Below are 57,479 nucleotides of genomic sequence, written 5' to 3'. Positions count from 1 at the left end.
GTAACCTTACGGACGGATTATCAGCCAGTCTCATTCATCATGATTACGTACTTATGGGGTTCACAGTGCCCTATTTCAAGCATAACAACCTTTTGTTGTTACGCTAACACCGAAAGGGCGTTTTAGCACTCTTCCTGGGCTAAGCTGCGATAAAAAAAACCCGCTGCCGCAAGGCAACGGGTTTTCTGTTCAAACTTTAAACCGTTAGGGCGAAATTACGCCTGCTGGTTCATCAGTTCGTTGAAAGAGGTCGCTTTTTCGGTCACTTTCGCTTTCGCCAGTACCGCTTCAACAGCCTGCTCTTCCAGGGCAACGTTGCGCATGTTGTCCATCAGCTCTTTGTTCTTCCCGTAGAACTCGATCACTTCTGATGGATCTTCGTATGCAGAAGCCATCTCTTCGATCAGGCCTTTCACACGCTCTTCGTCAGCTTTCAGCTCGTGGGTACGAATCACTTCGCCCAGCAGCAGGCCAACAACAACGCGGCGTTTTGCCTGCTCTTCGAACAGTTCGCGTGGCAGTTCCATCGCTTGCTGCTGGTTGCCACCGAAACGCTGTGCAGCCTGACGGCGCAGCACGTCGATTTCGCTGTCGATCAGGGCAGCTGGCACGTCGATTTCGTTCGCTTTCACCAGACCTTCGATCGCCTGAGATTTAACACGGTTACGCACCGCGCCATTCAGCTCGCGCTCCATGTTTTTACGCACTTCGGTACGCAGGCCCGCGACAGAACCATCTTCCACGCCGAAACGCTTGATGAATTCTTCAGTCAGTTCTGGCAGTTCGCGCTCTTCAACTTTCTTCAGGTTGATAACGAACTTCGCCGCTTTACCTTTCAGGTTTTCAGCGTGGTACTCTTCCGGGAAGGTCACGTCGATGGTGAACTCTTCGCCCGCTTTGTGGCCTTTGATACCGTCTTCGAAGCCTGGGATCATACGACCCTGGCCCATCGCCAGTACGAAGTCAGACGCTTTGCCACCTTCGAACTCTTCGCCGTCTACAGAACCGGTGAAGTCGATGGTCACACGGTCTTCCGCGTCAACAGCGCCTTCTTTCTCTTTCCAGTTCGCCTGCTGCTTACGCAGGGTGTCCAGCATGCCGTCAACGTCTTCGTCAGTCACGGATACAATCGGTTTTTCAACTTCGATAGATTCCAGACCTTTCAGCTCGACTTCCGGATACACTTCGAACTCTACAGAGTAGGTGAAGTCTTCGCCCAGTTTGTATTCGCCTGGAACGTAGTTCGGCGCGCCGGCCGGATTGATTTTTTCTTTGATGATCGCATCAATAAAGTTACGGCTCATCAGCTCACCCAGCACATCCTGACGCACAGAAGCGCCATAACGCTGAGCAACAACATTCATTGGTACTTTGCCCTTACGGAAGCCGTCAATACGTACTTTTTTTGCTACGTTGACCAGCTCGCTTTTCACAGCAGTTTCGATGCTGTCAGCAGCGATAGTAATCGTTACACGGCGGCCAAGGCCTTGAGTGGTTTCAACTGAAACTTGCATCTTGTTACCTCAAAAAAATCACAGTGCTCGGTCAACTCTGAATCTGTCTGTTATACCGGGATGCTCTCTTAGTGCAGATTCACATTCCCTGTCGCCAGAATCATCCCGAAGACATTCATTAAGACGCGGCATTATAGCGGCATCACTTAGGTGAGTCGAGAACGGTTGGGGCATGTTGCTGCGGCTTTTTTCACACTTTAAGGCTATTTTTAGCCTTAAAAACGCACCATCCGCTCAAAACTCAGACAAAACAAAACGGCCCGGAGGCCGTTTTGAGGAAATCTGTATGCAACATACTGGAAAAACTCCAGCGGTTGCAAATCCGATTTATCAGGCGATGGTGCCTGCTCCCCGACAAGGCGGGGAGGCAAAAACCGTATCCTGCAAGCCTTCCCACTCCTTAATGGTGTAGGTATGCAACGCCAGGGCATGTACGGTTGTGGAGAGTTCTTCCGTCAAGGTGCTGTAGATCAAGCGGTGTCGGTTCAGGAAACGTTCTCCCGTGAAGCGATCGCTAACCAGAACCACTTTGAAGTGGCTTTCAGAACCTGCCGGTACGTTATGACGATAGCTCTCGTCGACGACTTCGAGGAACACAGGGTTGAACGCTGCCCTTAATTTATCTTCTATCTGCTCACGTATCATCATGAAATTACTCCTCCGACAACGCCAGGATGTCACCCATCCCTTTAAATATTAGCCGCTTTTACCGTTTCCATTACACCTTGACAACAAATATTTAGCTTTCGTCTTATTTTCTCATCCAAACGAATGAAGTTTACTGTGTGGCTCATACGTTTTGTCATTCCACGATTGAGAAAAAGGGTGAGCTGGTCAGTTTTCAGACAAGGCGATGAATTTACATGCGTTGACCACTTCCCCTGGCCGTTGGCGATGTTATGATGGCGGCAATTTTTTCTCTCTCTATGCTTACGATTCGTGAGAACCTTAAAATGTTAAAAAAACTCTTCTTCCCGTTGGTAGCCCTTTTTATGCTGGCAGGCTGCGCTACCCCGCCAACCACCATTGATGTTTCACCGAAAATCACCCTGCCTCAGCAGGACCCAAGCCTGATGGGCGTCACCGTGAGCATTAACGGTGCCGATCAGCGTCAGGATCAGGCTCTGGCGAAGGTGACCCGCGACAACCAACTGGTGACATTGACCGCGTCCCGCGACCTGCGTTTCCTGCTGCAGGAAGTGCTGGAGAAACAGATGACCTCTCGCGGTTATATGGTTGGCCCAAGCGGCGCGGTGGATCTGCAGATCATCGTGAACAACCTGTACGCTGACGTCTCCCAGGGTAACGTGCGCTACAACATCGCCACTAAAGCGGATATCGCCATCATCGCGACCGCGAAGAATGGCAACAAGATGACCAAAAATTACCGTGCGAGCTACTCTGTAGAAGGCGCGTTCCAGGCGTCTAATAAAAATATTGCTGATGCGGTTAACAGCGTGCTGACGGACACTATCTCCGACATGGCGCAGGACACCAGCATTCACGACTTCATCAAACAGAACGCGCGTTAATTCTGCTGGCTGACCCGGTGTGTTACCGGGTCAGTTGCTAAGAACATGTCCAGTCAATACTTACGTATTTTCCAGCAACCGAAATCAGCCATTCTGCTGATCCTCGGCTTTGCCTCGGGTTTACCCCTCGCGCTCACTTCCGGCACGCTTCAGGCATGGATGACGGTCGAGAATATCGATCTTAAAACCATCGGTTTCTTCTCGCTGGTGGGCCAGGCCTATGTCTTTAAGTTCCTGTGGTCTCCGGTCATGGATCGCTACACGCCGCCATTTCTGGGGCGTCGTCGTGGCTGGCTGGTGATGACCCAGGTCCTGCTGCTGCTGGCCATTGCAGGGATGGGTTTTCTTGAACCCACCTCGCAGTTACGCTGGATGGCCGCGCTCGCGGTGGTGATTGCCTTCTGCTCCGCTTCCCAGGATATCGTGTTCGACGCCTGGAAGACGGACGTCTTACCGGCGGAAGAGCGCGGTGCCGGTGCGGCCATCAGCGTCCTGGGCTATCGCCTCGGGATGCTGGTCTCCGGCGGGCTGGCTCTCTGGCTGGCCGACCGTTACCTCGGCTGGCAGGGCATGTACTGGCTGATGGCTGCCCTGCTTATCCCCTGCATTATCGCGACGCTGTTTGCGCCCGAACCAAGCGATGTTATCCCGGTTCCCCGTACGCTGGAGCAGGCCGTCGCCGAACCACTGCGTGATTTCTTTGGCCGTAACAACGCCTGGCTGATCCTGCTGCTTATCGTCCTTTATAAGCTTGGCGATGCCTTTGCGATGAGCCTGACTACCACCTTCCTTATCCGGGGCGTCGGTTTTGATGCCGGCGAAGTGGGTGTGGTGAATAAAACGCTGGGGTTGTTCGCGACCATCGTCGGCGCGCTCTACGGTGGTGTATTAATGCAGCGCCTGACGCTGTTCCGCGCACTGTTGATTTTCGGCATCCTGCAAGGGGCGTCTAACGCAGGTTACTGGCTGCTGTCGATCACCGACAAACATATGGTCAGCATGGCTACCGCGGTGTTCTTTGAAAACCTCTGTGGCGGGATGGGCACCGCGGCATTTGTCGCCCTGCTGATGACGCTCTGCAACAAGTCGTTTTCTGCCACGCAGTTCGCACTGCTCTCGGCACTCTCTGCCGTTGGCCGCGTCTACGTGGGGCCGATTGCTGGCTGGTTTGTGGAAGCCCACGGCTGGCCGACGTTTTATCTCTTCTCTGTGGTTGCGGCGGTGCCAGGGATTTTATTACTGCTTGTCTGCCGTCAGACGCTGGAATATACCCAGCGAACAGAACACTTTATGCCGCGCACCGAATATCATCGCGCCTACCGTTTTGCGTTACGTCTGTTAATGACGGGCTGTGTTGCCCTGGCTCTCTGGCTGGTCGTGCTCATTATTAATGCCAGCACGTTGCTGGCGCTCCCTCTGGAAGCCCTTCTGCTGGACGCTGGCGCCCTGCTGGCCGTCGTCGGGATCCTGACGGGAGGCGTGCTCGATTTCATGGCGCTGCGTAAAACGCGCATGACCTGAAGAAAAATGCGAAAGGTTATTTCCCGTTGTAATCACTAAGCGAAATTATAACGGTGAAATAGCCAGCAACCGCTAAAAAAATATTTGTTGTTTTGTGCGGGATAGGATTTGGAAATTATTGGCTCCGGTTCCAAAAGACTATTTTTCATTAAACGATTCAGCATTGGGAAGTTTGATTTTTCGTTTTTTAGATGTCTTTTTATTGATAATTAATTGTTAATTTTTTGTTTATTTTTAACAATGGTTATACCAATTGCCCCTTTTAGGGTATGCTTGGGGGTCCTTTCGTTATAAAGCCCATGCCATGCGGCTTCGGTCATAAAAACCGACATAATTTGCAACACTTGTGACACGTGCGGCAGAACCCGGTAACACCTTCCTGACACAGGCCTAATGATGTTTACAGTAATGTAACCTTCCCGTAAAATGCCCGCACACTTTAAACGCCACCAGACTCCCGTGGAATTGAGGTCGTTAAATGAGACTCAGGAAATACAATAAAAGTTTGGGATGGTTGTCATTATTCGCAGGCACTGTATTACTCAGTGGCTGTGATTCTGCACTACTAGACCCCAAAGGACAGATTGGACTGGAACAACGTTCACTGATATTGACGGCTTTTGGCCTGATGTTGATTGTGGTTATTCCAGCCATTTTGATGGCTGTTGGTTTCGCCTGGAAGTATCGTGCGAGCAATAAAGATGCGAAGTATAGCCCGAACTGGTCACACTCCAATAAAGTGGAAGCTGTGGTCTGGACGGTACCTATCCTTATCATCCTGTTCCTTGCCGTGCTGACCTGGAAAACCACTCACGCACTTGAGCCAAGCAAACCGCTGGTTCACGATGAAAAACCTATTACCATCGAAGTGGTCTCCATGGACTGGAAATGGTTCTTCATCTATCCAGAGCAGGGCATTGCTACCGTGAATGAAATCGCCTTCCCGGCGAACACTCCGGTTCAGTTCAAAGTGACCTCCAACTCCGTAATGAACTCCTTCTTCATCCCACGTCTGGGTAGCCAGATTTACGCGATGGCCGGTATGCAGACTAACCTGCACCTGATCGCGAATGAAGCAGGCACCTATGATGGTATCTCCGCCAGCTATAGCGGCCCGGGCTTCTCAGGTATGAAGTTCAAAGCTATCGCAACGCCGGACCGTGCCGCTTTCGACCAGTGGGTTGCAAAAGCGAAGCAGTCTCCAAACACCATGTCTGACATGGCGGCGTTCGAAAAAGTGGCTGCACCTAGCGAATACAACAAGGTGGAGTACTTCTCTAACGTGAAACCTGATTTGTTCAAAGACGTTATTGGCAAATTTATGGATCACGGCAAGAGCATGGACATGACCCAGCCTGAAGGCGAGCACAGCGCGCACGAAGGTATGGAAGGCATGGACATGAGCCACGCGGAAACCGCTCACTAAGGGGCCGAGGAAGAAAATGTTCGGAAAATTGACACTGGATGCAGTGCCCTACCATGAACCGATTATCATGGTTACGGTGGCTGCAATTATCATCGGTGGTGCGGCCTTACTGGCCTTAATCACTTACTTCGGTAAGTGGAGCTACCTGTGGAACGAGTGGCTGACTTCGGTTGACCACAAAAAACTCGGTATCATGTACTGCATCGTCGGTATCGTCATGTTAATTCGTGGCTTTGCGGATGCGATCATGATGCGTAGCCAGCAGGCACTCGCGTCTGCGGGTGAAGCCGGCTTCCTGCCGCCGCACCACTACGATCAGATCTTTACCGCCCACGGCGTTATCATGATCTTCTTCGTGGCGATGCCGCTGGTTATCGGTCTGATGAACGTGGTCGTTCCGCTGCAAATCGGCGCGCGCGACGTTGCGTTCCCGTTCCTGAACAACCTGAGCTTCTGGTTCACGGTTGTCGGCGTAATCCTGGTTAACCTGTCACTGGGTGTGGGCGAATTCGCGCAGACCGGCTGGCTGGCTTACCCGCCGCTGTCAGGAATCGAGTACAGTCCGGGCGTAGGTGTCGACTACTGGATTTGGGCGCTTCAGCTCTCCGGTGTTGGTACAACCCTGACCGGTATCAACTTCTTCGTGACCATTATCAAGATGCGTGCCCCGGGCATGACCATGTTCAAGATGCCGGTATTTACCTGGGCATCGCTGTGCGCCAACATCCTGATTATCGCGTCCTTCCCAATTCTGACCGTCACCATCGCGCTGCTGACCCTGGACCGCTACCTGGGCACCCATTTCTTCACGAATGATATGGGTGGCAACATGATGATGTACATCAACCTGATTTGGGCCTGGGGTCACCCGGAAGTGTACATCCTGGTTCTGCCTGTCTTCGGTGTGTTCTCCGAAATCGCAGCAACCTTCTCGCGTAAGCGTCTGTTTGGTTACACCTCGCTGGTGTGGGCAACCGTCTGTATTACCGTTCTGTCGTTCATCGTTTGGCTGCACCACTTCTTCACCATGGGTGCGGGCGCGAACGTAAACGCCTTCTTCGGTATTACCACCATGATTATCGCCATCCCGACCGGGGTGAAGATCTTCAACTGGCTGTTCACCATGTATCAGGGCCGTATCGTGTTCCACTCAGCCATGCTGTGGACCATCGGCTTCATCGTGACCTTCTCCGTAGGTGGGATGACCGGCGTACTGCTGGCGGTACCAGGTGCTGACTTCGTTCTGCACAACAGTCTGTTCCTGATTGCGCACTTCCATAACGTTATCATCGGTGGCGTGGTCTTCGGCTGCTTCGCTGGCGTAACCTACTGGTGGCCAAAAGCGTTCGGCTTCACGCTGAACGAGAAATGGGGTAAACGCGCGTTCTGGTTCTGGATCATCGGTTTCTTCGTGGCATTTATGCCGCTGTACGTGCTGGGCTTCATGGGTATGACCCGTCGTCTGAGCCAGCAGATTGATCCGCAGTTCCACCCAATGCTGATGGTTGCAGCGGGCGGTGCGGTGCTGATTGCCTGTGGTATCGCGTCTCAGCTGATTCAGTTCTACGTGTCTATTCGCGACCGCGACCAGAACCGTGACCTGACCGGTGACCCATGGGGTGGCCGTACGCTGGAGTGGGCAACCTCTTCTCCACCGCCTTTCTATAACTTTGCCGTTGTGCCGCAGGTTCATGAACGCGACGCATTCTGGGAAATGAAAGAAAAAGGTGAAGCGTACAAGCAACCTGCTCATTACGAAGAGATCCACATGCCGAAAAACAGCGGTGCGGGCATTGTGATTGCCGCTTTCGCAACGGTATTTGGTTTCGCAATGATCTGGCACATCTGGTGGATGGCGATTGTTGGCTTCGCTGGCATCGTAATCAGCTGGATTGTGAAGAGCTTTGACGAGGACGTGGACTACTACGTACCAGTCCGTGAAGTTGAAAAGCTAGAAAATCAGCATTTCGACGAGATTTCTAAAGCGGGGCTGAAAAATGGCAACTGATACTCTGGCGCACTCGACTGCCCACGCGCATGAACATGCGCACCACGATACAGGACCGACCAAAGTCTTCGGTTTCTGGATCTACCTGATGAGCGACTGCATTCTGTTCTGCTGTCTGTTCGCGACCTATGCCGTTCTGGTGAACGGCACAGCGGGCGGCCCGACCGGTAAGGACATCTTTGAACTGCCGTTCGTTCTGGTTGAAACCGCACTGCTGTTATTCAGCTCCATCACCTACGGCATGGCGGCTATCGCCATGTACAAAAACAACAAGAGCCAGGTTGTTTCCTGGCTGGCGTTGACCTGGTTGTTTGGTGCTGGATTTATCGGGATGGAAATCTATGAATTCCATCACCTGATCCTGGAAGGCTTCGGTCCGGATCGCAGTGGCTTCCTGTCAGCGTTCTTCGCGCTGGTCGGTACCCACGGTCTGCACGTGACCTCCGGTCTGATCTGGATGGCAGTACTAATGTTCCAGATCTCCCGTCGCGGCCTGACCAGTACTAACCGTACCCGTATCCTGTGCCTGAGCCTGTTCTGGCACTTCCTGGACGTGGTGTGGATCTGTGTGTTCTCTGTAGTGTATCTGATGGGGGCGATGTAATGAGTCATTCAAACGATCATGGCGCTTCCCACGGTAGCGTAAAAACCTACATGACAGGTTTTATCCTGTCGATCATCCTGACGGTGATCCCGTTCTGGATGGTGATGAGCGGTTCTGCCTCCAAGCCGGTTATTCTGGGTGCAATCCTGGTGACCGCGGTGGTTCAGATTCTGGTGCATCTGGTTTGCTTCCTGCACATGAACACCAAGTCCGATGAAGGCTGGAACATGACGGCCTTCATCTTTACCGTGATTATCATCGCTATCCTGGTAGTCGGTTCCATCTGGATTATGTGGAACCTCAACTACAACATGATGGTTCACTAAGAGCGGCGAGTATGTTTAAGCAATACCTGCAAGTAACGAAACCAGGCATCATCTTTGGCAACCTGATCTCCGTGATCGGAGGGTTCCTGCTGGCCTCTAAAGGCAGCATTGATTACACCCTCTTTATTTACACGCTGGTCGGTGTGTCACTGGTTGTTGCGTCCGGTTGTGTATTTAACAACTACATCGACATGGATATCGACAAGAAGATGGAAAGGACCAAAAATCGGGTGCTGGTGAAAGGCCTGATCGCCCCTTCCGTCTCGCTGGTGTACGCCACCTTGCTGGGTATTGCTGGCTTTATGCTGCTGTGGTTTGGTGCTAACCCGCTGGCCTGCTGGCTGGGGGTGATGGGGTTCGTGGTGTATGTAGGCATTTACAGCCTGTATATGAAACGTCACTCCGTGTACGGCACGCTGATTGGTTCTCTCTCCGGCGCTGCGCCGCCGGTGATTGGCTACTGCGCGGTCACGAACGAGTTCGACAGCGGTGCGGCTATCCTGCTGGCTATCTTTAGCCTGTGGCAGATGCCGCACTCCTATGCCATCGCGATTTTCCGCTTTAAGGATTATCAGGCAGCGAACATCCCGGTTCTGCCGGTCGTGAAAGGCATCTCTGTTGCCAAGAACCACATTACGCTCTACATCATCGCCTTTGCTGTCGCAACGCTGATGCTCTCTCTGGGTGGCTACGCTGGATACAAATATCTGGTGGTAGCGGCTGCAGTGAGCGTCTGGTGGCTCGGTATGGCGCTGCGCGGTTACAAAGTGGAAGATGACAAAGTCTGGGCGCGCAAACTGTTTGTGTTCTCGATTGTCGCCATCACCTCGCTTTCCGTGATGATGTCCGTAGATTTTATGGTGCCAGATTCACACAACCTGCTGACTTACGTCTGGTAAGCCTCAACAGATGAATAAAGGGGTGCTTCGGCACCCTTTTTTTATTCACCAAATCTATTAATAACGCATGTAATATTTGTTAAATAACCCTTTATTTACCCCGCCCCTTCCCCGCACTACACTATGGCCTGCTTTTGAACTGAGGTGGTAATGAACGATTATAAAATGACGCCAGGCGAGCTTCGCGCGACCTGGGGCTTAGGGACTGTCTTCTCGCTACGGATGCTTGGCATGTTTATGGTCCTGCCTGTTCTGACCACATACGGTATGGCCCTGCAGGGCGCCAGCGAGGCGCTGATTGGCCTGGCGATTGGCATTTACGGCCTGGCACAGGCGGTGTTCCAGATCCCGTTTGGCCTGCTCTCTGACCGGGTGGGCCGCAAGCCGCTGATCGTCGGCGGACTGCTGGTCTTTGTTCTCGGCAGCATCATTGCCGCCCTCTCCCACTCCATCTGGGGAATTATTCTTGGCCGCGCCCTGCAGGGTTCCGGCGCAATTGCCGCCGCGGTGATGGCGCTGCTGTCAGACTTAACCCGCGAGCAGAACCGTACCAAAGCGATGGCGTTTATCGGCGTGAGCTTTGGCGTCACCTTTGCAATTGCGATGGTGCTGGGCCCCATTATTACCCATGCACTTGGTCTGCACGCCCTGTTCTGGATGATTGCCGTGCTGGCGACGGTCGGGATTGCCTTAACCTTGTGGGTGGTGCCGGACAGCAAAAACCACGTCCTGAACCGTGAATCAGGGATGGTAAAAGGCTGCTTCAGCAAGGTGATTGTTGAACCCCGCCTGCTCAAGCTCAATTTTGGCATTATGTGTTTGCACATCCTGCTGATGTCGACCTTTGTCGCCCTGCCCGGCCAGCTTGCCGCTGCAGGTTTCCCGGCGGCTGAGCACTGGAAAATTTATCTGGTCACGATGCTGATTTCGTTTGTCTCCGTCGTGCCGTTTATCATCTACGCCGAAGTGAAGCGCAAAATGAAGCGCGTCTTCGTGGGCTGCGTGGCGCTCCTGCTGATTGCCGAGATCGTGCTCTGGGGCGCCGGCCCGCACTTCTGGGAGCTGATCGCCGGCGTGCAACTCTTCTTCCTCGCCTTTAACCTGATGGAAGCGTTGCTCCCGTCGCTGATCAGCAAAGAGTCTCCCGCCGGCTACAAAGGTACGGCAATGGGCATTTACTCCACCAGCCAGTTTCTCGGCGTGGCGATCGGCGGCTCGCTTGGTGGCTGGGTTGACGGGCTGTTTGATTCACAAACCGTATTTCTCGCCGGTGCGCTACTGGCGACGGTCTGGCTGCTGGTCGCCAGCACCATGAAAGAGCCGCGCTACGTGAGCAGCCTGCGGGTAGAAATTCCGGATAACGTGGAGATTAGCGATGCGCTGAAACAGCGTCTCGAAGCCAAAGAGGGGGTGACAGAGGTGCTTATTGTCGCGGAAGAACGCAGCGCTTACGTCAAAATAGACAGTAAAGTGACCAACCGCTTTGAGGTCGAGCAGGCGCTCAGCGCCTGAAAAAATGCCCGGTCAAACCGGGCATTATTGTCTTAATCGCGGAAGTTTTTAAACTGGAACGGTTGTCCCAGATCGCCGCCGCGCACCAGCGCCATCACGGACTGCAGGTCATCGCGTGACTTTCCGGTAACACGGATTTCTTCGCCCTGGATCTGCGCCTGTACCTTCAGCTTGCTGTCTTTGATGAGCTTAACGATCTTCTTCTGCACCGCGCTCTCAATGCCCTGCTTCAGTTTGGCTTCCACAAACCAGGTTTTACCGCTGTGGACAAAGTCTTCCGGCACATCCAGAGACGTCCCTTCAATGCCGCGTTTTAACAGCTTAGCGCGCAGAATGTCGAGCAGCTGGTTCACCTGGAAATCAGACTCGCTCAGCACCTTAATGGTCTTATTTGCATCGTTCAGCTCAAACGACGCCTCTACGCCACGAAAATCGAAACGTGACTCAACTTCGCGGGTTGCGTTCTCAACGCCGTTGCGAACTTCCTGGATATCAACTTCGGAAACAATATCGAAAGATGGCATCTTTTCTTCTCCCTTCACTTTTGTTGCGTTGCATAATACCCGCTACGAGACATAACTCAACAGAAGCTTAGCTGTATAATTAAGCTGTAACACCTGGCGCAGTTGCAGGTGAGGAGGAACAATGAAAATTACAGTGCTCGGATGCGGAGCCCTTGGTCAGCTATGGCTGACTGCGTTGTGCAAGCATGGACATGAGGTTCAGGGCTGGCTGCGCGTGCCCCAGCCCTATTGCAGTGTAAACCTGATTGGTGAAGACGGAAGCATCTTTAACGAATCCCTCACTGCGAACGATCCTGATTTCCTGGCGCAAAGCGACCTTTTGCTGGTGACGCTTAAAGCGTGGCAGGTCTCGGACGCGGTCAAGACCCTGGCCGCGCAGCTCCCCCCCACGTCCCCCATCCTGCTACTGCATAACGGCATGGGGACCCTGGATGAACTGAAAAGCGTCCCGCAGCCCCTGCTGATGGCGACGACCACTCACGCTGCACGCCGCGACGGCAACATTATTGTCCATGTCGCCAGCGGCGTGACGCACATCGGGCCTGCCAGACCCCAGGATGGGGACTACAGTTATCTGGCTGATGTCCTGCAGAAGGTGTTACCGGACGTGGCCTGGCATAACCACATTCGTCCTCAACTCTGGCGCAAGCTGGCCGTCAACTGCGTGATTAACCCACTGACGGCGCTGTGGAACTGCCCAAACGGGGAGCTCAAAAATCATCCTGACGAGGTTGCGCTGCTGTGTGCGGAAGTCGCGGCGGTCGTTGAGCGGGAAGGCTTGCATACCTCGGCAGACGATTTACGCTGTTATGTCGAGCAGGTCATTGAGAGTACCGCAGAAAACATCTCCTCGATGTTGCAGGATGTTCGGGCATTACGCCACACAGAGATCGACTACATCACGGGATATCTGCTAAAACGCGCCCGCGCGCACGGCATCGCGGTGCCGGAAAACGCCCGTCTGTATGACCTGGTTAAACGTAAGGAGAGTGAATATGAGCGCGTCAGCACTGATCTGTCTCGCCCCTGGTAGCGAAGAGATGGAAGCGGTCACTACCATTGATTTGATGGTGCGCGGCGGCATTAAGGTCACCACCGCCAGCGTCGCCAGCGACGGTAATCTGGCTATCACCTGCTCGCGCGGGGTGAAGATCCTCGCGGATGCCCCGCTTGTGCAGGTGGCTGACGGGGATTATGACATTATCGTGCTGCCCGGTGGCCTGAAGGGTGCGGAGTGTTTTCGTGACAGCCCGTTGCTGGTCGAGACCGTGCGTCAGTTCCATCTTTCGGGCCGCATCGTGGCCGCCATTTGTGCTGCGGCCGGCACGGTGCTGGTACCCCATGACATCTTCCCCATCGGCAACATGACCGGCTTCCCGGGGCTTAAGGATACGATCCCGGAAGAGCATTGGGTGGATAAACGCGTAGTCTGGGATCCGCGCGTCAACCTGCTGACCAGCCAGGGGCCAGGCACCGCGATTGATTTTGGCTTAAAGATTATCGACCTGCTGGTCGGGCGCGAAAAAGCGTACGAAGTGGCGTCATCGCTGGTGATGCCGGCGGGGATTTATAATTACTACGAATAGGTGTTCTCCCTCTCCCCGTGGGAGAGGGCCGGGGTGAGGGCATCAGGCCGCACTCCCCGGCGAGAAACTACGGACGATACACCTTCACATTGGCAAAGCCCTGCTCGCGCAGATACAGCGCCTGCAGACGGCTCATCACCCCGCGCTCACACCACAGCAGGTACGTTTTGCTCTGGTCGAGGTCGCCAAACTTCGTGCTCAGCTTGTAGAACGGCAGCGAAACCACTTCCACACCGTCTACCTGCAGCGGCTTGTCATCCTGCTCATCAATAGAGCGGATATCCAGAATCGCATCGTTCGCACCGAAACCGCTCACGGTTTCCACTTCAACCACGTCCTGTTCGGTCTGCTGGGCAATTTCGCGGATATCAATGTTGGACGCTTCCGCCACCACTTTATCCAGAATGCTGAAATCGAAGTTCTCTTCTTCCGCTTCGATCTTCGCCTTCACCGCTTTAACGGTCGGGCTTTTTGAGATCACACCGCAGTACTCCGGCATGGTGCGGGCAAAATCTTCGGTACCAATTTCACGCGCCAGGTCGATGATGTGCTCTTTGTCGTGGGAAATCAGCGGGCGCAGGATCAGGGTATCAGACACATTGTCGATAAGGCGCAGGTTGGTCAGCGTCTGGCTGGAGACCTGGCCCAGCGCTTCCCCGGTGACCAGCGCCTGCACGCCGTAGCGCTCCGCCACTTTGGATGCCGCACGCACCATCATACGCTTCAGGATGACGCCCATCTGGCCATCGTCCACTTTCTCAAGAATTTCGCCGACCACAGGTTCGAAGTTGATCGCCACAAAACGCACGCGGTGGGAGCTGCCGAAGCGGTTCCACAGATAATGCGCGACCTGACGAACGCCAATTTCGTGCGCCGCACCGCCCAGGTTGAAGAAGCAGTAGTGCACGCGGCAGCCGCGGCGCATCAGCATATAGCTGGAGACGCCGGAGTCGAAGCCGCCGGAGATCAGGGACAGGACATCTTCCTGAGTCCCGATCGGGAAACCGCCAATACCTTCATAGCGCCCTTTCACCAACAGCAGGCGATCGTTTTCGATCTCCAGATTCACGGTCACGTCCGGGTTGGTCAGACGCACGCGCGCAGACTCAACGTGCTGGTTCAGACCGCCGCCGACGTAACGTTCCACTTCAATGGAGCTGAATTCGTGTTTACCGCGACGCTTCACGCGCACGCAGAAGGTTTTGCCTTCAATCTGGTCGCGATACTGAACCAGCGCTTTCTCGAAGATATCGTGCATGTCGCTGAACGGGACATCTTCCACTTCCAGAATATGGTGGATCCCCGGGATACGGGTCAGGGCGTCACGAATGTCCTGACGTTTGTTTTCGTCTTTCGCACGGACTTCAACGTGGTCCCAGTGGCGCACCACGGCGAGGGTTTCGTCGTAGTGCTTTAATACGTTACGAATGTTCCCGGTGAGAATTTTAATAAAGCGCAAACGCACAGATTGGCTTTTGATGGTGATTTCAGGGAACAATTTAATGATAAACTTCATGGCGGCAATGTTTCTTAGGCAAGCGTATTAAGGCTTGTAATGGAAAAGAGTACAGCAGCCCACACCCGTGGCTGCATCCAGGCGCGCAAGTATACCACCATCGCGCCGCTCCTGTGCACATTGCGCGTTATTTGATAATTGCCCTGAGTCCGTTACCATGTCGGGGCTGAGAATATAAGAGTCAATTCACTATGCCGAAGAAGAACGACGCACCGGCCAGTTTCGAAACTGCGCTGAGTGAACTGGAGCAGATTGTTACCCGCCTTGAGAGCGGCGATCTCCCGCTGGAAGAGGCGCTCAACGAATTCGAGCGCGGCGTGCAGCTGGCGCGCCAGGGGCAGGTCAAGCTGCAGCAGGCTGAACAGCGCGTACAGATCCTGCTGTCCGACAGCGAAGACGCGAAAACCACGCCTTTTACACCGGACGCCGAGTAAATGGATTTTGCCAACAAGCTTCAGGCGCGTGTCGTGCGCGCCAACGACGCCCTGCGCCGTTTCATTGCGCCCCAGCCTTTTCAGAACACTCCACTGGTTGAAGCCATGCACTATGGCGCACTCTTGGGGGGAAAGCGCCTGCGCCCGTTTCTGGTGTACGCCACAGGCAATATGTTTGGTATCAGCGATAACACGCTGGACGCCCCGGCAGCCGCCGTGGAGTGCATCCATGCTTATTCGCTGATCCACGATGATTTACCGGCCATGGATGATGACGATCTGCGTCGGGGTCAACCTACCTGCCACATCAAATTTGGCGAGGCGAATGCCATTCTGGCGGGTGATGCCCTGCAAACGCTGGCATTCTCGATCCTGAGCGATGCACCGATGGCGGAAGTGGCTGACCGCGACCGCCTGGCGATGATCTCCGAACTGGCAATGGCCAGCGGCGTGGCCGGCATGTGCGGCGGACAGGCCCTCGATCTGGACGCGGAGGGACGTCAGGTTAATCTGGAACAGCTGGAGCGTATTCATCGCCATAAAACCGGGGCATTGATTCGTTCAGCCGTACGCCTGGGCGCGCTGAGCGCGGGTGAGCGAGGGCGCAAAGCCCTGCCGATTCTGGACAGATACGCCGAAAGTATCGGTTTGGCATTCCAGGTTCAGGATGACATTCTGGATGTGGTGGGCGATACTGCAACATTGGGAAAACGTCAGGGTGCGGATCAGCAGCTTGGCAAAAGTACCTACCCCGCCCTGCTGGGTCTTGAGCAAGCCCAGCGTAAAGCCCGGGATCTGATTGACGATGCCCGCCAGTCGCTGAATCTGCTGGCCGCGCAATCACTGGATACTTCGGCACTGGAAGCGCTAGCGGACTATATAATCCAGCGTGATAAATAAACACACTATCTCGATGAGCCTTTGATGAGTTTTGATATTGCCAAATACCCGACACTGGCGTTAGTTGACTCCACCCAGGAGTTACGTCTGTTGCCGAAAGAGAGCCTGCCGAAGCTGTGCGACGAGCTGCGTCGTTACCTGCTCGACAGCGTAAGCCGCTCCAGCGGCCATTTCGCCTCCGGGCTTGGCACGGTTGAGCTGACCGTGGCGCTTCACTATGTCTATAACACGCCGTTCGATCAGCTTATCTGGGACGTGGGTCACCAGGCCTATCCGCACAAAATTCTGACCGGACGTCGCGATAAGATTGGCACCATTCGTCAGAAAGGGGGCCTGCATCCGTTCCCGTGGCGCGGTGAGAGCGAGTACGACGTACTGAGCGTCGGTCACTCCTCCACCTCCATTTCAGCGGGCATCGGGATTGCCGTGGCCGCTGAAAAAGAGAACAAGCAGCGCCGCACCGTCTGCGTGATCGGCGACGGCGCCATCACCGCCGGGATGGCCTTTGAGGCCATGAACCACGCGGGCGACATCAAGCCGGACATGCTGGTGATTCTGAACGACAACGAAATGTCGATTTCCGAAAACGTCGGCGCGCTGAACAACCATCTGGCACAGCTGCTCTCCGGCAAGCTTTACTCAACGCTGCGTGAAGGCGGCAAGAAAGTCTTCTCCGGCGTACCGCCGATCAAAGAGCTGCTCAAACGTACCGAAGAGCACATCAAAGGCATGGTCGTGCCGGGCACGCTGTTTGAAGAGCTGGGCTTTAACTATATAGGTCCGGTTGACGGTCATGACGTGCTGGGGCTGGTGTCCACGCTCAAAAACATGCGCGACCTGAAAGGCCCGCAGTTCCTGCATATCATGACCAAGAAAGGGCGTGGTTACGAACCGGCGGAAAAAGATCCGATCACCTTCCATGCGGTACCGAAATTTGACCCGTCCAGCGGCTGTCTGCCGAAAAGCAGCGGCGGTATGCCGAGCTATTCAAAAATCTTCGGCGACTGGCTATGCGAAACCGCCGCGAAAGACAATAAGCTGATGGCGATCACTCCGGCCATGCGTGAAGGTTCCGGCATGGTGGAGTTCTCTAAAAAATACCCTGACCAGTACTTTGACGTGGCCATTGCCGAGCAGCATGCGGTCACCTTTGCGGCGGGTCTGGCGATTGGCGGCTACAAACCGGTTGTCGCGATCTACTCCACCTTCCTGCAGCGCGCTTACGATCAGGTTATTCATGACGTGGCGATTCAGAAACTGCCGGTACTGTTTGCAATCGATCGTGCCGGCATAGTCGGCGCTGATGGCCAGACGCACCAGGGCGCATTTGATCTCTCCTTCCTGCGCTGTATCCCGGAGATGGTGATCATGACGCCAAGCGACGAGAACGAATGTCGTCAGATGCTGTTTACCGGCTACCACTATCAGGACGGGCCGAGCGCGGTTCGCTACCCGCGCGGTAATGCGGTGGGCGTTGAGCTGCAGCCGCTGGAGAAACTGGCGATCGGTAAAGGACTGGTAAAACGTCGTGGCGAGAAAGTGGCGATCCTGAACTTCGGCACGCTAATGCCAGAGGCCGCAAAGGTGGCGGAATCGCTGAATGCCACGCTGGTGGATATGCGTTTTGTGAAGCCGCTCGACGAATCCCTGATCCTCAGCATGGCTGAAACGCATGACGTGCTGGTCACCCTGGAAGAAAACGCCATCATGGGTGGCGCAGGCAGCGGCGTGAACGAGGTGCTGATGGCGAACCGTAAAGCCGTTCCGGTGCTCAACCTCGGTCTGCCGGACTACTTCATCCCACAAGGCACTCAGGACGAAGCCCGCGCGGCGATTGGCCTGGATGCTGCCGGTATCGAAGCCAAAATCCGCAGCTGGCTGGCCTGATCCCTCCCCTTTTCCGCTCCTGCTATGCTTAAACGTATTGTTTAAACAGCAGGAGCGGAACCATGCAATACACGACATTAGGAAAAACAGATCTCAGGGTTTCCCGACTTTGTCTGGGATGCATGACCTTTGGTGAGCCCGACCGGGGGAACCACGCCTGGACGCTGCCGGAAGAGAGCAGCCGTCCGATTATCAAACGCGCCATTGAGGGCGGCATTAACTTCTTTGACACCGCCAACAGCTACTCCGACGGCAGCAGTGAAGAGATTGTTGGCCGTGCCCTGCGTGATTTTGCACGCCGGGATGAAATCGTCGTCGCCACCAAGGTGTACTACCCGGTGGGCGATCTGGCGGAAGGCCTTTCTCGCGCCCAGATCCTGCGTTCTATTGATGACAGCCTCAGACGCCTGAACATGGATTACGTCGACCTGCTGCAAATTCACCGTTGGGATTACAACACGCCGATCGAAGAGACGCTTGAAGCGCTCAACGACGTGGTGAAAGCTGGTAAAGCGCGCTACATTGGCGCATCGTCCATGCACGCATCGCAGTTTGCCCAGGCGCTGGATCTCCAGGCACAGCACGGCTGGGCGCGCTTTGTCACCATGCAGGATCACTACAATTTGATCTATCGTGAAGAAGAGCGCGAGATGCTGCCGCTATGCTACCAGGAGGGAGTAGCGGTCATCCCCTGGAGCCCGCTGGCGCGCGGACGTCTGACCCGTCCGTGGGGGGAAACCACGGCCCGGCTGGTATCCGATGAGGTGGGGAAAAATCTGTACGGCGGAACAGAAGCCAGCGATGCGCTGATTGCCGAACGTTTGGCCGGGATCGCCGACGATACCGGTGCAACCCGCGCCCAGGTGGCCCTGGCGTGGCTTCTGGGCAAGCGTGGTGTCGCGGCCCCCATTATCGGCACGTCCCGGGAAGAGCAGCTGGACGAACTGTTAAATGCGGTGGATATCACGCTGACGCCAGAGCAGATTGCCGAGCTGGAGACGCCGTATCAGCAGCATCCGGTGGTGGGGTATAAATAAGCCCTCTCTTTTGTAGGCCGGGTAAGGCGTAGCCTCCACCCGGCAACACAGAGCTCACAACATCACGCGAAGTGGTCGTACCCTTTCCAGTCCAGCGTCACGGGCGCACCGTCTTTCACAAACTTCAGCCCTTCACTCTCCGGCATAATCTGCCCGATACAGGTAAATTTCGCGCCGAGATGGGCTAACGCCACATCCAGCGTGCCACGGTTGAGTTCCGGAACGGTAAAGCACAATTCATAGTCTTCACCACCCGAGAGCGCCCAGCGCAGAGCCTGCTCAGGCTCCACATGGCGAAGCAGCTGCTCTGACAGCGGGAACAGATCCAGATCGATGCGCGCGCCAACGCCACTGGCTTTCAGAATATGCCCGAGATCTGAGATAAGCCCGTCAGAGAGATCGATAGCCGAGCTTGCCCGCTCGCGCAGCGCCTGACCGTGCAGAATTCGCGGCGTCGGGCGCAGATGGCGTTTCACCAGATAGGCCGCATCGTCAGCGTCCTTCACGGTTAAGAGATCCTGAAGAATCGCCAGGCCCGCGGCGCTGTCCCCCGGCGTACCGGTCACGTAAATCCAGTCGCCGGGTTTTGCGCCCGAGCGCTTCAGCGCGCGACCGAGCGGCACATAGCCATGGATCGCCAGCGTCATCGACAGCGGCCCGGCCGTGGTATCACCGCCGATCAGCTGCATATCGTAGTAATTAAGCTGCTCAAACAGCGCATCGCTAAAGGCTTCAAGCCAGGCTTCATCCACCTCAGGCAACGTCAGAGCCAGCGTTAACCAGGCGGGATCGGCCCCCATTGCCGCCAGATCGCTAACGTTAACCGCCAGTGCTTTATAGGCCAGATCGGCAGGATCGATATCCGGTAAAAAATGACGTCCGCACACTAAGGTGTCGGTGCTGATTGCCAGCGTCTGTTTTTCGGGAACATTGAGAAGTGCGCAGTCATCGCCAATGCCGGTTTCAACATCAAGACGAGAGGTTCTGACACGGTCGAAATAACGGGCAATCAGGGAGAATTCGCCGCATGCCATACGTTATGCCTCAGCAAATAAAAGAAAAAACCGGAGCCGCACTGCCCGTCAGGCAATGCAGGACTCCGGTTTGCGGATCACTTTTTGTGGGGACGGATCGCAGGTGCTGCTTTATCAAGAACGCCGTTTACGAACTTGTGGCTGTCTTCAGCGCCGAAGGTTTTCGCCAGTTCGATCGCTTCGTTGATGGCCACTTTGTACGGCACATCATCACGTTTTGACAGCTCAAACAGCGCAATGCGCAACACTGCTTTTTCAACCTGGCCCAGCTCTTCGAGCAGACGGGACAGGTATGGCTTCATCAGACCATCGAGATACGCGCTATTAGTCGCCACTCCCGACAGCAGTTCACGGAAGTACAGAACGTCAACGTCTTTCACGTCCTGTTCTGACAGGAACTGGTATTCAACATCAGCGATGTCGTTCTGGGACAACTGCCAGGAGTAAAGTGCCTGGACGGCACATTCACGGGCGCGGCGACGAGCAGCAGGTTTCACGGAATTCCCCTTACAAAAAAATCAGGCCTTGATGGCTTTCAATACATTGATCATTTCAAGCGCGGTCAGTGCAGCTTCTGCACCTTTGTTACCGGCTTTGGTGCCAGCACGTTCGATGGCTTGTTCAATACTTTCGGTGGTCAGCACGCCGAACGCGACAGGAATTTCAGCATCCTGTGCAACGTGTGCCAGACCGTTGCTTGCACCGCCCGCAACGTATTCGAAGTGCGCAGTGCCGCCACGAATAACGGTACCCAGCGCAATCACCGCGTCGTATTTACCGGTTTTCGCCAGCGCGCCCGCTGCCAGAGGCAGTTCGTAAGCACCTGGAACCCACACAACGGTAATGTTGTCATCTTTAACCTGGCCGATACGTTTCAGGGCGTCTACCGCACCTTCCAGCAGGCTGTCGTTGATGAAGTTGTTGAAACGCGCAATGGTGATGGCGACGCGAGCGTCCGGGGTAGCTACAGCAGCTTCAATAATGTTCATACTCTTCCTTTACGGGTTCATTTGGCCCCGCAGGGGGGCGGATTTTATCATAATACTTTGCGCACTGCTTCCCTATTTCGGGAGCAATTACGCTGTCGTTAAGTGGAGGCAGACATCCGGGCCCACCGGACGAATCTCGCTGAATTTCAGTTGTGGTGCATCAGCCAGTTTTTCAAGGCCGGGCAGCACAAACAGGCCACGCGCGTCGCTGCCCAACAGTTTAGGCGCCACGTAAACAATCAGCTCATCCACCAGACCGGCCTGGAGCAGCGCGCCGGCCAGCGTCGGGCCCGCTTCCACCCAGATGCTGTTCACCTGCTGCTTACCGAGCAGCATCATCAGCACCACGAGATCCAGACGTCCGTTGTGCTCCGGCACCCTGATACTGCGCACGCCTTCCGGCCATTCGCGCGTATCGTCTTTGGTGCGCGCAAACCAGGTTTCACCCGGCTGCTGGACAATGCGGTGCTCTGGCGTCACACGGTTCTGACTATCAATCACAATACGCAGCGGCTGGCGCAGGTTCTCCTGCGGATAGAGCGCCTGGGTATCGGCATTCAATTCGTCCCAGCGCACGGTCAGCGCCGGATCGTCAGCCAGAACGGTTTCACTGCTGGTGAGGATAGCATGGCTTTGCGCACGCAGACGTTGCACATCGCGCCTTGCCTGCGGCGAAGTGACCCACTGGCTTTCACCGTTTGCCATCGCCGTGCGTCCATCCAGCGAGGCGCCCAGCTTAAGCTGAATATACGGGAACCCGGTGCGCATGCGCTTCAGGAAACCTTTATTAAGCGCCTCTGCGTCCTGCATCATCAGGCCGTGGCTGACGTCAATCCCTTCCTGCTGCAGGCGATACAGACCCCGTCCCGCCACCTGCGGATTCGGGTCCTGCATTGAGGCGACCACGCGTGCAACACCTGCGGCAATCAGCGCGTCACAGCACGGCGGCGTACGCCCGTGATGGCTGCAAGGCTCTAGCGTAACGTAGGCTGTGGCGCCGCGCGCCTTCTCGCCGGCCATGCGCAGGGCATGAACCTCAGCATGGGGCTCACCCGCGCGGTAGTGAAAACCTTCCCCCACGATCTCGCCATCGTTAACGATAACGCACCCGACATTCGGGTTAGGGTGGGTGGTAAAACGACCGCGCTGCGCCAGTTTCATGGCGCGCGCCATGTACATCTCATCCTGCATGGACTTAATCCTGTAAGCGGGCGATCTCTTCGCCAAACTCTTTGATATCTTCGAAACTGCGATAAACAGAGGCGAAGCGGATATAGGCGACCTTATCGAGCTTTTTCAGCTGTTCCATCACCAGATTACCGATCATCTTGCTGGGCACTTCACGCTCGCCCAAACCACGAAGGTAAGATTTTATGTGGTTTAACGCCATTTCAACGTCATCCGCACTGACGGGCCGTTTTTCCAGGGCCTTCAGCATCCCGCTACGCAATTTCTCTTCGTTGAAGGGTTCACGCACGTCGTTAGTTTTTACCACGCGCGGCATGACCAGCTCTGCCACCTCAAAGGTCGTGAAACGCTCGTTACACACCAGACACTGCCGACGACGGCGTACGGATGATCCTTCGCCCACAAGACGAGAGTCGATGACTTTGGTATCCACAGCGGAGCAAAATGGGCAATGCATACGGTATCCCTGTTATCTGGTTAACTGATTTTCATTTTACCCTGATCTGGCCTGACAACAAAGGAAGAGCTTTTTGAGATAAAGGATCTATGTCTGACGCCACAATGCTGGCTACCATTAGGGCGATCCGTTATTTCAAGGAAATAAACGCAATGACAAGACGTTACCTGAAAATATTGCTGGTGGGGAGCCTCTTCACCCTTAGCGCCTGTGCACAGCAAACCGAAGTCCGTCAGATGAAACAGAGCGTGAATACGCTTAATACCGCGATGGACAAACTGAACAAAGAAACGGTGAAGATCACCCAGCAAAATGCGCTGAACGCCAAATCCAGCAGCGGGGTTTATCTGCTGCCGGGCGCGAATACCCCTGCGCGACTTAACAGCCAGGTTGGCACGCTAAAAATGTCTCTGGTGAATGTGGCGGCGAATGCAGATGGTACTCGCGCAACATTACGCATCCAGGGAGAATCCAACGATCCGCTGCCGGCCTTCAGCGGCACCGTCGAGTGGGGCCAGATCCAGGGCACCACGGAGAACTACCAGGAAGTGAATGTCAGAAATCAGCTTTTCACTGCACCCGCCAGCGTGCTGGCTCCGAGCGATGTTGACATTCCGCTGCAGCTCACCGGACTCACCCCGGATCAGTTAGGTTTTATCCGCATTCACGATATCCAACCCGCCGCGCAATAACCCCTTCTTTTCGCGGAGTGCAATGTCACTCCGCTAACATTTACATTTCGTATGGATTGGCAACATAAATGATTGCCGCTACAATCCCGCCCGTTTAAAGTACGCAAACGTGAACGCAATCGATTACGTGTATGAGAGATATGTGAAACAACACATATTTTTGTGAGCAGGGATTCCTATAATAGGCACCGCAGAAACACGAAATATTTAGAAACGCAATTCGCGCATTTTTCACTCCCGGAAGGGAATTTCAATCAGTGGCATGATTATGAAAAAAACATTACTCGCAGCTGGCGCCGTGCTGGCACTGTCCTCTTCTTTCACTGTTAACGCAGCGGAAAACGATAAACCACAATACCTCTCCGACTGGTGGCACCAGAGCGTTAACGTGGTCGGCAGCTACCACACCCGCTTCGGACCACAGATCCGTAACGATACCTACCTGGAATACGAAGCGTTCGCCAAGAAAGACTGGTTTGATTTCTACGGTTATATGGATGCACCTGTCTTCTTCGGTGGTAACACCGACGCGAAAGGTATCTGGAACCACGGTTCCCCACTGTTCATGGAGATCGAACCGCGCTTCTCTATTGATAAGCTGACCGGTACCAGCCTGGCGTTTGGTCCGTTCAAAGAGTGGTATTTCGCGAACAACTATATTTACGACATGGGCCGTAACAAGTCCGGTCGCCAGAGCACCTGGTACATGGGTCTGGGTACGGACATCGACACCGGTCTGCCAATGAGCCTGTCTCTGAACGTGTACGCGAAATATCAGTGGCAGAACTACGGTGCCGCGAACGAAAACGAGTGGGATGGCTACCGTTTCAAAGTGAAATACTTTGTGCCAATTACTCAGCTGTGGGGCGGCAACCTGAGCTATATCGGCTTCACCAACTTTGACTGGGGTTCAGATCTGGGCGACAACGACTTCCGCGACCTGAACGGTAAGAAAGCGCGCACCAACGACTCCATCGCGTCCAGCCACATCCTGGCGCTGAACTACGATCACTGGCACTACTCTGTTGTGGCACGTTACTGGCACAACGGTGGTCAGTGGAACGACGACGCCAGCCTGAACTTCGGCAACGGCGACTTCAGCGTTCGCTCTACCGGTTGGGGTGGTTACCTGGTGGTGGGTTACAACTTCTAATCGTATGATTGTTGCCGGGTGGCGGCTACGCCTTACCCGGCCTACAAAACCTGTAGGCCCGTGCAAGCGCAGCGCCGCCGGGCAAAAAAGCCAGCTCAAGGGCTGGCTTATTACTGCTTCACCTTCCGTAAAAAATCCGCCAACGACCTGTCCGCACTCTCGCTAAAGCGCCTCTCCGTCTGCGCAATATTGAGACATCTGTCGAGCCGAAAACAGCGATAGTCCTCGCGCCGTTCGCACCACGCTGCCAGCAGCCAGCGCTCGCCCCAAAAGAACAACCCCAGCGGCTGAACCTCACGTTTAGAGAGCTGTCCGGCTTCATCACGGTAATGCAACGCCAGCACGCACTGGGCGGAAATCGCCTGATGGATACTGTCAAAATCGCTGCGGGAGTGGCTTTGCATGCAAAAATCCGGGGCGTAGATCCGCGTCTGCTCCGCCTTTCGACGACTCTCCTCGGGCAGGATCGCGAGCACTTTCTCCTGAGCCGACTCCAGCTCGCGCGAGAGCGACTCCCCGCCCCAGGTTTTGAGCAGGCGAATCGCGACAATCAACGCCTCAGACTCCTTGTTTGTCAGCATCAACGGCGGCAGGTCAAAACCCGACATCAGCCGGTATCCGCTCCCTGCCTCGCCTTCCACCGGCACGCCGGAAAGCGACAGGTCGCGAATATCGCGGTAGACGGTGCGTTCGGACACGCCAAGTCGGTCCGCCAGATGCGCTGCCGTTGTCAGACGCCTGCCCCGCAGGATCTGCACTATCTGGAACAAACGGTCAGCGCGTCGGGTCATAGGTTCGTTAACTCTCAGGCAGGTTGATGGAGGCCGACGCGATTACCTTCGCTGTCGGTAAACAACGCGATAGTGCCAATACCATGCGGCAGTTCCAGTGGGCCAAACACGCACTCGCCGCCAGCAGAGGCAACGCGATCGAGCGTGGCCGCCAGATTGTCGGTATGCAGATAGATAATAGCGCCTTCATGAGACGGTACAATGCCCTCAAATTTTGCCAGCGCCCCGCCAGTAGACGGTTCCTCATGGGGGAAAACGGCGAGTTCAGCACAGTCCATTTTCTCGCGTTTTAATGACACCTGCATCACGGGCTCATAAAAACTCATCGCGCGATCCATATCCGTGACCGGGATTTCAAACCAGTTAATCACACTTCTCATACATCCTCCTGACGGTTGTTTGGGTTCGAAAAGAGTCTACGACAGGGCTCCTGACAGCATACTGTCAGGAGTGTTTGTCAGGAGCAGATAAAAAAAATCCCGGCCAACAGACCGGGATTTCGATAACGCGCTAAACGTCGGCTTACGGCAGAATGGACGGCTGATCCGCCCCTTCTTTCTCGACTTTCTGCTGGAGCAGGTGCTCGCGCTTCATGCCGAGTTTCAGCGCCAGTGCGGACGCAACGTAGATAGACGATGCCGTACCGATGGTGACACCAATCAGCATGGTCAGCGAGAAGCCTTCCAGTACCGGGCCACCAAACAGGAACAGCATCAGGATCACCATCAGGGTAGTACCGGATGTGATCAAGGTACGGTGCAGCGTCTGGGTCAACGACACGTTAAAGATTTCGTACGGCGTACCGCGACGGATCTTACGGAAGTTTTCACGGATACGGTCAGATACCACGATACTGTCGTTCAGTGAGTAACCGATAACGGACATCAGGGATGCCACAATCGTCAGGTCAATCTCAATGTGGAACAGAGACAGTATCCCCATGGTGATCACCACGTCGTGCGCCAGAGCGATAACCACACCGGCCGCCAGTCGCCACTCAAAGCGGAAACCGACGTAGACCAGGATGGAAATCAGCGCCACCAGCAGCGCCATGGCCCCGGTTTGCGCCAGGTCAGCACCCACGCTTGGGCCGACGAACTCAATACGTTTGACCGCCGCATTCTGGCTGGTTGTTTCGTTAATCACGCTCACAACCTTGCTGCCCAGCTCCTGGCTGCCGTTGGCATCGTGCACCGGCGGCATACGCACCATGATGTCGCGGCTGCTGCCGAAGTTCTGCAGCAGTGGCTCTTCAAAGCCCGCCTTCTGCAGAGACAGGCGCATCTCGTCCATATCGACCGGTTTTTCCAGGGAGATCTCGATGACCGTCCCCCCGGTGAAATCAAGCCCCCAGTTAAAGCCTTTCACGCCCATAATGACGATGGACAGGATCAGCAGGAAACCTGAAATGCCGAAGGCCCAGTAGTCCCAGCGCATAAAGTCCCAGACTTTACGGCCGTGGTTCAATTGTTCAACAGTATATTCCTGTGCCACAACGCACTCCTCAGATAGACAGCTTTTTGACGCGCTTGCCGCCGTACAGCAGGTTCACGATGGCACGGGTGCCGACAATAGCGGTAAACATTGACGTTGCGACACCGATACCGGTTGTAATCGCAAAGCCTTTGATCGCGCCAGTACCCACTGCATACAGGATAAGAACCTTAATCAGTGTTGTTACGTTCGCATCGAAGATGGAGCTGAACGCGCCTTTGTAACCTTCGTCAATCGCCTGCTGAACAGAGCGACCGTTGCTCAACTCTTCTTTGATACGTTCGTTAATCAGTACGTTGGCGTCGACCGCCACCGCAAGGGTCAGAACGATACCCGCAATCCCCGGCATGGTCAGCGTCGCCCCTGGCAGCAGGGACATAATGCCGATGATCAGCACCAGGTTAGCGATCAGTGCGCTGGTCGCAATCAGACCAAACTTCTTGTAGAAGAAGATCATGAAGAGGATAGAGACCACCAGACCGGCCAGACACGCTTCCAGACCCTGCTGGATGTTTTGCATCCCAAGCGTTGGACCAATGGTACGTTCTTCAACAATCTGAATTGGCGCAATCAGCGCACCGGCACGCAGCAGCAGAGAGAGCTGACGCGCTTCGTTCGGGTTGTTAATACCGGTAATACGGAAGCTGTTACCCAGACGAGACTGGATGTTGGCGATGTTAATCACCTCTTCCTCTTTCACCAGTACCGCACGGCCGTTTGCATCTTTCTTACCGCTGTCTTTGTACTCCACGAACAGGGTCGCCATCGGCTTGCCGATATTGTCCTTGGTGAAGTTAGACATGATGTTACCACCCGCACTATCCAGCGAGATGTTAACCTGCGGCTGGTTGTATTCGTCCTGGCTGGAAGTGGAGTCGGTGATATGGTCACCGGTCAGGATCACGCGTTTGTACAGCACCACCGGCTGACCTTCGCGAGTCTGTTTCACTTCCGAGTCACCCGGAATACGGCCAGAAGCGGCAGCAGACTGATCAACGTTGGTATTCACCAGACGGAATTCCAGCGTTGCGGTCGCACCCAGAATCTCTTTCGCACGCGCGGTGTCCTGAATACCCGGCAGTTCAACCACGATACGGTCAGCACCCTGACGCTGTACCAGCGGCTCAGCGACGCCCAGCTGGTTTACACGGTTACGCAGAATATTGATGTTCTGCTGAACGGCATATTCACGCGCTTCTTTCAGACGGGCATCGGTCATCACCGCACGCAGCTGATTGCTGCCCTGAGAGGTGATCACCAGGTCACGGTGACGTTGCGTCAGGTAATCTACAGCCTGATCGCGCGCCGCGCTGTCGCGGAACGTGATGCTCATACCGTAGTTATCTTCTTTACGCACGGTGGTGTAAGCGATGCCTTTTTCACGCAGATCGCTGCGCAGGCTATCGATATTTTGTTCCTGCAGTTTGCCGAGCGCGGTATCCATATCCACTTCCATCAGGAAGTGAACGCCGCCACGCAGGTCAAGACCGAGTTTCATTGGCTCAGCGCTCAGCGCAGCCAGCCAACGCGGGGTTGCAGGAGCAAGGTTAAGCGCCACGACGTATTTATCACCCAGCACGCCCATCAGCGCTTCACGAGCGCGGAGCTGCGTGTCGGTGGTGTCGAAGCGAGCAAGAATTGCACCCTCTTCCAGAGCCACAGACTTAGCGGTAATTTTTTCTTCTTGTAACGTTTTCTGGACCTGGATCAGCGTTTGCTCACTGGCGGCGACACCGCGCGCGCCAGTGATTTGAACAGCCGGATCCTCACCATACAGGTTGGGAAGTGCGTACAGCAGGCCGACGAGAATCACGACGACCAGCATGATGTACTTCCACAAAGGATAACGGTTTAACACGGCAGTTCCCTTTGGGAAAAGTTGGGATTACAGCGCCTTCATGGTGCCTTTCGGCAGAACGGCAGCTACGAAGTCACGTTTGATGACCACTTCAGTGGTGTCGTTCAGGGCGATAGCAATGTAGCCGCTTTCAGCCACTTTCGTTACACGACCGACCAGACCACCGTTGGTCAGTACTTCATCGCCTTTCGCGATGGAGTCCATCAGCTTTTTGTGCTCTTTGGTACGCTTCTGCTGTGGGCGCAGGATCATGAAGTAGAAGATCAGACCGAACACAACCAGCATCAGAATCAGAGACATCGGGCTGCCCTGCGCCGGAGCACCTGTTGCCGCTACCGCATCAGAAATAAAAAAGCTCATTCAAATTCCCTCATTATTAATATTAATCAACGTTCAAAGGTGGAACGGTTCGACCCTGACGTTGGTAAAAATCGGTCACGAAGCTCTCTAATTTACCCTCTTCGATAGCCTTGCGTAAACCAGCCATTAAGCGCTGATAATAGCGAAGGTTATGAATGGTATTGAGACGCGCGCCCAAAATCTCATTGCAACGATCGAGATGATGCAGATATGCGCGAGAATAATGGCGACAGGTATAGCAATCGCACTCGGCGTCGAGCGGACTGGTGTCACTTTTATGCTTCGCGTTACGGATTTTCACCACGCCATCGGTAACAAACAGATGACCGTTACGCGCGTTGCGGGTTGGCATGACGCAGTCGAACATATCGATGCCGCGGCGCACGCCTTCAACCAGATCTTCTGGTTTACCCACGCCCATCAGGTAACGGGGTTTATCAGCCGGGATCTGCGGGCAGACATGTTCCAGAATGCGATGCATGTCTTCCTTCGGCTCACCGACAGCCAAACCGCCGACAGCGTAGCCATCAAAACCTATCTCTACCAGACCTTTAACAGAGATATCGCGTAAATCTTCGTAAACGCTGCCCTGGATAATGCCGAACAGTGCATTTTTGTTCTGCAGGGAGTCAAAACGGTCGCGGCTACGCTTCGCCCAGCGCAGCGACATCTCCATTGAGCGCTTCGCGTAATCCCAGTCCGCCGGGTACGGCGTACATTCGTCGAAGATCATCACGATGTCAGAGCCGAGATCGTACTGAATCTCCATCGATTTTTCGGGATCGAGGAAAATCGGATCGCCGTTGATCGGGTTACGGAAGTGAACACCTTCTTCGGTGATCTTACGGATATCACCGAGGCTGAAGACCTGGAAGCCGCCGGAGTCGGTCAGGATGGGGCCTTTCCACTGCATGAAATCATGCAGATCGCCGTGGAGCTTCATGATCTCCTGACCCGGGCGCAGCCACAGGTGGAAAGTATTGCCGAGGATAATCTGCGCGCCAGTGGCTTCCACCTCTTCCGGCGTCATCCCTTTGACGGTGCCGTAGGTGCCCACAGGCATAAACGCGGGGGTTTCCACCACGCCGCGATCAAACACCAGGCGGCCGCGACGCGCGCGGCCATCGGTGGTATCGAGTTCAAATTTCATTTTCTTTCCTCTGTGCCAGAAAAACAGTCCAACACATTATTCCGGTGCCGCGGACTTATTCCCCGACACGCTCATTCAAAGCCAGCGGATTGTACGTGATAAACATCGCGTCCCCGTAGCTAAAAAAGCGATATTTTTGTTCTACCGCAGACTTGTAGGCATTCATTGTATGCTGATAACCCGCAAACGCGGAGACCAGCATAATCAGCGTTGATTCAGGCAGATGGAAGTTGGTCACCAGCGCGTCAATCACTTTGTACTGATAGCCCGGGTAGATAAAGATCTGCGTATCGCCAAAGAACGGCTCGATAAGACCATTTTTCGCCGCCTGCGCGGCACTCTCCAGTGAGCGCACCGAGGTCGTACCGACCGCAACGACACGGCTACCGCGCGCTTTCGCCGCCAGCACCGCATCCACCACATCCTGCGGCACTTCAGCATATTCAGAGTGCATGATGTGATCTTCTATGCTGTCCACGCGCACCGGCTGGAAGGTTCCCGCCCCGACGTGCAGCGTCACAAACGCCATCTCAACCCCTTTCGCGCGCAGTTTTTCCAGCAGGGGTTCATCAAAGTGCAGGCCCGCCGTCGGCGCCGCGACCGCGCCAGGCTTCTGGCTGTAGACGGTCTGGTACAGCTCGCGGTCGGCCTCTTCGTCCGGACGCTCAATGTACGGCGGCAGCGGCATGTGGCCGATGGCGTTCAGAATGTCGAGTACGGTGCGCTCGTCGTTAAACTCCACTTCGAACAGCGCGTCGTGTCGCGCGGTCATGGTCGCGTTGATGCTTTCATCATCACCCAGCAGCAGTTCCGCACCCGGCTTCGGCGCCTTAGACGCGCGAATATGTGCCAGAATACGTTTATCATCGAGCATACGTTCGACCAGCACTTCAATCTTGCCGCCGCTGGCTTTACGGCCAAACAGGCGCGCCGGGATCACGCGGGTATTGTTAAAGACCAGCAGATCGCCAGGGTTGAGCTTGTCGAGCAAATCGGTGAAAGTACCGTGCGTCAGCTCGCCCGTTGGCCCATCCAGTGACAGCAAACGACAGCTACTGCGCTCAGGCATGGGGTAGTGAGCAATCAGGGATTCAGGTAGTTCAAAGGAGAAATCGGCGACGCGCATGACGTATACTCGTGACTTAAAAACAGGCGGCATAGTCTAGTGCTCACACCCTTTTGCTGCAACAACTAGCCGCCCCCGGACAAATAAAACGCATGAATTTTCTCGCTCACCTGCATCTCGCTCACCTCGCTGACAGCTCCCTTTCCGGTAATTTGCTGGCCGATTTCGTGCGCGGCAACCCCGCTGAAAACTATTCCCCTGAGGTGGTCGACGGCATTTTTATGCATCGCCGCATCGACGTCCTGACGGATAACCTGCCGGAAGTGACCGAGGCCAAAGGGTGGTTTCGCCCCGAAACCCGCCGCGTTGCGCCGATCACGCTCGACGTGATGTGGGACCACTTCCTGTCGCGCCACTGGGAACAGCTGTCCCCGGAGATGCCATTGCCGGAGTTTGTGCGCTACGCCCATCAGCAGGTGTCGATCATTCTGCCCGACTCGCCGCCGCGCTTTGTGAATCTCAATAACTATCTGTGGTCAGAACGCTGGCTGGAGCGCTACCGCGATATGGACTTCATTCAGAATGTGTTAAACGGCATGGCGAGCCGCCGCCCGCGGCTGGATGCCCTGCGCGACTCCTGGTATGACCTGGATGAACATTACGACGCGCTGGAAACGCGTTTCTGGCAATTTTACCCGCGCATGATGACCCAGGCGAAAAGCAAACAGCTCTGACAGATTTCACATTGATAGGTAAAAGCTGGCGGAACGATTGTTACCACCTCTTTGTCTTATCCCTGAACACTCTCTATACTGGCTCGCGTTGCGTTCCAAATAACCTTAGTATCTACAGGAGAATCATATGGTTCTGGTAACTCGTCCGGCTCCGGATTTTACAGCTGCAGCAGTTCTGGGCAACGGTGAAATCGTTGAAAACTTCAACTTCAAACAGCACACCAACGGTAAAGCGACCGTTCTGTTCTTCTGGCCAATGGACTTCACTTTCGTTTGCCCGTCTGAGCTGATCGCGTTCGACAAACGTTATGAAGAATTCCAGAAGCGTGGCGTGGAAGTGGTTGGCGTCTCCTTCGACTCTGAGTTTGTACACAACGCATGGCGTAACACCCCTGTCGACAAAGGCGGCATCGGTGCGGTGAAATACGCAATGGTTGCGGACATCAAACGCGAAATCCAGCAGGCTTACGGTATCGAACATCCGGACGCTGGCGTTGCACTGCGTGGTTCTTTCCTGATCGACGCAAACGGCATCGTTCGTCACCAGGTTGTGAACGATCTGCCGCTGGGTCGTAACATCGACGAAATGCTGCGTATGGTTGACGCGCTGCAGTTCCACGAAGAGCACGGTGAAGTGTGCCCGGCTCAGTGGGAAAAAGGAAAAGAAGGTATGGCTGCTTCTCCAGACGGCGTAGCAAAATACCTTTCCGAGAACGTATCCAGCCTGTAATTGGCACGGTTTACGAGAAGGCCCGCTAATGCGGGCCTTTTTTTATGCCTTACGCTGCGTCTCTCGCCAGATGCGCCAGGCCATGCCCGCCAGCAGAACGACACCCGCAATCAGCACGCCCCAGACCAGTAGCGTGTTCATCCTGCTCTCCCGCTCAGCTGCGGACGTGGCGGTTAAACGCCCCTCGCCGCCTAATGCGACATTATCCTGAATGTCAGCCTGCGGCAGGTTTGCCATATCATAGGTTTTGCGCAGGTCGGCAGGGATCAGCATGTCGGGCTCCACGCTGGCAGGCTTTGCTGCTCCGTTGCCCCAGGCGAGCACGTACGGCGCTTTCCCCTGCGCGTTGAACACGAGGTCATAGCGGTCGCGATGCCCCGTCACGACCGGCAGGTTTTCCGGCAGACGCGCATTCAGCGTCGTGATTTTCACCGCCTGGACCAGTCCGCCGTTGAGCGAAACCGGTGCAGATGTTTTCCCCTCCAGACGGTAAAGGACCTCTTTCTTCAGGGGGTGCCATGTGTCTTTTTCCGTACTCCGCCAGGCGATTTCCACGGGAAGGACACCGTCGCCATTCAGGGTGATGCTGACCGCGCTCAGGGGCTGCGGATGTATCCAGTGCCATTGCGCTTCGCTTGCTGATAACGGTTCCGCCTCGGCCTCCAGACTCATTTCTTCAGACATGGCCTGCGCAGGTGCGCTAATTGCGTTTACGCCGGTCAGTGTCAGACCCGGGTGTTCCGAATTCAGCACCACCAGCAGATAGCGGTTCGCATCAGGAGACAACATCATGTCAGTATCGATCCGATCGAGCTTAAGACGATCCTGACCGCTGACGACATCCAGCAAGGGCATATCCTCACGCAGGCTAAACCAACGCTTAAGATCCTCGCTGTAATAGACAGACGCTGTTCCCTGCCACGGCGTCCGGGGCGCATTCCAGAGTAGCTGAAGCTGGGACAGGGCAATCTCCCCTGCGTTCTGCTCCGGCAGCGTCAGGAGGTAATGTTGCCCTGACGCGGCCGTTTTTTGCCCTTCCAGCACAATTTCCACGCCGTTGCGGGAACGGAGCAGGACCTTATCGCTATCACCGGCGTCTCGCGAAGGCCCAAGCGGCGACGCGTCCAGAGGGAAGAGGCGCAGCGCCGTGGATTGCGGGGTCGCCTGCGGACGCGTGGCGGTGACCAGGCTAAAAGGTACCGGCTCGCCCGACTGATTAAAGACGCGAACATCATGCAGTTCTGGTGACGTGCTCTGTTCATAAACGGCAAGCGGGAGCATGACCCGATACCACTGAGAAGGGGCAGACGTATCGAGTGAACGACCAAAGGCATAGTCCCGTGGCGATTCCGTTTGTCCCTCGTCGCAAAGCGCCGGGCCGCAAAGCGCAAGCAGCGCGGTACACACTACCGCATTCATCCATTTCATTTTTCATCTCCTGTTTTGGGCGGCAGCGGTGAGAAATACCCCACAATCAGCACCAGTATCGCCACGCCGATAAACGCCACCGCGCGCGACAGACCGCCTCCGCCCGCGCTATCTACCAGCATCAGTTTAACCATCACCACACCGAGCAGCACGGCGCCGCAGAGCCACTCCTGCCGGGAAGCCCGACGGGTGGCATGGATCATGACCACCAGCGCGCTCAGCATCCAGAACAGGGCAAAGCTGGTCTGGATCAGCCGCGAATCCCACAGCGATGCCATATTCCAGGGCACGTCGCCGTACCAGGCCAGGGCGCGCATCAGCACACCGTTAAGCCACCAGAATCCAAACGCCATCAGCGCGACGGCAGGCCACGGGCGCGCTTGCGCAAGCAATGCCGGGTAGTAGCGCTCCACCGCCCGATAAATGGCCACCAGCCCCAGCAGCGCGAACGCGGCACCTTCTTCAAGCGGATTCACCAGCGGTAGCCAGGTCTGACGATAGACCACGCCGTCCTGGAAATTGGTCACGACCAGCAATACCAGCAGCGCCACGACCACAGGGATCGGTGCCAGGCAGGCATAAAGCGCAGGCCACTCCCGGAAGGGCCAAACGCGACGCCGTACCGCAGCCCGGAGTGCCATAATCAAACCGCCACCCGCGGCCATCGACAGTCCACTGCCCCAGGCCGCCATCCCCCACGGCAGCGACCCGGCAAACCAGTAAAGCTCCGCGGCCAGCGCCAGTAAAATCATCCAGAACAGCGACAGATGCAGCCCCATCGCGATACGCGGCAGGAGCCTTTCACCGTCGCGCCACAGCAGCATCAGCGCGGCAGGAAGCGCAACGCACCACGCCAGATTTGACCAGCCGGCGGCAAAGACCTGCTGATGCCAGAGCTGATAACCCACCATCAGCAGCATCAGCGGCCACAGCAGCCATTTGCTGGCATCCAGTTCCCGCCACGCCAGACGCGCGGCGGCCTGCCGCCAGCCCCAGACCGACACGGCCGAAAGCGCCAGCACGCCTGCCAGAACAGATAATTCCTGCTTCAGCACTAGCTGCGCGGCCCCCAGTTGCGCCACTATCCAGAACAACAGCCCGCCTGCCAGCAGCGCCCAGCTGACCGGCAGCAAGAGAGTCCGCCACAGCCAGGCCGCAGCCAGCCAGCAGAGGCTGAGGATGGTGAAGATCAGCAGCAGGCTCAGCGACGTCACACCATTCGTTTGCGCCCACAGCGCGCTGCCAAGCGCCAGCACCAGCAGCGCCGTCCCGCTATAGCTCATGCGCCGCTGCTGCTGTTGTACGCCCATCCAGAGGATGCCCAGCCCCTCCAGCGCCCAGGCCATTGCCGTCCAGCGCGCCGACAGCGCCAGCGGAATGGCGAGCGTGGCAAACCCGCCGCCGATTGCCAGCGCTGCCATAACCAGCGGTCGTCCGAGGGAGGGATAGCGCCGCAGGGCGAGGAACGCGAGGGTAAGATAAAAGGCGCCATATCCAAGTGCGCTGAGCGCCGGGCCGTAGGTCCAGTGCTGCGTCATGCCATACTGCATGCCAAAACCAACCAGCGGTGGGGCAAACAGCAGGACACCGTCAATAATCTGCTTGCCTTTCTCCTGCGCCCGCAGCGACAGCGCCACGCTCAGCACGCCGAATATCAACGTGTTGGCAATCAGGAACAGCTGGCAGACCCAAAAGTCTTCTGGCCTGTAGTCGTTCAGCCCCCACAGGCCGCCCACGCCGAACGTAAACAGCAGCCCGAGGAGATTGAGCTCGCGCCAGTGCTGCCAGATGCTAATCGCGAGAATGCCGATGGAAAGCAGGAGATAGAAAGAGAACAGCGCCACAAAGCTACCACCCCCGGTAGACAACAGCAGCGGCGCAAGATAGCCACCGAGGCTTGCCAGCATGGCAAGGCTCAGCGCCTTCTGCAGCACTGCCAGCCCGACGCTCGCCGCGCAAATCACCACCAGCAATGCAAAGGCCAACGTCATCGGCAACATTTGCCAGAGCCGGAAAGCGCCGAAGACGGTCAGATAGAGAATGCCTGTCGCGCCCCCCTGAAGGATCAGCGCATAGACGCGCTGTCTGTGCCGCAGCCGCCACCCGAGGGCCAGCAGGACTATAGCAAACAGCGCCGTCGCGGCCAGACGAAGCTCAAGCGGGAACAGGGAGTGCTCGACGGTATAGCGCAGCAGGAATGAAAGCCCAAGAAAGAGCAGCAGGATCCCCAGTTTCGCCAGCGGATTCCCCTGCATGAACCAGCGCACCAGCGACGACAGCATGCCGCCAAAGGCAGAAGGCTGTTTGGTCGCTGGCGCTGGGGGTGCAACGGGCGCTGCCGCAACGGCGGAACTCTCCGGGCGCCAGGGGTCGACAGGCGCGGGCACGTCATCGACCACCGGTTCGGTCATGTCCGCCGGCGCAACGGCCTGTTCAGGCTCCGGTGCGTTCTCCGCCACGCCGCGCTGTTCAAGGGCCTCAATGCGCTGGCGAAGTCGGGCGATCTCCTGTTGTGCCGCCGAGCTTCGATTAAAGCCAATAACCGCAAGCACGGGCGCAACCACCAGCGCAAAAACCAGAAATAAACAGCCAAGGATGTAAAGCTCGTCCATGTTTCCACCTTCACCGTAAACGATCTGTTAAGATTGACACAACTCGTTGCATTTGCGCCATCTTAAAAGGTGAAAACCGTTCCGTTCGCGATTAACTGCCGAACCAGACCGCCGCGGAGATCGCCGGAAGCGAAAGCACGCCGTCTTGCAACGTCGCTTTACCCTCTTTACTCTTCCACGTCTTATCTGCCAGCAGCGGTGAATATTCCAGCACCACTTCGCAGGCCTCGCCCCGGTTAATCGCCACCAGCACGCGCTGCTGCTGATAAACCCGGACAAAGACCACCACGTTATCGTGAGCATACACCACCTGACAGCCGCCGTAGCGCAGGGCGAGACTCTGCTTGCGCAGCTTCGCCAGCCGCTGATACAGACTGAACAGTACCTTGTCCTGCTGCTCTGGCGCCCACGGGAACGTTTTGCGGCAGAACGGATCGTTGTTCCCGTCCAGCCCCACTTCGTCGCCATAGTAGATGCACGGTACGCCCGGCCAGGTGAAGAGCCAGGTGACCGCCAGCGGCAGACGCGCGACATCCTTGCCGAGCAGGGATTTAAAGCGCGCGGTATCATGGCTATCGAGCTGGTTAAACATCCGCAGCTGCTGCTGATGGGACAGACCGGCGCGATAGTTTTCCATCCACGCCATGCAGGTTTCCGCATCGATATGGTTCGGATCGTAGGAGATGTCGGTGTTGGCGAGGAAACCCCACAGCGGGAAGGTGAAGCCGCGATAGTTCATCGCCGCGTCTTCCGCATCGGCCTGCAGCCACTGGCGCGCGTCGCCAAAGTGTTCGCCAAACACAAACGCCTCAGGCTGGGCCGCTTTCGCCGAGCGCGTGATCCCGGCGACGTGCTGAAGGTTATTCCGCGCCCCGCCCGCCTCACCGAGCATATGCACCACGTCCAGACGCCAGCCGTCCATATTCCACGGTGCCTTCAGCCAGTGACGGACGATACTGTTTTCACCGCCGTAAACTTCATTGATAAGAGAAGGCGACTGAAAATCCAGCTTCGGCAGGCTCGGGTAGCCCAGCCAGTCAAGCGCACGGCCCTCCTCGTTAAAGCTGTACCAGTCGCGCTGCGGCGAATCCGGGTTATGACATGCCCCGCCCATCGACTGATTATGACGGTCAAACCAGGCGTGAGAATCGCCGCTGTGGTTGAACACCCCGTCGAGAATAAGGCGCATACCTTCATTTTGCGTATTCTGACGCAGGCGTAGCAGCGCCTCATCACCGCCAAACTGCGGGTCAACGTGGCGATAATCTTCGGTATCGTATTTATGTACGCTCGGGGCTTTAAACACCGGGTTGAGATACAGCGCCGTTACGCCCAGTTTTTTCAGATACGGCAGCTTCTCGCTGATGCCGTCCAGATCGCCGCCGTAAAAGGTCGAGCCGCCAGCCTGCGCGGTTAATGGTTCATCCCACGCTTTCAGAATAATGTCATGGCCCGCCGCATGGTGGTAATAGACCTTATCCTGTTCGGCAGTCCGCTTCTGGCTCCGGGCAAAACGGTCCGGGAAGATCTGGTAAAAGACCTGATCGTTAACCCACTGCGGGCCGTTATCCGGGTAATCAACGGCAAACTGTTCCAGCCGTGCAGGCGGGAAACGGCTAAATCCCTGTGGGGTAAACCACAGCTGACGGTTATTCCACAGCAGTTTGAAGCTGTAGCGACGGCGCGGCTGGCCGCTGCTCAGGTCGATATTCGCCCGCCACGCCGTGATCCCCGGCTGCGGCTGGCTGCGCTGTTTATGCATTTTCAGCGTGGTTTCTTCATTATCCACTTCGGCGCGGAGCGTCACGCGTTCAGGCTGGTTTTCCCCGGCCAGCCAGAGCGTAATCACAAGGTTGTCTTTGTTTTGCTTAACAAATGGGGCAACCGGAAGGTGCCAGACATTTAACATCACGAATCCCCTTTGATGAAATTGACGTCACCTTGCCACAGGGTGGTTAAGGATAGCTCACCATGATGTGATTTATTGGGGGAGGAGGACGGGGGAGGAGTTTTTTTCGGGGGTAAAAGGGAGTGTAGGCCGGGTAAGCGCAGCGCCACCCGGCATTTTTACCTTACTGCGCTTCCGCCAGCTGACGGTCGCGGCGGCACTTAAACACCCAGCCCACCAGCAGCAGCACGATCCACGCGCAGCCCACGTAGAGGGAAATACGGGTATCCGGGTGGTAGCCAATCAGGCCAATGATAAACATCAGGAAGATCAGCCCGACGACGGTCGTTGCGACACCACCCGGAACTTTGAACTTCAGCGCTTTCGCCTCATCCGGCGACAGACGACGGCGGAACGCAATCTGCGACAGCAGGATCATGATCCACACCCAGACGGTTGCGAAGGTCGCGAGAGACGCAATCACCAGGAAAACGTTCTCCGGCATGATGTAGTTCAGGTAAACCGAGAACAGCAGCGCAACGGTCATGACCACGACCGTTACCCACGGCGTGCCGCGGCGTGAGGTTTTAGCGAACATCTTCGGCGCACTGCCCTGCTCCGCCATGCCGTGGAGCATACGGCCCACGCCAAAAACGTCACTGTTGATCGCGGAAAGTGAGGCGGTCAGCACTACAAAGTTCAGAATACTGGCCGCAAACGCGATGCCCATATGCTGGAAGGTCAGCACAAACGGGCTACCGTTAGTGCCCACCTGATTCCACGGGTAGATGGACATAATGACAAACAACGTGCCCACATAGAACACCAGAATACGCATCGGCACGGAGTTGATGGCGCGTGGAATGGATTTCTCCGGATTTTTCGCTTCCCCGGCGGTGATACCGATAATCTCGATACCGCCGTAAGCGAACATCACCATCTGCAGCGACATCACCATGCCGAGCCAGCCGTTGCTGAAGAAGCCACCGTTGCTCCAGAGGTTATGGATACCGGTTGGCTGACCGCCGTTGCCAATTCCCCAGATGATGATGCCGAAACCGGCCACAATCATGATGATGATGGTGGCGACCTTGAAGAAGGAGAACCAGAACTCCAGTTCGCCAAACACCTTCACGCTCATCAGGTTAACGGCGCAGATGATCAGCACCACGCTCAGGACCCAAATCCAGTGCGGCACCGCCGGGAACCAGACGCCCATATAGATGCCAAACGCCGTTACGTCGGCGATCGCCACAATCAGGATTTCGAAACAGTAGGTCCAGCCGGTGATGAACCCGGCCAGCGGGCCGAGGTTTTCCTGCGCATAGCGCGAGAATGAGCTGGCGGACGGATTGTGAACAGACATTTCACCGAGGGCGCGCATGATGATATACGCCGCCACGCCGCCGATGATATAGGCCAGCAGAACGCTGGGACCGGCCATTTTGATGGCATCTGCCGAGCCATAAAAAAGACCGGTACCGATAGCAGAGCCCAGCGCCATAAAGCGAATGTGGCGCGTGCTCAGCCCACGTTTGAGTTTGTTAGTGCTTTCCATTTAAATCTTGCCATTCAACACGAAAAAACAAAAAACCACGGGGCCTTAAGCCCCGTGGTTAAACAGTTTGTTGCCGTTGATTAATGGGCGTTTGATGTCACCTGACGCCCTGCAGCACGGTCCCAGATAATCGCCAGCACCAGTGCAACAACGGTAGGCATCAGCCAGGCCAGGCCCTGCTCGGACAGCGGCAGACGCTGTGTCCAGGCTGGCAGTATTTGCGCAAACGCTGATGCTTTAATCCCGTCAAGGATACCAAAAATCAGGCTGATAAACATGGCTGGCGCAATAATTCGTGAGGAGTTATTCCACCACGGGCGAGTAAAGCTCAGCACCACCAGCACGATACACGGCGGGTAAATCGCTGTCAGCACCGGAATCGAGACCTGAATCAGGTGGCTCAGACCGAGGTTAGACACCGCCATGGAGAAGATACCGAGGATAAACACCAGGGTGCGGTAAGAGAGCGGCAGATACTGCGCGAAGAACTCTGCACAGGCGCAGGTCAGGCCAACCGCGGTCACCAGACACGCCAGGAAGATCAGCGCCGCCAGCAGCATACTGCCCGCGCCACCGAAGGTGTGCTGGACGTAAGCGTGCAGGATAGCCGCACCGTTCGCGTTCTGATCCACCAGCATGGCGCTGTCGGAACCCAGGCGGAACAGCGCCAGATACAGCAGCGTCAGACCCACGCCGGCCATCAGGCCAGCCCAGATGGTATAGCGGGTCAGCAGGCGCGCTTCGGTCACACCGCGGGAACGTGCGGCGTTAACGATAACGATACCAAACACCATCGCCCCCAGCGTATCCATCGTCAGATAGCCGTTCACAAAGCCGTTAGAGAACGCGGCGTTTTTGTAGGCGTCCATCGCGTCGCTGATCGGGCCTGCGGGCCAGACAACCGCCGCTACCGCCAGGACAATCAGCGCTACAATTTTCAGCGGCGCCAGGAAGTTACCCACGGTATCCAGCAGCTTGCCCGGATAGAGGGAAACCAGAATCACAATCGCGAAGTAAATCAGGCTGTAGATAAACAGCGGCATCGCGCCGTCACCGGTCAGAGGAGCAATCCCCACTTCGAAGGAAACGGTCGCCGTACGCGGGGTCGCAAACAGCGGACCAACAGCCAGATAGCAGACGGTTGCCAGCAGAACGCCCGCCACTTTGCCAATCGGGGTGCTGAGGCTATCCACACCGCCACCGACTTTCGCCAGCGCGATAACGGTCAGCACCGGCAGACCCACGGCAGTAATCAGGAAACCAAACGCTGCCGTCCAGACGTGTTCACCCGCCTGTAAGCCAACCATGGGAGGAAAAATGATGTTGCCTGCGCCAACGAACAGCGCAAATGTCATAAAGCCCAGCGCGATGATGTCACGCGATTTTAAGTGATGGGTCATAAAACCTTACTGCCTGTGGATGTGGTGTTGAAAACATTGAGATTTTCGTTTTCCCTGACGGGACGATACAGCCGAAAAATTGCTCAATTTCAGCGGGAAATGCTCCCGTCCTGGCGTGGAGAAGAATAGTTTTTCGATTTACCACGCAAATACAGTCGGTCTGACAGTATCTGGGGCGCAATTTAAACGCTTATAACGTTTAAAGGCAAGGAGGGATCGCAAAACCAGAACAATATGCCAGCATGAAAATACGAACCAGAATAATTCGCTAATTTCATGAAAAAGCCATGGCTAATCATGCGAACAAAAAAGCACCAACCGTATAAAATTCATCCGCGTTTCGCCTGACTGCAAAGCAAACGGGCCAGCAAAGGCTGACCCGTGGAAAGGTAAAATGACACACCGACTGTCAGGCGATCTTTTTGGCAATTAATCGTTCCGGGATCACGAAGCTGAAGCGGGTTCCTTTACCCAGCGTGCTCGCAATATCGAGACGGCTTTCGTGGTGATTCACCGCATGTTTAACAATCGCCAGCCCCAGGCCGCTTCCTCCGGTCTGCCGCGAACGTGCTTTATCCACGCGGTAGAAGCGCTCGGTGAGACGCGGAATATGCTCCGGCGCGATACCCGGCCCGTTGTCCTCCACGCTAAATTCGGCTCCCGTCGGGGTATGGTGCCAGCGCACCACGATGTCCGTCCCTTCCGGCGTATGGTTCACCGCGTTATAGACCAGGTTGGAAATGGCGCTACGCAGTTCATCTTCACTGCCCAGCACCTTTAGCGTGTTGTCGACCTCAAAGGTCAGGTGATGCCTGTTGTGGCTTAAGGTTTGCGCTTCACCCTCCACGACCCGCAGCATCATTGGCACATCGATGGTGTCATTCAGCGCAAGCGTTGGCGCGGCTTCAATCTTCGAGAGCGTCAGCAACTGCTTCACCAGGCCTTCCATCCGGTGCGTTTGCTCGCGCATGGTGTGCAGCGCTTTTTCGCGCGGCGCACCTTCAAGCGTTTGCTCCTGCATCATCTCCAGATAGCCCTGAAGCACGGTCAGCGGAGTCCGCAGTTCATGGCTGACGTTTGCAAAGAAGTTGCGACGCGCCCCCTCCAGCTGGTGCATCTGGGTAACATCGCGCGCCACCATCAGCCACTGCTTGTCGCTGTAGGGCATCACGCGGATTTCCAGATGGCGACCGTTATTGAGCTTCAGATTGTGCGGTCGGGTAAAATCACGCTTTTTCAGGTACAGCGTGAACTCGGGATAGCGCAGAAGGTTGAGGATATTCTGGCCATTATCATCCGGCCAGCGCAGGCCCAGCAGCTGTTGCGCCAGACCATTACACCAGAAGATAGTCCCTTCTTCGGTGGTCAGAATGACCGCATCCGGCAGCGATTCCGCACCGCTGCGAAAACGCTTAATCAGGCTTCCCAGCTCGCGGCGGCGCTTTTTATTACGCATCTGCATCTGATGCAGACCGTACAGCAGCGGCTCCCAGCTGCCGCTTCCCGGCGGCGGCGTCATACTGCGGTCAACCCACAGCCACCAGGAGAGGCGCAGCAGGTTCCAGAAATGCCAGATCAGCAGCCCGGTGACCGACGCCAGCAGAAACCACGGCAGGTGTCCAAGAAAGGCCCCCAGAATGAAGGCCGGAATACAGCATAAGATCAGTTCAAAAACGAGCCTTTTCCATGACAGACGTTCCAGCACGCGTCACACTCCTGTCATTGTTCAGAAACGGGTAGAAAAACGATAACCCGTGCCGCGGACCGTCTGCACCATGCGATCGTGGCCGCTCAGTTCCAGCGCTTTTCGCAGGCGGCGGATATGTACGTCAACCGTCCGGTCTTCGACATACACGTTAGTTCCCCAGACGTTATTCAGCAACTGCTCGCGGCTGTAAACGCGTTCCGGGTGAGTCATAAAGAAGTGCAGGAGTTTAAATTCGGTAGGCCCCATGTCGAGGGGATTTTCACCGGTCATTACGCGGTGTGAGGTGGGGTCAAGGCTCAGTCCCTGCATCTCGATCACCTCTTCCACCGCCATCGGTGAAATGCGGCGCATCACGGCTTTAATGCGGGCCACCAGCTCTTTCGGTGAAAACGGTTTGGTAATGTAGTCGTCCGCACCGGTCTCCAGACCGCGCACGCGATCCTCTTCTTCACCGCGCGCCGTCAGCATCACCACCGGGATGTCGCGGGTCAGCGCTTCACGCTTCAGATGCTTGATAAACTGCAGTCCGGAACCGCCGGGCAGCATCCAGTCCAGCAGAATCAGATCGGGCCAGGGTTCATTCAGCTGGTTCACTGCGCTGTCATAATCTTCCGCTTCAACCGGCTGGAAGCCATTTTGCTCGAGCACGAAGCACACCATTTCACGAATTGGAGCTTCATCTTCTACGACCAGAATACGTCTCGCCATACTTTGCCCTGTCTTATCTTATTTACGTTACAAGTTTGTAATTCGGCGCCATTATGCGTCAGATTTATGACAGATTTATGAAAAACAGTACCACGACAATAGCCAAACTGTTGTTTTATTACAGCGGTTATTTTCCCTTCCCTGAAGGTTTATAATCCTGCTTTCTCTTTTTTGCCACGGATCAGCTATGCGCATACTTCACACCTCGGACTGGCATCTGGGTCAAAATTTTTACAGCAAAAGCCGTGCGGCTGAACATGGCGCGTTCCTGAACTGGCTGCTGGAAATGGCCCAGGCGCATGAGGTAGATGCGATTATTGTGGCGGGTGACATCTTTGATACCGGCTCTCCTCCCAGCTATGCGCGAGAACTGTATAACCGCTTCGTGGTGAATTTGCAGCAAACCGGCTGTCATCTGGTGATTGTCGCCGGTAACCATGATTCCGTCGCGACGCTCAACGAATCCCGCGACATCCTGGCCTTTCTTAATACCACCGTCGTCGCCAGCGCCGGGCACGCCCCGCAGATCCTGAAAAAACGTGACGGTACACCAGGGGCGGTACTGTGCCCCATCCCGTTTTTACGTCCCCGCGATATCGTGCAAAGCCAGGCTGGGCTGTCAGGCGCGCAAAAACAGCAACATCTTTTACAGGCCATCACTGAGTATTATCAACAGCAGTACGCCGAAGCCTGCGCCCTGCGCGGCGAACAGCCGATTCCGGTGATTGCGACCGGGCATCTCACCACCGTCGGGGCCAGTAAAAGTGACGCCGTTCGCGACATCTATATCGGCACGCTCGACGCCTTTCCGGCGCAAAACTTCCCGCCAGCGGACTACATTGCGCTTGGGCATATCCACCGCGCGCAGGTTATCGGCGGCTGCGAACACATTCGCTACTGCGGCTCCCCCCTTTCACTCAGTTTCGATGAAACGGGTAAAGCCAAATCTGTGCATCTGGTGAGCTTCACCGGGGGCAAACTCAGCACCGTCGAGACGCTGGACGTTCCGGTCACTCAGCCACTGGCGGTGCTGAAGGGCGATCTCGACGCCATTACCGCCCAGCTGGAGCAGTGGCGCGGTGTCGAGCAGGATCCTCCCATCTGGCTGGATATCGAAATCACCACCGATGACTACCTGCATGATATGCAGCGGAAAATCCAGGCGTTGACTGAAGATCTGCCGGTTGAAGTCTTACTGGTGCGCCGCAGCCGCGAGCAGCGCGAGAAAATTCTGCTCAGCGCCCGGCGTGAAACCCTCAGCGAGCTGAAGGTAGAAGAGGTGTTCGAACGCAGGCTTTCGCAGGAGGAGATAGACGACGCGAAGCGCGCAAGGCTCAGCGAGTTGTTCTCCCATACCCTGCATGCGCTCAATGATGAGGATGAAAACGCATGAAAATTCTGAGCCTGCGCCTGAAAAATCTCAACTCCCTCAAGGGCGAGTGGAAAATTGACTTTACCGCTGAGCCCTTTGCCAGCAACGGGCTGTTTGCCATTACCGGTGCGACCGGGGCAGGCAAAACCACCCTGCTCGACGCCATCTGCCTGGCGCTTTATCACGAAACCCCACGTCTGAGTAAGGTTTCTCAGGCGCAAAATGATTTGATGACGCGCGACACCGCCGAGTGTCTGGCCGAGGTTGAGTTTGAGGTAAAAGGGACGGCCTATCGCGCTTTCTGGAGCCAGAACCGGGCGCGCAATCAGCCTGACGGCAACCTGCAGGCGCCGCGCGTGGAGCTGGCGCGCTGCGAAGATGGCAAAATACTGGCCGACAAAGTGACGGATAAGCTGGAGCAAACTGCTGCCCTCACCGGACTGGACTATGGCCGTTTTACCCGCTCAATGCTGCTCTCTCAGGGACAATTTGCCACCTTCCTCAATGCCAAACCGGGCGATCGGGCTGAACTGCTGGAAGAGCTGACCGGCACCGAGATCTACGGCCAGATCTCCGCCATGGTCTTTGAGAAACATAAATCCGCCCGCAGTAGGCTTGAAAAGTGTGAGGCGCAGGCGGCGGGCGTCGTGCTGCTGAGCGAAGAGCAACAGCAGCAGTTACAGCAAAGTTTGCAGGCACTTACTGACGAAGAGAAAACCCTGCTGGTACAGCAGCAAAGCCAGCAGAAAGATTTTCAGTGGCTTACGCGCCATGATGAACTGGTGCGCGAGCAGCAGCGTGTCACCGCGTTGCAGCAGCAGGCGCAACAGGCGCTGACGGACGCTGCGCCTGAACTGGCCAAACTCCAGCTTGCTCAACCAGCCGCCCAGCTCCGCACGCTTTGGGAACATCTGCAGGAGCAAACCGCGCGTCTGACGCAAACCCGGCAGCGAATTATCGAAGTAAATACTCGCTTACAATCCAGAACCGCGCTGCGTGCGCGGATCCGCAATACCGCTCTGCGTAATCACGCGCAGCTTCAGACCGAACTGACCGCACTGGCGCAGTGGCTGGCGGAGCACGAACGCTATCGCCTGTTGGGCCAGGAAATGGCCGGCTGGCGCGCGCAATTCAGCCAACTGACCCGCGATAAAACGCACATCGCCACCCTTGCCACACGCATGGCTGAGCTACGCCAGAAGCTGGCAGAGATGCCGGAAAATACGCTGACGCTGGCCGCCGATGAGGTCAGCGCCGCCATGGAGCAACAGTCCCGGACGCGCCCGCTGCGCCAGCGGCTAACGTCGCTTCATGCGCGCTATCAGCCACTGCAAAAGCGTCTGCTGCAAAATGCGCAAATCCTGCAAAAAACCCAGGCGGAACAGGCGAAGCTCACTGAAACGCTGACGCTGCGCCGCCAGCAGTACAAAGAGAAAAACCAGCACTATCTCGATTTGAAAGCCCTGTGCGAAACCGAAGCGACAATTAAGAAGCTGGAGCATTACCGTTCTCAACTTGAGGCAGGCAAACCCTGTCCGCTGTGCGGCTCCAGCGAGCATCCTGCCGTGGAGACATACCGCTCGCTTGAACTGACGGATAATCAACGTCGCCGTGATGCCCTGGAAAAAGAGGTCGCCTTGCTCAAAGAGGAAGGTCTGCTGGTGCTGGGACAGGTCAATGCTCTCACTCAGCAGATCCAGCGTGAGACAGATGACGCGCAGACGCTGTCTCAGGAAGAGCAAGCGCTCGCTAAAGAGTGGCAGGAAACCTGCGCGTCCCTGAATGTCGCGTTGACGATTCAGGACGATATCGCGCCATGGATGAACGAGCAGGAACACTACGAGCGCCAGCTTTATCAGCTCAGTCAGCGTCTGACCCTGCAAAACCAGCTGCATGAACAGGAGGCGCAGGAGCGGCAGTATCAGCAGCAGCTGGCCGCCGCGCGACAGGCGCTGGAGCACACCCTGTTCTCATTATCACTTAACGTCCCGGAAGAGGGAGATGAAGCCGCCTGGCTGCAGGCCCGTGAGGCTGAATTCGCCCAGTGGCAGGAGAAGCAAACGCAGCAGGGTGTGCTTCAGGAACGAATGAACGCTCTGCAGCCGCTGCTCGACGCGCTGCCGGTAAGCCCGGGTGAAGACACTGAAGCGACTATTCCGGATGACTGGCGCGCCATCCACGACGAGTGCGTGTCGCTGCAAAGCCAGCTAAGTGCACAGCAGCAGCAGGAAGCGCTGGAGCAAGCGCGCCTGCAGCAGTCGCAGACGCAATTCACCGCAGCGCTCTCCACAAGCTGTTTTGCCGACCAGGATGCGTTTCTTGCTGCGCTGCTGGACGAAGCCACGCTTCGTCACCTCGAACAACTGAAACAGACGCTGGAAAACCGGATCCAGCAGGCCGCGGCGCTGTGCGGGCAAGCTAACCAGCAGCTGCAGTCTCATCTGGCGCTGCGGCCGGAAGGGCTCGACGCCGACGCGCCCACGCTGCAAACCCAGCTGCAGCAGCTGGCGCAACAGCTTCGGGAGAACACCACCCATCAGGGCGAGATCCGCCAACAGCTTAAACAGGACAGCGACAACCGGCAGCATCAGCTGGCATTGATGCAGCAAATTGAAGAGGCTGCGCGTCTGGCAGACGACTGGGGGTATCTCAACGCGCTTATCGGCTCCAGCACCGGCGACAAATTCCGTAAGTTTGCGCAGGGGCTGACGCTGGACAATCTGGTCTGGCTCGCCAACCAGCAGCTTAACCGCCTGCACGGGCGCTACCTGCTGCAGCGTAAGGCCAGCGACGCGCTGGAGCTGGAAGTGGTCGATACCTGGCAGGCGGATGCGGTGCGCGATACCCGCACCCTCTCCGGCGGCGAGAGCTTCCTGGTCAGTCTGGCGCTGGCGCTGGCGCTTTCCGATCTGGTGAGTCACAAAACACGGATCGATTCGCTGTTCCTGGATGAAGGGTTTGGCACGCTCGACAGCGAAACGCTGGATACCGCGCTGGATGCGCTTGATGCGCTGAACGCCACCGGGAAAACCATCGGCGTGATCAGCCATGTTGAGGCGATGAAAGAGCGTATTCCGGTGCAGATCAAGGTGAAGAAGATTAACGGGCTGGGGTATAGCAGGCTGGATAAGGTGTTTGCGGTGGAATAAATGGTGGGATGGTGCGGTCTGGTGCCCTCACCCTGGCCCTCTCCCACAGGGGTGAGGAATCCCCAGGAATTTTTTTACCGAAAGCGACGAAGGTTATTTCAGGAAAATGAATGAATTACAGCGATGCCCTGGTCCGGCTGTAAATCGCCGAGGCGTTTCCGTAAGGCCGGGGCGAGGCGCAGGGATGCGCCGAGAGGGCGTGGCCTGCAGGGATGCAGGCTCATGCCCGACCCGATAGCCTGAAGGAATAAGCTGAGGGAACCGCGAAGCGGCGATTTACCGCCGGGAGCCCGGGTCGCCAGGGCGGCGGCGATTGAGCCGCCCTGGCACGTTCACAGGCCATGCGGTTACAAAGTAGCAAGGAACATAAAGTGAACGGAATAACCTCCACAGCCGTATGTTCCCCCTCACCCCAGCCCTCTCCCTCAAGGGAGAGGGGGTCGTCTGTGCAGACATTATTTTGTGGGGATCCCTCAGCCCACAGGGAGAGGGTAAAAACATTATAAACGGCAACTTGCGTTGCCGTTTTGCGTTCATTCCGGCCACAGCCACGCCGCGCCGCGAACGCCGCTGGAGTCACCGTGGACGGCTTTACGGATAGGGGTTTCACACTCGCCACCAAAGACCCACTGCTTCACCAGCGTCGGTACCGTGGCATACAGCCGGTCGACGTTGCTCATGCCGCCGCCCAGCACAATCACGTCCGGATCGAGAATATTCACCACATGCGCCAGAGATTTCGCCAGACGCATTTCGTAACGGCTCAGGGCCAGCTCCGCCACCGGATCCTGCTCCTCGACCAGACGCATGATCTCATTGCCCTTGAGGGGCTGACCGCTCAGACGGTGATAGTCGGTCGCAAAACCGGTGCCGGAGATATACGTCTCAATACAGCCCTGTTTTCCGCAGTAGCACGGAACTTCAGTGCGGTATTTGAGTTCGTCTTCATCCATCCACGGCAGCGGGTTATGCCCCCATTCGCCCGCGGTGCCGTTACCGCCGATATGGGCGCGACCGCCAAAGGCCACGCCCGCGCCGCAGCCGGTACCAATAATGACGGCAAACACGGTCTGGGCGCCGGCTGCCGCGCCGTCGATGGCCTCAGAGACCGCCAGACAGTTAGCGTCGTTAGCCAGACGCACTTCACGGTTGAGGCGCGCGCTTAAATCTTTATCAAATGGCTGGCCGTTGAGCCAGGTCGAGTTGGCGTTTTTAACCACCCCGGTATACGGTGAGATCGACCCTGGGATCCCCATCCCGACGCTGCCGGTTTGCCCTGTCGCCTGCTCTGCCATCCCGACCAGCGTGGCAATCGTCTCGATAGTCTGGTGATAATCATCGCGCGGCGTCGGCAAACGGTGGCGGAACAGCTGCTCGCCCTGCTCGCTCAGCGCGATGACTTCGGTTTTGGTGCCGCCCAAATCAATCCCAATACGCACAAGACTCTCCTCATTATTTTGATTATCAACAGAGTAGAAGCACGCTTCCCGATTAGCAATGCAAGCGATGCGACAATTCGTTATCATGCCCGCTGATTTAACGACAAGGCCGTGGAAATTATCATGCTGTGGTTCAAAAATTTGATGGTTTACCGTCTCAGCCGCGACGTTTCGCTGCGTGCAGAAGAGATGGAAAAACAGTTAGCCGCTTATACCTTTTCCCCTTGCGGTAGCCAGGATATGGCAAAAACCGGCTGGGTTCCGCCAATGGGTTCACAGAGCGATGCATTGACCCACGCCAGCAGCACGGGTCAAATCATCGTCTGCGCCCGTAAAGAAGAGAAAATTCTGCCCACGCCGGTGGTGAAGCAGGCGCTCGAAGCGAAAATTTTCAAGCTGGAAGCCGAGCAGGGCCGAAAGCTGAAAAAAACCGAAAAAGATTCGCTGAAAGACGAAGTTCTGCACTCACTGCTGCCGCGCGCCTTCAGCCGCTTCAGCCAGACCATGATGTGGATCGATACCGTTAACGGGCTGATCATGGTGGACTGCGCCAGCGCGAAAAAAGCGGAAGATACGCTGGCCCTGCTGCGTAAAAGTATCGGCTCATTACCGGTGGTTCCGCTGGCACTGGAAACGCCAATTGAGCTAACGTTGACCGAATGGGTACGCAGCGGTGCGGCGGCGCAGGGATTCCAGATCCTTGATGAAGCCGAGCTGAAAGCTCTGCTGGAAGATGGCGGCGTGATCCGTGCGAAAAAGCAGGATCTGGTGAGCGACGAGATCGCCGTACATATCGAAGCGGGCAAAGTGGTGACAAAACTGGCGCTCGACTGGCAGCAGCGTATTCAGTTTGTGATGTGCGACGATGGATCCATCAAGCGTCTGAAGTTCTGCGATGAGTTGCGCGATCAGAACGAAGATATCGACAGGGAAGATTACGCCCAGCGCTTTGACGCGGACTTCATCCTGATGACCGGCGAGCTGGCCGCGTTGATTCAGAATCTGGTGGAAGGCCTCGGCGGCGAAGCGCAGAGATAATTCCACCTAACCCTCTCCCCATGGGGGAGAGGGGATAAAATCATTTCAGGTAGCGGCACAAATAAGAGGTCGGTTCAGCGACCTGCAGATGGAACTCACTGTGACCAGGCACGTTGAAAACCTGTCCGGCAGCGTAAACTTTCCATTCCGTTTCACCCGGCAGTAAGACGTTCAGCGCCCCGCTGACCACCGTCATCTCTTCCGCTTCCGCCGTGCCGAAGGTGTACTCCCCTTCCGCCATCACGCCAACACTGGCGCGGCCAGTACTGCTGCTGGTAAAACCAATGGATTTCACTTTACCGGAAAAGTATTCGTTACTCTGAAGCATGAACTGGCCCTTATATTTTTAGACAAAAATTCACTATAGGGGCCATGCTCATCACCTGTCACGCAAAATCATTACATCAAAAGCTCCGAGGCCAGGCGAGCCATCAGAACGTTGGATAACAGCACGGGCACATCCAGCGCTTTTTGCAGTAAATCACGGTGGTGCTGGTGGAAACCCAGGCAATCCAGGATCAAGACATCGGCCCCTCTCTCGAGCAGCTCCTTCCCGGCGGCAATGAGTTTGGCCTCACTGTCCCAGAACGGATTGGCCAGTGCATATAAGGGCACTTTTTCAAGTACGTGCCATTTTGCTTCCTGATTGTCCATAAGCTCCTCGATGGGGACAATCACCCCCACCTGATGACCATCAACAATCGAGGCCACCAGCGGCGGTATGATCCGCATCGGCTCCAGCAAAATCGCATTGCGCGCCGTGAGTCCCTTAATGGGTGCGGTACTCATCAGCAAAATAACGTCATAACCCTGATTATCGAGCACTTCTATCACGCCCTGTAGCGATCGCTCGATCTTCTGGCGGGAAACATGCGCCAGTTTACCGTCACTTAATAACGTCGCCAGGGGATCCTCCCCCGCCTCTACAGCGTAGTCTTCCATGACCTCTTCCCGACTCATCTTGCCCAGCAGGCTGAGATGCGTTATCTGTTGTTCAGATACATGCTCGGTTAAGAGCGGTAACACTTCGCTTACAGGGACCACACCAATGGTGAGGATCGCCAACGTTGCCTTCATCTTTATCGCCTTCCATTACTCCAACATCGTGCACACAGGTACAGGCTCACTACGCTGCACAGTTCGTTTTTTCAACAAAACAGCACCAAGCGTAGCAGGTGATCCCGACATCGAAATGTAAAGATCGCCTGCCGATACCGGAGTTACTTGTAATAACTAAATATTAACTCCTGCTTAACTTTCCCGATGAGTAAAAAGTGTGATTCAGGCACGATTCTGGAGCGTTTAGGAAAACGTTCAGGTTATGTCGGGATCTTCGTAGCGCCGTTTCGCATCCAGCGCTTCCTGTTCAGTTTCGTGTTCACTGATCAGCGAGTCCGGTTTGGGGTGATCGGCACGCAGTTGATACCAGGTCACGGTATGACCCGTCTGGCCTTTTTCAACGGTAACAATGCGCGCTTCACGCGGATAGGGAGGTCTGGTTGGCATAGCTCATCCTTCTATTATGTCTGAGCTATAAGTATAGACGCCGCTTAGCTGGCACACGCCAATCGCAGGGCGGTAATAATCTGAATCACAACGTCTTCGGGCGTCGCTGACGCATCCACGATGTGATGAGCCGCTTCGCGGTACAGGGCATCGCGTTCGGCCAGCACTTCACTCACCTCTTCGTTGAGCGGTCTGGCGGTCAGCGCCGGGCGTTGCCCCTCTTCCGGAAACGCCTCCAGACGCCCGACCAGAGCCGACACCGGCGCGCTGAGATAGATAACAATCCCCTTTTCGCGCATAAAGCGACGATTACACTCTGCCAGAACAATGCCTCCGCCGGTCGCAATCACCGCTGATGGCGTGGTGACTGCTTTCAGCGCGGCCGTTTCGCGTGCGCGAAAACTCTCCCACCCTTCCTGCTCAACAATGTCGGCGATGGTTTTACCGGCCTCGGTTTGCAGCCAGTGGTCGGTATCCACAAACTGGCGATGACACACGCGTGCCAGCTCCAGACCAACGGTGGTTTTCCCACAGCCGCGGGGGCCAACTAAAAAGATGGGTTGGGTCATAACCAGGTGTTCCCCTTGATGCCGGATGGCTGAAGAGTGTAAAGAAATAATTGCAGAAGATGTTGCGATTACTTTACTGCAAAGCGGTACGGGATGACAACCCTGTGGAGGCCACACTGTACCACAAATTGACAATAATTATCATTACGCAGTGCGGCGCTTCACTTCCAGCAGCCATTTATCCAGTTCGGCAGCGAACTGCTGGCGATCGCGCTGTGACAGGCTGTCCGGCCCGCCGGTCTGGACGCCGCTGGCCCGCATTGTCTCCATAAAATCGCGCATCGTGAGCTTTTCCCGAATGGTCGATGGCGAGTAACGTTCGCCGCGCGGATTGAGCGCCGCCGCTCCTTTCTCCAGCACTTCAGCGGCGAGTGGAATATCCGCCGTGATCACCAGATCGTCCGCGCTGCACAGACGCACAATTTCGTTGTCCGCCACGTCAAACCCCGCAGGAACCCGCAACGAGCGGATGAACCGCGATGGCGGTACGCGAATATTCTGGTTCGCCACCAGCGTCAGCGGCATCTGAACGCGCTCGGCAGCGCGAAACAAAATCTCTTTAATCACATTCGGACACGCGTCCGCATCAACCCAAATCGCCATATTGTCTCCCCATAATGACTCTGCCGACTATTGTCGCCTGCATTTCGTTGTTAAGCTATCAATCAGAGAAAACAACGCATAATGACGGAGGATCGTGATGGACAAGAAAATCGGGTTTATCGGCTGCGGTAACATGGGCAAAGCCATCCTGGGCGGCCTGATCGCCAGCGGGCAGGTGCTGCCGGGTCAGATTTGGGTCTATACCCCGTCACCGGACAAGGTCGCCGCACTGCGCGATCAATACGGGATCAACGCCGCCGAAAGCGCGCAGGAAGTGGCCCAGGTCGCCGATATCGTCTTTGGTGCCGTTAAGCCGAACATCATGATCAAAGTGCTGAGCGACATCACCTCCAGCCTGAATAAAGAGACGCTGGTTGTGTCGATTGCTGCTGGCATAACGCTCGATCAGCTGGCGCGCGCGCTGGGTCACGACCGTAAAATCGTCCGCGCGATGCCCAATACCCCATCACTGGTGAACGCCGGCATGACCTCCGTCACGCCAAACGCCCTGGTGACCTCAGAGGAAGTGGCCGATGTGCTGAACATCTTCCGCTGCTTCGGTGAGGCGGAAGTGATTGCCGAACCGATGATCCACCCGGTGGTCGGCGTGAGTGGTTCTGCCCCTGCGTATGTCTTTATGTTTTTAGAAGCGATGGCCGACGCCGCGGTGCTTGGCGGTATGCCGCGCGCGCAGGCGTATAAGTTCGCCGCCCAGGCCGTCATGGGCTCCGCCAAAATGGTGCTGGAGACCGGCAAACACCCTGGTGAACTGAAAGATATGGTCTGCTCTCCGGGCGGTACCACCATTGAAGCGGTGCGGGTGCTGGAAGAGCGTGGGTTCCGCTCGGCGGTCATTGAAGCGATGGCAAAATGCATGGAAAAATCCGAGAAGCTGAGTAAATCCTGATGACCTCCGCCGGGCGTCAGGCAGCCACTTCGGTGCGGCTGCGCCCGGCATTTTTCGCCCTGTACAACGCGACGTCAGCCGCCTTCAGCCATTCCCGATAATGCCCAAACTGCGGCCCCCAGGGGGCAACGCCTACGCTTATGCGCAGCGCTTCTTTTGGCGCGCACGGTAACGACAGTTTTTCCAGCCGCTCGTGTACCCGGGACATGACGGCGATGGCGCTTTCCGCCGCGGTCTGAGACATAATCACCGCAAATTCATCCCCGCCAAAGCGGCCGATAGCATCCCCTGCCCGCACCGACATCTGCAGCTGGCGCGTAATGGCAATGATCGCCTCATCGCCCACATCGTGCCCCCAGGTATCGTTGATGTTCTTGAAATGGTCGATATCAATCAGCAGTATCGTGGCGGTGCAGTGGTTGCGACGGCACTGCTCAAATTCATTTCGCAGCAGCATTTCCCAGTGCCGGCGATTAAAGACCCCGGTCATGCCGTCGCGGGTACTCATCATTTCCAGCCGCCGTTTATGCTCTGCAAGCCTGACGGCGGTGCGGTGGCTGAGCCAGGCAAACAGCATGGGATAAAGCACAAGTACGGGAAGCGTTAACCCCCACTCCACCGGATCGGGAGTGAAGAAAACTATCCGTCCGGCCAGCGGCAGCGTCACCAGCGCGGAAAGCAGTGTCAGGAAGATCCCCGGTACAAACAGACGACAACCGCCAGAGCCCATCATATTCATCCCCACCATCATCACCAGCGCGGCGGTGGGCAACGCATTCATCCCCATCAGACCAATCCAGAACCCGGCGATAATGGCATCGATCTTCAGATTGAAGATTTCCTGCTGATGCGGTGAAGCGGCACGGCAGGAAAGCTGCCAGGCGAAATGAGGCCAGACGAAGGACCACCCCACCAGTAACAGCCACCAGCCACCGGGTAAAAAATGGGTGACCAGCATTCCGGCAATGGGAAAAAACATGACTGCCAGCCCGACAGCGCGCGCCAGCCGAACCCGCCGGGCAAACTGAATGCCGGCTCGGTGAGGGTCATCCTGAGAAAGGGTTAAATTCCACTCTTCCCGAATGCGCTTTTTGTTGTAATACGTTTCATCATTCATCATTTTTGGGAATATTCTGAAACATTTTCCCAAATTATAGAGAGGGGGTCTGCGGGGAAAGTATGAAATTTCGGGTGAGCCGCCGGAGCCGCTCACCCGTTAGAACTACACTTTTTTCTTCAGACAGGCACTCATAAACTTGCTGCGGTCGTCCCCTTTCAGGGACTGCTCGGTTGCCTTCGCATTACACTCGCGCATTTTTTGCTGCTGCGGCGTCAGGCTTTTTTCATCGGGCTTCGAAGCACCGTTTTTGAGGCAGTCGCTCATATAGGTCTTACGGGCATCCCCCTTCAGACTCTGAGACGTCGCCTGTTGATTACAGGTGGTCATACGCTGTTGTTGCGGCGTTAACGTTTTCTCTTCCGCGTTCGCTGATGCGACCAGGAACAGACCAGAAAGCAGAGTGACCAGTAATGTTGTTTTCATTGCACCATCCTTTTGTGAATATTCCCTGTAAGTCTGGTTCGTGACAGGAAAAAAACCACCCGGCAGATGTGATTTCCGCCGGGCTTTTATCATTTAAGACCCAGTGCCGCCTTCATGGTGTAGAACAGATCCGTCTGATCGGTCAGCCCTACCACGTTGGCCGCATGCGGGCCGTAGGCGGCAATGCGCAGCTGGGTGCCCGTGTGCTCCATGGACTCTTCTTCCGAGTTGCCATAGCTCAGCACCATGACGGCACCATCTTTGGTGTTCAGCGCCTGCGTCAGGCCCGGGGCTTTGGTATCCGCCGGTATGATCTGGCTGGCGTGCGCATGGTCCGCGGTGACGATCACCAGTGTGTTACCCTCTTTTTTCGCGAACGCGAGCGCCTTCTGCACCGCTTCGTCCAGATCGACCGTTTCGCCAATCTGGCCGCACGGATTGGCCGCGTGGTCCTGCTTATCGATCGACGCGCCCTCTACCTGCAGGAAGAATCCTTTTTCGCTCTTGCTCAGCACCGAGATCGCTTTATCGGTCATCGCCGCCAGCGTCGGTACGCTGTCAGTACGTTCCGGGTTAGGCGTACAGGTTACGGCAGGCTTATCGATATTGCCGTGATAAGAGGCTTTGGGCCCTTCCCAGCGCACGGGCATGTTGCCGTCGGAGAAAAGCCCCAGCAGCGGTTTGTCCTGGTTCGCCTCGGTTATCGCCGCCAGAGAGCGGGCATCGCTCACCAGCTGATAGCCGCGAGCCTGTGCCTGCTCGCGCAGCGTTTTGCCCTGCCACTCGCCCGCCGTCGCGGTCTCCGCGAAGGTTTTCGCGCCGCCGCCCAGGGTGACGTCAGGACGCGCATTCAGCAGCTGTTCCGTAATGGAACCCTTGCCGCCTTTTTCCAGCGCGTTCGTGGAGCATTTTTCGCTGGTCACTGACGGGCCATAGCATTTACGGGAGGTTACGTGGGCCACCAGCGCCGCAGGTGTTGCGTCCTGAAGCTCAGCGGTGGAGACGTTGCCGGTTGCCAGCCCTGCCGCTTTTGCCATCTCCAGAATCGTTTGATGATCTTTTTCGTGAATATCGACACCCAGCGCGCCATTATAGGTTTTCACGCCCGTGGACCACGCCGTGGCCGAGG

General features: G+C 56.1%; 54 protein-coding genes (1 of these 54 only partly in view). 22 read left to right on the top strand and 32 right to left on the bottom strand.

Features of this window, described 5'->3' with window-relative positions:
* Positions 1–215: 215 nt before the first annotated feature.
* Both tig and bolA read right to left on the bottom strand, forming a co-directional pair.
* Positions 216–1,514, bottom strand: a complete 1,299-nt coding sequence (gene tig / locus SP99_RS04870; RefSeq protein WP_008503318.1) for a trigger factor — start codon at positions 1,512–1,514, stop codon at positions 216–218.
* Between the two features lie 330 nt (positions 1,515–1,844).
* Positions 1,845–2,162: a transcriptional regulator BolA gene (gene bolA / locus SP99_RS04865; RefSeq protein WP_013095855.1), complete on the bottom strand. Its 318-nt coding sequence runs from the start codon at positions 2,160–2,162 to the stop codon at positions 1,845–1,847.
* A gap of 305 nt (positions 2,163–2,467) precedes the next feature.
* Here bolA and SP99_RS04860 point away from each other — a divergent pair, with 305 nt between their 5' ends.
* From SP99_RS04860 to SP99_RS04825, 8 genes are all read left to right on the top strand, one after another.
* Positions 2,468–3,046, top strand: a complete 579-nt coding sequence (locus SP99_RS04860) for a lipoprotein (protein ID WP_025756179.1) — start codon at positions 2,468–2,470, stop codon at positions 3,044–3,046.
* Positions 3,047–3,091: 45 nt separating this feature from the next.
* Positions 3,092–4,567: a muropeptide MFS transporter AmpG gene (gene ampG, locus SP99_RS04855; protein WP_047957880.1), complete on the top strand. Its 1,476-nt coding sequence runs from the start codon at positions 3,092–3,094 to the stop codon at positions 4,565–4,567.
* A gap of 478 nt (positions 4,568–5,045) precedes the next feature.
* Positions 5,046–5,993 (top strand): cytochrome o ubiquinol oxidase subunit II, encoded by a 948-nt coding sequence (cyoA, locus tag SP99_RS04850; RefSeq protein WP_013095851.1) that lies wholly within the window; start codon positions 5,046–5,048, stop codon positions 5,991–5,993.
* Positions 5,994–6,009: 16 nt separating this feature from the next.
* A complete protein-coding gene (cyoB, locus tag SP99_RS04845; protein WP_025756181.1) occupies positions 6,010–8,001 on the top strand; it encodes a cytochrome o ubiquinol oxidase subunit I in 1,992 nt (663 codons plus the stop codon).
* The gene (locus SP99_RS04840; protein WP_025756182.1) at positions 7,991–8,605 is read left to right on the top strand and encodes a cytochrome o ubiquinol oxidase subunit III; all 615 of its coding nucleotides are present in this window, start codon (positions 7,991–7,993) and stop codon (positions 8,603–8,605) included. Before cyoB ends, SP99_RS04840 begins: the two co-directional genes overlap by 11 nt.
* A complete protein-coding gene (locus SP99_RS04835) occupies positions 8,605–8,931 on the top strand; it encodes a cytochrome o ubiquinol oxidase subunit IV (RefSeq protein WP_025756183.1) in 327 nt (108 codons plus the stop codon). The genes SP99_RS04840 and SP99_RS04835 overlap by 1 nt, the downstream gene beginning before the upstream one ends.
* 11 nt (positions 8,932–8,942) lie before the next feature.
* A complete protein-coding gene (gene cyoE, locus SP99_RS04830) occupies positions 8,943–9,830 on the top strand; it encodes a heme o synthase (RefSeq protein WP_047957879.1) in 888 nt (295 codons plus the stop codon).
* A gap of 150 nt (positions 9,831–9,980) precedes the next feature.
* Positions 9,981–11,342, top strand: a complete 1,362-nt coding sequence (locus SP99_RS04825) for an MFS transporter (RefSeq protein WP_047957878.1) — start codon at positions 9,981–9,983, stop codon at positions 11,340–11,342.
* Positions 11,343–11,374: 32 nt separating this feature from the next.
* Here SP99_RS04825 and SP99_RS04820 read toward each other — a convergent pair whose 3' ends face one another.
* On the bottom strand, positions 11,375–11,866 hold the full coding sequence (locus SP99_RS04820) for a YajQ family cyclic di-GMP-binding protein (RefSeq protein WP_025756186.1): 492 nt from the start codon (positions 11,864–11,866) through the stop codon (positions 11,375–11,377).
* Between the two features lie 121 nt (positions 11,867–11,987).
* Here SP99_RS04820 and panE point away from each other — a divergent pair, with 121 nt between their 5' ends.
* Together panE and yajL are read left to right on the top strand one after the other, a co-directional pair.
* A complete protein-coding gene (panE, locus tag SP99_RS04815) occupies positions 11,988–12,899 on the top strand; it encodes a 2-dehydropantoate 2-reductase (protein WP_025756187.1) in 912 nt (303 codons plus the stop codon).
* A complete protein-coding gene (gene yajL, locus SP99_RS04810; protein WP_033144768.1) occupies positions 12,862–13,452 on the top strand; it encodes a protein deglycase YajL in 591 nt (196 codons plus the stop codon). The genes panE and yajL overlap by 38 nt, the downstream gene beginning before the upstream one ends.
* A 67-nt stretch (positions 13,453–13,519) precedes the next feature.
* Here yajL and thiI read toward each other — a convergent pair whose 3' ends face one another.
* Positions 13,520–14,968 (bottom strand): tRNA uracil 4-sulfurtransferase ThiI, encoded by a 1,449-nt coding sequence (gene thiI, locus SP99_RS04805; RefSeq protein WP_047957877.1) that lies wholly within the window; start codon positions 14,966–14,968, stop codon positions 13,520–13,522.
* A 191-nt stretch (positions 14,969–15,159) separates the two neighbouring features.
* Between thiI and xseB the strand changes: the two genes are divergently transcribed.
* The 4 genes from xseB (at position 15,160) to SP99_RS04785 (ending at position 19,226) form a co-directional block, all read left to right on the top strand.
* Entirely contained in the window at positions 15,160–15,402 is a 243-nt protein-coding gene (gene xseB, locus SP99_RS04800) for an exodeoxyribonuclease VII small subunit (RefSeq protein WP_008503331.1), read from the top strand.
* The gene (gene ispA, locus SP99_RS04795) at positions 15,403–16,302 is read left to right on the top strand and encodes a (2E,6E)-farnesyl diphosphate synthase (RefSeq protein ID WP_047957876.1); all 900 of its coding nucleotides are present in this window, start codon (positions 15,403–15,405) and stop codon (positions 16,300–16,302) included.
* A 24-nt stretch (positions 16,303–16,326) separates the two neighbouring features.
* Positions 16,327–18,189 (top strand): 1-deoxy-D-xylulose-5-phosphate synthase, encoded by a 1,863-nt coding sequence (gene dxs, locus SP99_RS04790; RefSeq protein ID WP_025756192.1) that lies wholly within the window; start codon positions 16,327–16,329, stop codon positions 18,187–18,189.
* 62 nt (positions 18,190–18,251) lie between these two features.
* Positions 18,252–19,226 carry an aldo/keto reductase gene (locus SP99_RS04785; RefSeq protein ID WP_047957875.1) on the top strand — a complete coding sequence of 325 codons (975 nt, stop codon included), beginning with the start codon at positions 18,252–18,254 and terminating at the stop codon, positions 19,224–19,226.
* Between the two features lie 62 nt (positions 19,227–19,288).
* Here SP99_RS04785 and thiL read toward each other — a convergent pair whose 3' ends face one another.
* From thiL to nrdR, 5 genes are all read right to left on the bottom strand, one after another.
* Complete coding sequence (gene thiL / locus SP99_RS04780) at positions 19,289–20,260, bottom strand: thiamine-phosphate kinase (RefSeq protein ID WP_047957874.1); 972 nt, start codon at positions 20,258–20,260, stop codon at positions 19,289–19,291.
* Positions 20,261–20,337: 77 nt separating this feature from the next.
* On the bottom strand, positions 20,338–20,757 hold the full coding sequence (gene nusB / locus SP99_RS04775; RefSeq protein WP_006809908.1) for a transcription antitermination factor NusB: 420 nt from the start codon (positions 20,755–20,757) through the stop codon (positions 20,338–20,340).
* Between the two features lie 21 nt (positions 20,758–20,778).
* Positions 20,779–21,249 carry a 6,7-dimethyl-8-ribityllumazine synthase gene (gene ribH, locus SP99_RS04770; protein WP_003859098.1) on the bottom strand — a complete coding sequence of 157 codons (471 nt, stop codon included), beginning with the start codon at positions 21,247–21,249 and terminating at the stop codon, positions 20,779–20,781.
* 87 nt (positions 21,250–21,336) lie between these two features.
* Positions 21,337–22,440 (bottom strand): bifunctional diaminohydroxyphosphoribosylaminopyrimidine deaminase/5-amino-6-(5-phosphoribosylamino)uracil reductase RibD, encoded by a 1,104-nt coding sequence (ribD, locus tag SP99_RS04765; protein WP_047957873.1) that lies wholly within the window; start codon positions 22,438–22,440, stop codon positions 21,337–21,339.
* A gap of 4 nt (positions 22,441–22,444) precedes the next feature.
* On the bottom strand, positions 22,445–22,894 hold the full coding sequence (gene nrdR, locus SP99_RS04760; protein WP_025756196.1) for a transcriptional regulator NrdR: 450 nt from the start codon (positions 22,892–22,894) through the stop codon (positions 22,445–22,447).
* A gap of 152 nt (positions 22,895–23,046) precedes the next feature.
* On the opposite strand from nrdR, the gene SP99_RS04755 reads away from it, so the two are divergent.
* Together SP99_RS04755 and SP99_RS04750 are read left to right on the top strand one after the other, a co-directional pair.
* Positions 23,047–23,586: a SadB/YajI family lipoprotein gene (locus SP99_RS04755; protein ID WP_025756197.1), complete on the top strand. Its 540-nt coding sequence runs from the start codon at positions 23,047–23,049 to the stop codon at positions 23,584–23,586.
* Between the two features lie 268 nt (positions 23,587–23,854).
* Entirely contained in the window at positions 23,855–24,739 is an 885-nt protein-coding gene (locus tag SP99_RS04750; RefSeq protein ID WP_025756198.1) for a nucleoside-specific channel-forming protein Tsx, read from the top strand.
* 110 nt (positions 24,740–24,849) lie between these two features.
* On the opposite strand, the gene SP99_RS04745 is transcribed toward SP99_RS04750, so the two are convergent.
* The 7 genes from SP99_RS04745 to queA form a co-directional block, all read right to left on the bottom strand.
* A complete protein-coding gene (locus tag SP99_RS04745) occupies positions 24,850–25,530 on the bottom strand; it encodes a helix-turn-helix transcriptional regulator (protein WP_047957872.1) in 681 nt (226 codons plus the stop codon).
* A 14-nt stretch (positions 25,531–25,544) separates the two neighbouring features.
* Positions 25,545–25,910 (bottom strand): VOC family protein, encoded by a 366-nt coding sequence (locus tag SP99_RS04740; RefSeq protein ID WP_045285215.1) that lies wholly within the window; start codon positions 25,908–25,910, stop codon positions 25,545–25,547.
* 142 nt (positions 25,911–26,052) lie between these two features.
* Positions 26,053–27,024 (bottom strand): protein translocase subunit SecF, encoded by a 972-nt coding sequence (gene secF, locus SP99_RS04735; RefSeq protein ID WP_047957871.1) that lies wholly within the window; start codon positions 27,022–27,024, stop codon positions 26,053–26,055.
* Between the two features lie 10 nt (positions 27,025–27,034).
* Positions 27,035–28,882, bottom strand: a complete 1,848-nt coding sequence (gene secD / locus SP99_RS04730) for a protein translocase subunit SecD (RefSeq protein ID WP_071994021.1) — start codon at positions 28,880–28,882, stop codon at positions 27,035–27,037.
* A gap of 27 nt (positions 28,883–28,909) precedes the next feature.
* Positions 28,910–29,242 (bottom strand): preprotein translocase subunit YajC, encoded by a 333-nt coding sequence (gene yajC / locus SP99_RS04725; RefSeq protein ID WP_000007630.1) that lies wholly within the window; start codon positions 29,240–29,242, stop codon positions 28,910–28,912.
* Between the two features lie 22 nt (positions 29,243–29,264).
* Positions 29,265–30,392: a tRNA guanosine(34) transglycosylase Tgt gene (gene tgt, locus SP99_RS04720; protein WP_025756203.1), complete on the bottom strand. Its 1,128-nt coding sequence runs from the start codon at positions 30,390–30,392 to the stop codon at positions 29,265–29,267.
* Positions 30,393–30,447: 55 nt separating this feature from the next.
* Positions 30,448–31,518: a tRNA preQ1(34) S-adenosylmethionine ribosyltransferase-isomerase QueA gene (queA, locus tag SP99_RS04715; protein ID WP_025756204.1), complete on the bottom strand. Its 1,071-nt coding sequence runs from the start codon at positions 31,516–31,518 to the stop codon at positions 30,448–30,450.
* A gap of 92 nt (positions 31,519–31,610) precedes the next feature.
* Between queA and acpH the strand changes: the two genes are divergently transcribed.
* A complete protein-coding gene (gene acpH, locus SP99_RS04710) occupies positions 31,611–32,192 on the top strand; it encodes an ACP phosphodiesterase (protein ID WP_047957870.1) in 582 nt (193 codons plus the stop codon).
* 127 nt (positions 32,193–32,319) lie between these two features.
* Positions 32,320–32,922, top strand: coding sequence for a peroxiredoxin (locus tag SP99_RS04705; RefSeq protein ID WP_008503347.1), 603 nt, complete (start codon positions 32,320–32,322; stop codon positions 32,920–32,922).
* Positions 32,923–32,964: 42 nt separating this feature from the next.
* On the opposite strand, the gene SP99_RS04700 is transcribed toward SP99_RS04705, so the two are convergent.
* From SP99_RS04700 to phoB, 7 genes are all read right to left on the bottom strand, one after another.
* Positions 32,965–34,350 carry a DUF3999 domain-containing protein gene (locus SP99_RS04700; RefSeq protein WP_047957869.1) on the bottom strand — a complete coding sequence of 462 codons (1,386 nt, stop codon included), beginning with the start codon at positions 34,348–34,350 and terminating at the stop codon, positions 32,965–32,967.
* On the bottom strand, positions 34,347–36,962 hold the full coding sequence (locus SP99_RS04695; protein ID WP_047957868.1) for a DUF2339 domain-containing protein: 2,616 nt from the start codon (positions 36,960–36,962) through the stop codon (positions 34,347–34,349). Before SP99_RS04695 ends, SP99_RS04700 begins: the two co-directional genes overlap by 4 nt.
* 91 nt (positions 36,963–37,053) lie before the next feature.
* Positions 37,054–38,871, bottom strand: a complete 1,818-nt coding sequence (malZ, locus tag SP99_RS04690; protein ID WP_047957867.1) for a maltodextrin glucosidase — start codon at positions 38,869–38,871, stop codon at positions 37,054–37,056.
* 163 nt (positions 38,872–39,034) lie between these two features.
* On the bottom strand, positions 39,035–40,408 hold the full coding sequence (proY, locus tag SP99_RS04685; RefSeq protein WP_047957866.1) for a proline-specific permease ProY: 1,374 nt from the start codon (positions 40,406–40,408) through the stop codon (positions 39,035–39,037).
* Between the two features lie 80 nt (positions 40,409–40,488).
* A complete protein-coding gene (gene brnQ / locus SP99_RS04680) occupies positions 40,489–41,808 on the bottom strand; it encodes a branched-chain amino acid transporter carrier protein BrnQ (RefSeq protein ID WP_025756208.1) in 1,320 nt (439 codons plus the stop codon).
* A gap of 409 nt (positions 41,809–42,217) precedes the next feature.
* Positions 42,218–43,513 (bottom strand): phosphate regulon sensor histidine kinase PhoR, encoded by a 1,296-nt coding sequence (gene phoR / locus SP99_RS04675; protein WP_047957865.1) that lies wholly within the window; start codon positions 43,511–43,513, stop codon positions 42,218–42,220.
* Between the two features lie 21 nt (positions 43,514–43,534).
* The gene (gene phoB, locus SP99_RS04670) at positions 43,535–44,224 is read right to left on the bottom strand and encodes a phosphate response regulator transcription factor PhoB (protein WP_008503265.1); all 690 of its coding nucleotides are present in this window, start codon (positions 44,222–44,224) and stop codon (positions 43,535–43,537) included.
* A gap of 187 nt (positions 44,225–44,411) precedes the next feature.
* On the opposite strand from phoB, the gene sbcD reads away from it, so the two are divergent.
* Entirely contained in the window at positions 44,412–45,617 is a 1,206-nt protein-coding gene (gene sbcD, locus SP99_RS04665; RefSeq protein WP_047957864.1) for an exonuclease subunit SbcD, read from the top strand.
* Complete coding sequence (gene sbcC / locus SP99_RS04660; RefSeq protein ID WP_047957863.1) at positions 45,614–48,745, top strand: exonuclease subunit SbcC; 3,132 nt, start codon at positions 45,614–45,616, stop codon at positions 48,743–48,745. The genes sbcD and sbcC overlap by 4 nt, the downstream gene beginning before the upstream one ends.
* A gap of 533 nt (positions 48,746–49,278) precedes the next feature.
* Here the strand turns inward: sbcC and mak are convergent.
* Positions 49,279–50,184 carry a fructokinase gene (gene mak, locus SP99_RS04655; RefSeq protein ID WP_047957862.1) on the bottom strand — a complete coding sequence of 302 codons (906 nt, stop codon included), beginning with the start codon at positions 50,182–50,184 and terminating at the stop codon, positions 49,279–49,281.
* A gap of 123 nt (positions 50,185–50,307) precedes the next feature.
* On the opposite strand from mak, the gene rdgC reads away from it, so the two are divergent.
* Positions 50,308–51,222, top strand: coding sequence for a recombination-associated protein RdgC (gene rdgC / locus SP99_RS04650; RefSeq protein ID WP_025756213.1), 915 nt, complete (start codon positions 50,308–50,310; stop codon positions 51,220–51,222).
* 40 nt (positions 51,223–51,262) lie between these two features.
* Here the strand turns inward: rdgC and ppnP are convergent, their stop codons facing one another.
* From ppnP to SP99_RS04625, 5 genes are all read right to left on the bottom strand, one after another.
* Positions 51,263–51,550, bottom strand: coding sequence for a pyrimidine/purine nucleoside phosphorylase (gene ppnP / locus SP99_RS04645; RefSeq protein ID WP_008503270.1), 288 nt, complete (start codon positions 51,548–51,550; stop codon positions 51,263–51,265).
* Between the two features lie 71 nt (positions 51,551–51,621).
* Entirely contained in the window at positions 51,622–52,299 is a 678-nt protein-coding gene (locus SP99_RS04640; protein WP_008503271.1) for an AroM family protein, read from the bottom strand.
* A 237-nt stretch (positions 52,300–52,536) separates the two neighbouring features.
* Complete coding sequence (yaiA, locus tag SP99_RS04635; RefSeq protein ID WP_008503272.1) at positions 52,537–52,728, bottom strand: protein YaiA; 192 nt, start codon at positions 52,726–52,728, stop codon at positions 52,537–52,539.
* 44 nt (positions 52,729–52,772) lie between these two features.
* Positions 52,773–53,297 carry a shikimate kinase AroL gene (gene aroL / locus SP99_RS04630; RefSeq protein WP_047957861.1) on the bottom strand — a complete coding sequence of 175 codons (525 nt, stop codon included), beginning with the start codon at positions 53,295–53,297 and terminating at the stop codon, positions 52,773–52,775.
* Positions 53,298–53,441: 144 nt separating this feature from the next.
* Positions 53,442–53,900, bottom strand: a complete 459-nt coding sequence (locus SP99_RS04625) for a YaiI/YqxD family protein (RefSeq protein WP_047957860.1) — start codon at positions 53,898–53,900, stop codon at positions 53,442–53,444.
* Positions 53,901–53,997: 97 nt separating this feature from the next.
* On the opposite strand from SP99_RS04625, the gene proC reads away from it, so the two are divergent.
* On the top strand, positions 53,998–54,807 hold the full coding sequence (gene proC / locus SP99_RS04620) for a pyrroline-5-carboxylate reductase (RefSeq protein WP_025756217.1): 810 nt from the start codon (positions 53,998–54,000) through the stop codon (positions 54,805–54,807).
* A 16-nt stretch (positions 54,808–54,823) separates the two neighbouring features.
* Here the strand turns inward: proC and adrA are convergent, their stop codons facing one another.
* From adrA to phoA, 3 genes are all read right to left on the bottom strand, one after another.
* Positions 54,824–55,927 carry a diguanylate cyclase AdrA gene (adrA, locus tag SP99_RS04615; protein WP_025756218.1) on the bottom strand — a complete coding sequence of 368 codons (1,104 nt, stop codon included), beginning with the start codon at positions 55,925–55,927 and terminating at the stop codon, positions 54,824–54,826.
* A gap of 102 nt (positions 55,928–56,029) precedes the next feature.
* Complete coding sequence (gene psiF, locus SP99_RS04610; RefSeq protein WP_047957859.1) at positions 56,030–56,350, bottom strand: phosphate starvation-inducible protein PsiF; 321 nt, start codon at positions 56,348–56,350, stop codon at positions 56,030–56,032.
* Positions 56,351–56,439: 89 nt separating this feature from the next.
* On the bottom strand, positions 56,440–57,479 hold the 3' portion of the coding sequence (gene phoA, locus SP99_RS04605) for an alkaline phosphatase (protein ID WP_047957858.1). The gene runs 376 nt beyond the window's last position; 1,040 of the gene's 1,416 nt are visible here — the last part of the coding sequence; its start codon lies off the right edge, out of view; its stop codon occupies positions 56,440–56,442.

The organism is Enterobacter sp. BIDMC92, assembly GCF_001030225.1.
In the GTDB taxonomy this organism is placed as follows: domain Bacteria; phylum Pseudomonadota; class Gammaproteobacteria; order Enterobacterales; family Enterobacteriaceae; genus Enterobacter; species Enterobacter sichuanensis.
The sequence above is the reverse complement of the archived record's forward strand: the minus strand, read 5'-3'. Positions and strand labels throughout refer to the sequence as shown.

What these genes read in the sequence shown, in the direction of transcription:
- queA (WP_025756204.1), bottom strand. Translation starts at nt 31,518, where the DNA reads ATGCGCGTCGCCGATTTCTCCTTTGAACTACCTGAATCCCTGATTGCT.
- SP99_RS04860 (WP_025756179.1), top strand. Translation starts at nt 2,468, where the DNA reads ATGTTAAAAAAACTCTTCTTCCCGTTGGTAGCCCTTTTTATGCTGGCA.
- SP99_RS04755 (WP_025756197.1), top strand. Translation starts at nt 23,047, where the DNA reads ATGACAAGACGTTACCTGAAAATATTGCTGGTGGGGAGCCTCTTCACC.
- adrA (WP_025756218.1), bottom strand. Translation starts at nt 55,927, where the DNA reads ATGATGAATGATGAAACGTATTACAACAAAAAGCGCATTCGGGAAGAG.
- yajC (WP_000007630.1), bottom strand. Translation starts at nt 29,242, where the DNA reads ATGAGCTTTTTTATTTCTGATGCGGTAGCGGCAACAGGTGCTCCGGCG.
- nrdR (WP_025756196.1), bottom strand. Translation starts at nt 22,894, where the DNA reads ATGCATTGCCCATTTTGCTCCGCTGTGGATACCAAAGTCATCGACTCT.
- acpH (WP_047957870.1), top strand. Translation starts at nt 31,611, where the DNA reads ATGAATTTTCTCGCTCACCTGCATCTCGCTCACCTCGCTGACAGCTCC.
- thiL (WP_047957874.1), bottom strand. Translation starts at nt 20,260, where the DNA reads ATGGCATGCGGCGAATTCTCCCTGATTGCCCGTTATTTCGACCGTGTC.
- proC (WP_025756217.1), top strand. Translation starts at nt 53,998, where the DNA reads ATGGACAAGAAAATCGGGTTTATCGGCTGCGGTAACATGGGCAAAGCC.
- SP99_RS04835 (WP_025756183.1), top strand. Translation starts at nt 8,605, where the DNA reads ATGAGTCATTCAAACGATCATGGCGCTTCCCACGGTAGCGTAAAAACC.
- ppnP (WP_008503270.1), bottom strand. Translation starts at nt 51,550, where the DNA reads ATGCTTCAGAGTAACGAATACTTTTCCGGTAAAGTGAAATCCATTGGT.
- tgt (WP_025756203.1), bottom strand. Translation starts at nt 30,392, where the DNA reads ATGAAATTTGAACTCGATACCACCGATGGCCGCGCGCGTCGCGGCCGC.
- SP99_RS04625 (WP_047957860.1), bottom strand. Translation starts at nt 53,900, where the DNA reads ATGGCGATTTGGGTTGATGCGGACGCGTGTCCGAATGTGATTAAAGAG.
- SP99_RS04750 (WP_025756198.1), top strand. Translation starts at nt 23,855, where the DNA reads ATGAAAAAAACATTACTCGCAGCTGGCGCCGTGCTGGCACTGTCCTCT.
- cyoA (WP_013095851.1), top strand. Translation starts at nt 5,046, where the DNA reads ATGAGACTCAGGAAATACAATAAAAGTTTGGGATGGTTGTCATTATTC.
- yaiA (WP_008503272.1), bottom strand. Translation starts at nt 52,728, where the DNA reads ATGCCAACCAGACCTCCCTATCCGCGTGAAGCGCGCATTGTTACCGTT.
- SP99_RS04825 (WP_047957878.1), top strand. Translation starts at nt 9,981, where the DNA reads ATGAACGATTATAAAATGACGCCAGGCGAGCTTCGCGCGACCTGGGGC.
- rdgC (WP_025756213.1), top strand. Translation starts at nt 50,308, where the DNA reads ATGCTGTGGTTCAAAAATTTGATGGTTTACCGTCTCAGCCGCGACGTT.
- aroL (WP_047957861.1), bottom strand. Translation starts at nt 53,297, where the DNA reads ATGACCCAACCCATCTTTTTAGTTGGCCCCCGCGGCTGTGGGAAAACC.
- SP99_RS04640 (WP_008503271.1), bottom strand. Translation starts at nt 52,299, where the DNA reads ATGAAGGCAACGTTGGCGATCCTCACCATTGGTGTGGTCCCTGTAAGC.
- ribH (WP_003859098.1), bottom strand. Translation starts at nt 21,249, where the DNA reads ATGAACATTATTGAAGCTGCTGTAGCTACCCCGGACGCTCGCGTCGCC.
- proY (WP_047957866.1), bottom strand. Translation starts at nt 40,408, where the DNA reads ATGGAAAGCACTAACAAACTCAAACGTGGGCTGAGCACGCGCCACATT.
- SP99_RS04745 (WP_047957872.1), bottom strand. Translation starts at nt 25,530, where the DNA reads ATGACCCGACGCGCTGACCGTTTGTTCCAGATAGTGCAGATCCTGCGG.
- psiF (WP_047957859.1), bottom strand. Translation starts at nt 56,350, where the DNA reads ATGAAAACAACATTACTGGTCACTCTGCTTTCTGGTCTGTTCCTGGTC.
- SP99_RS04785 (WP_047957875.1), top strand. Translation starts at nt 18,252, where the DNA reads ATGCAATACACGACATTAGGAAAAACAGATCTCAGGGTTTCCCGACTT.
- cyoB (WP_025756181.1), top strand. Translation starts at nt 6,010, where the DNA reads ATGTTCGGAAAATTGACACTGGATGCAGTGCCCTACCATGAACCGATT.
- SP99_RS04700 (WP_047957869.1), bottom strand. Translation starts at nt 34,350, where the DNA reads ATGAAATGGATGAATGCGGTAGTGTGTACCGCGCTGCTTGCGCTTTGC.
- tig (WP_008503318.1), bottom strand. Translation starts at nt 1,514, where the DNA reads ATGCAAGTTTCAGTTGAAACCACTCAAGGCCTTGGCCGCCGTGTAACG.
- thiI (WP_047957877.1), bottom strand. Translation starts at nt 14,968, where the DNA reads ATGAAGTTTATCATTAAATTGTTCCCTGAAATCACCATCAAAAGCCAA.
- xseB (WP_008503331.1), top strand. Translation starts at nt 15,160, where the DNA reads ATGCCGAAGAAGAACGACGCACCGGCCAGTTTCGAAACTGCGCTGAGT.
- malZ (WP_047957867.1), bottom strand. Translation starts at nt 38,871, where the DNA reads ATGTTAAATGTCTGGCACCTTCCGGTTGCCCCATTTGTTAAGCAAAAC.
- SP99_RS04740 (WP_045285215.1), bottom strand. Translation starts at nt 25,910, where the DNA reads ATGAGAAGTGTGATTAACTGGTTTGAAATCCCGGTCACGGATATGGAT.
- SP99_RS04840 (WP_025756182.1), top strand. Translation starts at nt 7,991, where the DNA reads ATGGCAACTGATACTCTGGCGCACTCGACTGCCCACGCGCATGAACAT.
- panE (WP_025756187.1), top strand. Translation starts at nt 11,988, where the DNA reads ATGAAAATTACAGTGCTCGGATGCGGAGCCCTTGGTCAGCTATGGCTG.
- ampG (WP_047957880.1), top strand. Translation starts at nt 3,092, where the DNA reads ATGTCCAGTCAATACTTACGTATTTTCCAGCAACCGAAATCAGCCATT.
- ribD (WP_047957873.1), bottom strand. Translation starts at nt 22,440, where the DNA reads ATGCAGGATGAGATGTACATGGCGCGCGCCATGAAACTGGCGCAGCGC.
- yajL (WP_033144768.1), top strand. Translation starts at nt 12,862, where the DNA reads ATGAGCGCGTCAGCACTGATCTGTCTCGCCCCTGGTAGCGAAGAGATG.
- brnQ (WP_025756208.1), bottom strand. Translation starts at nt 41,808, where the DNA reads ATGACCCATCACTTAAAATCGCGTGACATCATCGCGCTGGGCTTTATG.
- SP99_RS04705 (WP_008503347.1), top strand. Translation starts at nt 32,320, where the DNA reads ATGGTTCTGGTAACTCGTCCGGCTCCGGATTTTACAGCTGCAGCAGTT.
- bolA (WP_013095855.1), bottom strand. Translation starts at nt 2,162, where the DNA reads ATGATGATACGTGAGCAGATAGAAGATAAATTAAGGGCAGCGTTCAAC.
- ispA (WP_047957876.1), top strand. Translation starts at nt 15,403, where the DNA reads ATGGATTTTGCCAACAAGCTTCAGGCGCGTGTCGTGCGCGCCAACGAC.
- dxs (WP_025756192.1), top strand. Translation starts at nt 16,327, where the DNA reads ATGAGTTTTGATATTGCCAAATACCCGACACTGGCGTTAGTTGACTCC.
- SP99_RS04820 (WP_025756186.1), bottom strand. Translation starts at nt 11,866, where the DNA reads ATGCCATCTTTCGATATTGTTTCCGAAGTTGATATCCAGGAAGTTCGC.
- cyoE (WP_047957879.1), top strand. Translation starts at nt 8,943, where the DNA reads ATGTTTAAGCAATACCTGCAAGTAACGAAACCAGGCATCATCTTTGGC.
- SP99_RS04695 (WP_047957868.1), bottom strand. Translation starts at nt 36,962, where the DNA reads ATGGACGAGCTTTACATCCTTGGCTGTTTATTTCTGGTTTTTGCGCTG.
- sbcD (WP_047957864.1), top strand. Translation starts at nt 44,412, where the DNA reads ATGCGCATACTTCACACCTCGGACTGGCATCTGGGTCAAAATTTTTAC.
- phoB (WP_008503265.1), bottom strand. Translation starts at nt 44,224, where the DNA reads ATGGCGAGACGTATTCTGGTCGTAGAAGATGAAGCTCCAATTCGTGAA.
- sbcC (WP_047957863.1), top strand. Translation starts at nt 45,614, where the DNA reads ATGAAAATTCTGAGCCTGCGCCTGAAAAATCTCAACTCCCTCAAGGGC.